This is a genomic window from Alcaligenes sp. AB3 (genome assembly GCF_031844565.1).
GTDB lineage: Bacteria > Pseudomonadota > Gammaproteobacteria > Burkholderiales > Burkholderiaceae_B > Alcaligenes > Alcaligenes faecalis.
The window spans coordinates 461,374-508,391 of the sequence record NZ_JAUZVM010000004.1; the positions used below are offsets into that span (position 1 = coordinate 461,374).

Below are 47,018 nucleotides of genomic sequence, written 5' to 3' on the forward strand. Positions count from 1 at the left end.
TTGGCCAGCAGGGCGATACGGGTGGGCTGTGTACCGATTGGAACCCAGCAACCGCTCTTGTGATGTTCCTGGCCAGCGCCTACCGGGGTGGCACGCATGCGCCATTGGCCAGCGGGAGCCAGGGTCACGCTGATTTTGTAGGGCTCGCAAGCGCCGCTTTGTGGCGGGCAGGACAGGGTACCCAAAAAGGTCTTGGGTTCGGCCAGTTCGGGAACGCTGCGATCGGCCTGGGCGGTGGGCTGTTCGGCGCGGGCCGGCGTAATGGCGTGCAGACCTTCCTGGTTGCCAAAACCCAAATTGATTTGCGAGGGAGCACGCGCGGTGCCGCTGCCTTGCGCCTGGCGCAGGGCGTCTTTCTGGGTAGAGTCACGGCCTTCGTTGGGGGCTGGCTGGACGGGCGCCTGGGCACATGCTGCCAGCAAAACGACCGAAAGCAAGGTAAGGGAACGCAGGGGGGAAATCTTGGTGAAAGACATGGCGGGCTTCCGTGGACTGGTTGATAGCTGAATTCTACGCTAGACCAGGGGCGGCGGGACAGTATCAGGTCTATTCAGGGTAGGAGGATTGGCGTGGGTACGTTACAGTTTTGTTTTTTATCCGTGGATTGCGCATGCTGACGATTGGGCTGACCGGTGGAATTGGATCGGGCAAAAGCCAGGTGGCCAATTTTTTTGCCTCCTGGGGGGCGGCCGTCGTGGATACGGATGTAATCGCGCATGAGTTGACTGCGCCTGGTGGCCTGGCCATTGAACCGATTCGTGCCGCCTTTGGTGCAGATGCTTTGGCAGCAGATGGTTCCATGGACCGGGATTGGATGCGGGCCTGTGTGTTTGCCGATCCCAATGCTCGTCATCGCCTGGAGGCGATCATTCATCCTCTGATTTGGAACGTAACAAAAGCACAGACCTTGAAAGCGCAAGGATGTTATCTTGTTGTGGTTGTACCCTTGCTGGTGGAGTCAGGACGATGGCGCGACCGTGTGGACCGGATTTGCGTTGTGGATTGTGATGAAGCGACCCAGATCGAGCGCGTACAAAAGCGCAACGGGCTGGCAGTGGCCACAATTGAACGTATCATGGCAGCACAGGCGCAACGTCAGCAGCGGCTGGACGTGGCCGATGATGTGGTTCTGAACGATGGACAGACGACGCTGTCCCTGTTGGAAGAGCGGGCACGGGCGGTGCACCAACGATGGTGTGCCTTGACTGCCTGACAACACGACGTGTCTGACTCTCCAGTCGACAAAAAAAGGTTTTTAAACGCGTGACTCTATACGAATACCCCTGCAATGAGCGTGTCCGGGCTTTACTGAGAGTCGAATACTTGTTCGATAGGCTGTTTCATTTTTCGGCCAACCAGGATGCGTACTCGCATCAGATCGCTGTAGCGACTTTGTTTGATTTGCTGGACATCGCGGATCGGACCGATTTGCGTTCTGCCGTTCTTCAAGACCTGGAGCGTCAGCGCGTGGCGCTGGCTGCGCTGCGCGAACACCCCGGTGTTCAGCTGCAGGCGCTGGACAAGATGATTGAACAAATTGTGCGTGCTGCCGCTGATCTGTCGGCCCAGGGTCGGGTGGGGCAGGGCCTGCGCGACAATGAATGGCTGGCCAGCTTGCGGGGCCGGGTGGCCGTGCCCGGCGGTACGTCCCAGGTGGACATGCCTTCTTATTACTCCTGGCAACAGCGTTCCGATACGGATCGCGTTCAGGATTTGCGCCGCTGGTCGGAGTCTTTCCTGCCGCTGTATCAAGGGCTGGCCCTGATTTTGCGCTTGCTGCGCCAGTCGGGCGACTCGGCCGATCAGGTGGCCCGTGACGGTTCCTATCAAGAAATGCTGGCAGGCAAGACCTTCCAACTGCTGCGGGTGTGGGTGGACGCGGGTGCGTGCATCTATCCGGAAATGAGTGCTAACCGCTATGTCATCTGGATACGCTTCGTGCAGCAGGATAATCAATTGAAACCGCAGGCCGTGACTGTAGATATCCCCTTTAGGCTGGCCCGTTGCAACTTCGGCTGAATACGCTGTTCATATAAGGTTCAGACAGCCGCTTTTATACTTGCTGTGCCAGCGTGGTCTAGCAAGGATGCTGTTTTGTCAGCGCTTGTATCTCTTGATCGTTTCAGACTAATTGCTATCGTGTTTTGGCGGCATAATGCGTGTCGCCGTCACGATAGGTAGTGCTTAAACGCTTATTTAGACCGTGCATAGAGACAATCAAGTTTTAGCCGGGGAGTATTCATGTCGGAGTTGAACACAGGCAGAGGACGGCGGTCCCGATCCTTCTATGTCTGGGTGTTGGTAGGACTGCTGGTAACAGCAGGCCTCGTTTATTACGCCCTGTCTTCCCCCTCAAGTACGCTCACTCCCCTGCGCGGGCCTCGCGGCATGATGGGGGCTACCAAAGTCCCGGTTCAGGTTGCCACGGTCAAGCAGGGCTTGATCGACAAAACGGTCAATGCCATTGCCACGGTCAAGCCTTTGCAGACCGTTGCGGTGCGCGGTGAGGTCGATGGCGTGCTGGAGCGCATCCACTTCAAGGATGGCCAGCGTGTGAAGGCGGGGGACTTGCTGGCTGAAATCGACCCCCGTACATATCAGGTGCAGCTGGATCAGGCCCGTGGGCAATTGGCACAGAATCAGGCCCAATTGAAAGGAGCGCAGCAGGAGCTGGCCCGTCACCGCATCCTGTTCCAACAAAATTCGATTGCTCGCCAGGCCTTGGAAACCAAGGAAACGGCGGTTCAGCAGCTGCAGGCACAGATCAAGTCCAATCAGGCAGAAGTCGCTCGTGCTCAGGTCCAGCTGGATCGCACTCGTATCACGGCGCCTTTGGATGGTCGCCTGGGTTTGCGCAAGCTGGACCAGGGCAATCTGGTGTCTGCCGGTAGTACCGATGGGATTGTCGTGATTACCCAGACGGATCCCATCGGCGTGGAGTTCTCCTTGCCGCAGAACCAGTTGAGCAGCCTGCTGGAGGCCATGAAGCAAAGCGAGTCGCCTTTGCGCGTCTCCCTGATCGACAGCAAAGGCCAGCTCTTGTCGGACAAAGGCCGTCTGCAGGCCCTGGATAACCAGATCGACATCAATACCGGCACGCTGAAAGTAAAGGCCGAGTTTGATAATGCCGATGAGACCCTGTTTGCCAATCAGTTCGTGAATTCCCGCGTATTCCTGGGACAGGAACAGGGGCTGCTGATTCCTTCGCATGCCGTACAGCGGGGTTCGGTAGGCACGTATGTCTACACTCTGGATGAGGAGGACAAGGTCCATATTCAAGTGGTGGAACTGGGCACCGCTACCCTGGAGTCGACACTGATCAAAACCGGCCTGAAAGAGGGCGATCGTGTGGTGGTTGAAGGCACTGACCGTTTGCGGGAAGGCTCGGAGGTCGAGGTGATGCAACAAGATGGCCAGGCCAAGGAAAAGCCTGCGCCAGCCGATGCAGCCGCCAAGCCGGAGCAGGGCAAACGTCCGGGTGAGGGTCGCCGTCCACGTCCTGCAAGCGAGTAAGCCGTGAGCATGTCGCGTATCTTTATCCTGCGCCCGGTGGCTACCACCTTGGCGATGGTGGCCTTGCTGGTGTCTGGCTTGCTGGCCTATCGCATGCTGCCCGTGGCTGCTTTGCCGCAGGTGGATTACCCCACGATTCAGGTGGTTACGCTCTATCCGGGTGCCAGCCCGGATGTGGTCGCGGCCTTGATTACTTCACCGCTGGAGCGGCGCTTTGGCAGCATGTCCGGCCTGTCGCAGATGATCTCGTCCAGCTCGGGCGGGGCATCGCGCATTACCTTGCAGTTTGACCTGGGCTTGCCTTTGGATGTGGCCGAGCAAGAGGTGCAGGCGGCGATCAATGCCGCCTCCAATATGCTGCCCAATGATTTGCCCGCTCCACCTATCTACAACAAGGTCAATCCGGCCGATACCCCGGTGATCTCCCTGGCGGTGACCTCCCCCAATATGCCCTTGCACGAGGTACGTGACCTGATTGATGTGCGGGTCGCACAAAAGCTCTCGCAGGTGACGGGTGTGGGTCTGGTCAGCATTGCGGGTGGCCAGGAGCCGGCCATGCGTATTCAGGCCGACCCCAATGCTCTGGCGGTACGCAATCTAACCTTGAGCCATCTGCGCCAGGCCGTGGTCGCGGCGAACGTGAACCAGCCTAAAGGGAATCTGGACGGGCCACAGCGCTCCACCAGCATCAGCGCCAACGAGCAGCTCAAAACAGTACAGGATTACGAAAACCTGATTGTCAGCTATAAGGACGGTGCCGCCGTGCGTCTGGGCGAACTGGCCAAGGTGGTACGGGATGCACAGGATGTGCGTCAGGCCGCCTGGATGGGCACCGTGCCCGCGATCTTGCTGAATATTCAGCGCCAGCCTGGGGCCAACGTCATTGATGTGGTGGACCAGATTCAAAGTTTGCTGCCGGAAATACGCCGTTCCTTGCCGGTAGGCGTGGATGTGGAAGTGGCCACGGACCGTACCCAGACCATTCGGGATTCGGTTGACCATGTGCAAAAGGAAATGATGCTGGCCATTGTGTTGGTGGTGCTGGTGACGTTTGTGTTCCTGCGTACCTGGACAGCTACGCTGATTCCCAGCGTTGTTGTGCCCATTTCCCTGATCGCCACCTTTGCCATCATGCTGATGTGGGGCTTCAGTATCAATAACCTGACCCTGATGGCCCTGACGGTCGCCACCGGCTTTGTGGTTGATGATGCGATCGTGATGATCGAGAACATCGCCCGCTATATCGAAAAGGGCGAAACCGCCTTGCAGGCGGCCTTGAAGGGGGCGGCGCAGATTGGCTTTACGCTGCTGTCCTTGACCATCTCCCTGATCGCAGTGCTGATTCCGCTGCTGTTCATGAGCGATGTCATTGGACGTCTGTTCCGTGAGTTTGCCATTACCCTGGCCGTGGCAATCCTGCTTTCTCTGTTCATTTCGCTGACGCTCACGCCCATGATGTGCGCGCGCATGCTCAAGCCCGAGGACGAGCGCCAGTATGGCCGCTTCACCACTTGGTTGGGCAATCAGATGGATCGCATCATTGCGGCCTACGATCGTGGCCTGATTGTGGTCCTGCGTCATCAGACTTTGACCCTGTGGGTTGCCGTAGGCACCGTGATCCTGACGGGTCTGCTGTACGTGATTGTCCCCAAAGGCTTCTTTCCCCAGCAAGATACCGGCCTGATTCAGGCGATTACCCAAGGGCCACAAACCGCGTCGTTCCGCGCAATGGGTAATTTGCAGCAGCAAGCCGTGGCGATTGTGCTGGAAGACCCGGATGTGGAGGCCGTCACCTCCTTTATCGGGGTAGATGGTACCAATGCCACGCTGAATAATGGCCGCCTGCAAATTGCCTTGAAGCCCATCGGCTCGGGCAGGGCTGGTGCAAATGAAATCATGAGCAGGCTGGATGAACGTCTGAAAGACATCCCCGGCCTGTCGGTGTACCAGCAGTCCATCCAGGAGCTGACGGTCGACGATCAGATTAGCCGCAATGTGTACCAGATGGCCTTGTCGGATCCGGAAACCGAGGTGCTGACCACCTGGATGCCGCGCTGGCTGGATGCCGTCAATGCCTTGCCGCAGATTAAAGATGCGTCCATGAGCCTGCAGAACGATGGCTTGCAAGTGCTGCTGGATATAGACCGGGATGCGGCGGCTCGTGTGGGCGTGACCAAAGCCAATATTGATGATGCACTGTACGACGCCTTCGGACAGCGCTTGATCTCCACAATCTACACGCAGTCTGCCCAATATCGCGTCGTGCTGGAGGTCAAGGATCAATACCGTCAAGGTCCGCAGGATCTGGAAAACATCCATGTGATGACGGCAGCAGGCACACCCGTGCCAATTACGTCCCTGGCGCGTATTCAGCTGGTGCCAACCACGCTATCGGTGGAGCGTTTGGGGCAGTTCCCGTCCGTGAATGTGTCCTTTGACCTGGCTGATGGCTATTCCTTGTCCGACGCGATCGAAGCCATTGAAACGGTGCCTGATCAGATCGGCATGCCGTCCTCGGTCGATACCCGCTATTTGGGCGCGGCCAAGGCCTTCCATGCTTCTTTGTCCAGCACACTGTGGTTGATGTTGGCCGCCGTGCTGACCATGTACATCGTGTTGGGTGTTTTGTACGAGAGCTACATCCACCCTGTGACCATTCTGTCGACCTTGCCCTCTGCCGCCATTGGGGCGCTGCTGGCCCTGCTATTGGCCGGACGGGACCTGGATATGGTGGGGGTAATCGGGATCATCCTGCTGATTGGTATCGTGAAAAAGAACGCCATCATGATGATCGACTTTGCGCTGGAGGCGCAGCGCGAGCAGGGCGTAAGCCCCCAGGAAGCCATTCATCAGGCTGCCTTGCTGCGCTTCCGTCCTATCCTGATGACGACCCTGGCGGCTTTGTTCAGTGCGATTCCACTGATGCTGGCGACGGGTTCGGGAGCAGAGCTGCGTCAACCTTTGGGTCTGGTCATGGTTGGCGGGCTGCTGGCCAGTCAGGTACTGACCTTGTTCACGACTCCCGTGATCTATCTGTTTTTTGACCGCTTTACCCGTCGTGGTGCCAAGTCGGTACGCGAGTCGACATGAAGCGCTTGTTAGGGCTGTTTATCTTCCGGCCAGTGGGCTCCAGCCTGCTGGCACTGGCGATGGTCCTGGTGGGCGCACTGGCCTTGCGGCTCCTGCCTGTGGCGTCTTTGCCGGAAATGGATTTTCCGGTGATTGCGATCTCGGCCAATTTGCCCGGTGCCAGCCCTGAAACCATGGCTTCCAGCGTGGCGACCCCGCTGGAACAGGCTTTAGGTTCCATTGCCGGTGTCTCTGAGATGAGCTCTCGCAGCAGCGAAGGCTCCACCCAGATCATGTTGGTGTTTGAGCTGGATCGGGATATTGAAGGGGCCGCGCGCGATGTGCAGGCCGCTATCAATCAGGCTCGGCCCATGTTGCCTTCGGGCATGTCCAGTGTGCCTACCTACGAGAAGGTCAACCCTTCCTCCATGCCTATCATGGTGCTGGCGTTGACTTCGCAAACCGCGAACAAGGCACAGCTGTTTGATATGGCCAGCGGTATTGTGCAGCAGAAGCTGGCCCAGATTCCGGGTGTGGGCTCGGTTGATGTGGGTGGCGGTTCTTTGCCTGCCGTCCGGGTGGGACTGAACCCCAAGGCTCTGGCCTCGGCCGGTATCGCGCTGGATGATGTGCGTTCAGTGATCAATAACGCCAACAGCTTGCGTCCCAACGGCTATCTGGAAGGCGAGCAGGGTCAATGGCAGATCAATTCGGGCAAGCAATATAACCAGGCACGCTTCTTTGAACCCTTGGTGCTGAAGAATCAGGACGGGCAGGTTATCCGTTTGGGCGATGTGGCCAAGGTCGAGGACTCTGTCGAGAACATTCACAGTCTGGGGTACTGGAATAACCAGGAAGCGGTTCTATTGATTGTGCGCCGTCAGGCGGGTGCCAATATTATCGAGACCGTGAATACCATTCGTGAGCGTTTGCCCGGGATCGAGGAAATGCTGCCCAGCCAGGCGCAATTGACGGTGGCGCAGGATCGCACCCCCAGTATCCGTGCCACGCTGGAAGAGGCACAGCTGACCTTGATCATTGCGGTGGCTCTGGTGGTGCTGGTGGTCTTGCTGTTCCTGCGAAACTGGCGCGCTGCCCTGATTCCGGCCATTGCCGTGCCGGCATCCTTGATCAGCACCTTTGCCTTCATGCATTTGTTCGGCTTCACGTTGAACACCATTTCCTTGATGGCCCTGATTGTGGCCACGGGCTTTGTGGTGGATGACGCGATTGTGGTGCTGGAAAGCATTATGCGTTACCTGGAAAAAGGCTTGTCTCCCATGCGGGCGGCCTTGCGCGGGACGCGTGAGGTGGGCTTTACGGTAACCGCCATGAGCTTGTCGCTGGTAGCCGTGTTCATTCCCTTGTGGCTGATCGGGGGGCTGGCCGGACGCCTGTTCATGGAGTTTGCCGTCACCCTGTGTACCGCTGTGTTGGTGTCCTTGGTCATCTCCTTGATGCTGACCCCCATGATGACTGCCCGTTTGCTGCGCCCCGGGCCGCAAGAGCATGAATCCACTAATCCGGTCAGCCGCTTTCTGGGCTGGATAGGCAGTGTCAGTTGGCATGGTTACCGTCGCTCTCTGGATTGGGCGCTCAAGCATCATCGTTTGATGCTGTTCTCCTTGTTTGCCACTATTGGCCTGAATGTGTATCTCTACACCGTGGTACCCAAGGGCTTGTTTCCGCAGCAGGATACCGGTCAGTTGATGGGTTTCTTCCGGGTCGACAGGGGCACGTCGTTCCAGTCCATGGTGCCCAAGCTGGAGTATTTCCGTTCCATTCTGAATCAGGACCCGGATATCCGTTCGGTGGCTGTATTCGCCGGTGGTCGCAGTGGCAGCACTTCGTCCTTCATTCTGGTTGAGCTCAAGCCCATGGATGAGCGTAAAGCCAGTACGACGGATATTGTGAATCGCTTGCGTGATCCTTTATCCACCACGCCGGGAGCACGCATGTTCATGGTGCCGCAGCAAGATATTCCAGTTGGCAGCGGGGGCGGCGGGCGCAGTGGCTCCTATGACTACTCCTTGCTGGGCAGCGATCTGGAGTTGTTGAAAACCTGGTTGCCCAAGGTCCAGCAGGCCATGTCCGAGCTGCCTGAGCTGGTGGACGTGGATACCGGCACCGACGACAAGGCCGGTCTGGTTCAACTGGAAATTGACCGTGATATGGCAACGCGCCTGGGCATTGATATGTCCATGGTGGCTGGTACCTTGAACAACTCCTTCTCCCAGCGCCAGGTTTCCACTATTTTTGGTCGTTTGAACCAGTATTACGTGGTCATGGAAGTGGAGCCTCGGTTTGCCCAGGATCTGGAGTCCCTGAAGGAAATCGAGGTGGTGGCCAAGGACGGCACCCGCGTCCCCCTGTCAGCCTTTACTCGCTTTAGCACGGGCACCGCGCCGCGCAGCATTAACCATATGGGTCTGCTGGTGGCCGAGTCTGTGTCGTTCGGATTGGCCGAAGGCGTCACCCTCAGTCAGGCAACGGCGGCCATTGAACAGGCCATGGCCCGCATTCAGCTGCCTACACGCGAGATTCAGGCGGGCTTTGAAGGCAATACGGCGCAGATGCTCGATGCCCTGGCCAAGCAGCCCATGATGTTCCTGGCTGCTCTGGTTGCTTTGTACATCGTGCTGGGGATGCTGTACGAGAGCTACATGCACCCGCTTACCATTCTGTCCACCTTGCCTTCTGCCGGGATCGGAGCCTTGCTGGCCCTGATGATGACCAGTGGCGAATTCAACCTGATTGCCATGATCGGGGTGTTCTTGCTGATCGGTATCGTCAAGAAAAACGCCATCATGATGGTGGACTACGCCTTGCAAATGGAGCGTGAGCGCGGCATGGGTTCGCGTGAAGCCATTTATGAAGCCTGCCTGGTGCGTTTTCGTCCCATCATGATGACGACCTTGTCTGCCATCTTTGGTGCTATTCCCTTGATTTTGGCGTCCGGCCCAGGTGTGGAAATGCGCCAGCCTCTGGGCGTCACCATTGTGGGAGGTTTGGTGCTCAGTCAAATCCTGACCTTGTACACCACGCCGGTGGTTTATCTTTATCTGGATCGTTGGCGCCATCGCTTCATGCGCCGCAAGAACCAGACAACTTTGAATATATAAGCTGATATGCCTACTTCTAACGCCATGATTTTTCCGCGCTTCGCACTGGCTGGGATGGTGCTGCTCCTGGCCGCATGTGCTGTTGGCCCCGATTATCAGCGGCCTGAAGCACCAGTGGGCGAGCACTTTCGCGAAGAGGTACGTTCCACAGCCTGGAAGCAGGCTGAACCGGCTGATTTGAAGGATCGCGGCCCTTGGTGGGAAAGCTTTAACGACGGCGTACTCAATGCCTTGATGCAAAGCCTGAACGAGCAGAACTTCACCTTGCAGCAAGCACAGGCGCGCGTCCGTCAGGCGCAAGCCACCTTGTCCAATACGCGCTCGACCCAGTTCCCGCAAGTGGGCAGCTCGGTCGGCACGACGCGACGGGGCAGTGGGTCGGGTGATACTAGCCAAAGCAGCAGTGCTTACGACGCCAGCATCACGGTGAATTGGGAAGTGGACTTGTGGGGGCGGATTCGCCGTCAGGTAGAGGCCGGTGATGCGGGCCTGCAAGCCAGTGCAGCGGACATGGCCGCCACGCGCTTGAGCCTGCAGTCTCAATTGGCGCAGGCCTATTTGCAGTACCGCAGTGTGGAATCCAGCGAACGAGTGCTGGATGAAACGGTGGCCGCGTACGAGCGCTCTTTGCAAATCAATCAGAACCGCCTGGACGCCGGCTTTTCGGCGCCGGGGGATGTGGCGGCAGCCTTGAGCCAGCTTGAAGGTGCACGTACCCAGCGTTTGGCCTTGAACCGCGAGAAAGCGACGTATCAGCATGCCATGGCTGTGCTGGTCGGCCGTGCACCGTCCCAGTTTGAAGTCGTGCCCCATGCTCCGTGGCCTGTTGCTCCGGATATTCCGGTGGGCCTGCCATCCAGCTTGCTGGAGCGGCGCCCCGATGTGGCTCGTGCCGAGCGTCGCATGGCGCAGGCCAATGCCCAGATCGGTGTGGCCAAGGCGGCCTGGTTTCCCAGTTTGAGTTTGAAAGCCAGCGGGGGTTTCAGTAGCAGTGATTTAAGCGAATGGCTGACGGCTCCGGCGCGAGTCTGGTCCTTGGGGCCGGCCTTTGCCCTGACCTTGCTGGATTTTGGAGCGCGTCGCGCGCAAGTCGAGCAGGCCGAAGCCAGCTATGACGAACAATTGGCGGCTTACCGCCAGACGGTTCTGGACGCGCTGAAAGAGGTGGAAGATGCCCTGTCTGAGCGTAATGGCCTGGAGCTGGAGCAAGCCAGCCAGGCACGTTCTCTGGCTGCGGCACGCGAATCCCTGCGGCTGACGCGTAATCAGTTTGATGCCGGCCTGGTGGATTTCCTGAGTCTGGCCCAAACTCAGGCCACGGCTTTGTCAGCCGAGCGGCAGGCTTTGGACCTGGAGTCTCAACGCCTGCGGGCGGCGGTCAAGCTGATGGTGGCCTTGGGCGGTGGCTGGGATGTAGCGACGGGTCTGAATCCCGAAGAGCCGAAAGCGGTGGAAGTTGATCCAGCTGCGAAAGCAGAATAGGTTTGGCCTGACCTACACTAATCTGACCTGACCTGACCTGACCTGACCTGACCTGACCTGACCTGACCTGACCCGATCCAATCTGGTCTTAATCAAGTTTGGTTTAGTTTGGTTTGATGTGGTTCGGCGTTGGCTGAACTTCTTGGCGCTTGGTTTGGTTTGGCCGTTTCACCGTGCTCTCCGGCCTGGCTGGGCCGGAGCTTCAACGCCCGGTTTGCTTCGTATGGACCAAGCAAGGATTGGACTACCGCCCAAGCTTTGGGCTGCAGTTCGCTTGCTTGTAGTTCAACAGCGGCTCATTCATTGCTTGATAGTGCGTGGAAACCGCCTCAGTCCTGATCCATCCAGGCATACAGCCCGTCAACCCATTCCTCGCCGTCGGCCAAGCCCAGGGTGGCGTGGATTTCTTCGGCCCGCTGGTACAAATCATCAAAATCAATTTGCGGCGGGTCAGCAAAGGCCAGGGCAACCAGATTGCCATCATGGGTTTCAGGTAACCAGACCACGGCTGGGAAACTCTCTTGCAGCGCATGCAGATTGCGCGCATGTACCATTTCCGACCCCAGCAGGTTCACCGTCAATAGTCCTTGCGGCCCCAGAGCTTTGCGACAGGCCTGATAAAAGGCTTCGCTTTCCAGGGCAGGGTGCTCAGCCTGGTCTGAATACACATCAATTTGCAGCACATCCAGCTCGCCGTAGACCGCGTCCAGATAATCCAGCGCGTCTACTGTGTGCACGTTCAGGCGCTCATCGTCGGGCGGTAGATTGAATAGCAGGCGACTGGCCTGTACCACTTCGGGGTTGATTTCTACGGCGTCGATGCGCGCCTGGGGGAAATGCTGGTAGCAAAAACGCGTCAGGCTGCCTGCGCCCAGGCCCAGTTGGGCAATACGGCGCGGATCGGTCTGGAACAAGGTCCAGATCATCATCTGACGGATGTAGTGCAGCTCTAGCTGATCGGGCGCATCCAGGCGCATCGCACCCTGCACCCAGGCAGAGCCCAGGTGCAGGTAGCGTACGCCTTCGTGTTCCGAAATCGTGACGTGTGGCGTCATGCCGGGTCGTTGTCCAGCATGTGGCGTATACCGGCAATACCGTGTGCGCCGTGATTGCGGGCGTCAGCCAGGGTCTTGGCCGATTGTCCGCCTATGGCAAACACTGGCAGGCCAGCCTGTTCCGCCAGACTGGCAAAACGGGCCCAGCCCATGCCGGGATCGCCGGGATGGGAGGAGGTTTCCAGGACATGGCCCAGAACCAGAAAGTCCGCCTGGATCTTGCGGGCTATTTCAATATCACTTTCATTGTGCGTGGACATGCCGATCAAGCCTTTGCTGATCGCAGGAAATGTCGTCAGGGTGTCGTGGCATTTCGCGGACAGTGCTTGGGCGTCGCTGGCGCGCAAATGCACACCATCAGCGTGGTCCCACCAGCTCTCGGGGTGCAGGCTATTGACCAGGCATCGCGCTTGGTAGCGCTGGCACAGGTTCACAACTTGCAGGAACGCCTGGTGCAAATGGAATTCGGCATCGGGCCGGGCAGCCCAGGCTGGCTCACGAAACTGGACCAAGGCCGGGCCTTGTTGCAGGGCTTGTTCCAGTTGTTCCAGATAGGCGGGTAAGCGGGCCGGCTCGTCGATGTGGGTAATCAGGTAGCGTTCGGGCAGTTGCAGCCATTTCAGCGGCGGTTCGGTAGCAGGCAGTACAGGGCCGACTTCCAATGGACCTTTAGGGCTGACCCAAGCAAGCTCTTGGCCTTCCAGGCACTGGGGTTCGCCTTCCCATTCCCGCACCAGGCAGAAAGAGAGTTTGACAAAGTTCTTGGGGTATTCGTGTGTATAGGTGACCCAGGGGTGTGCATGGGTGGTTTCAATGCCGAGTTCTTCGCGCAGTTCCCGTACCAGCGCCTGTATGACGCTCTCGCCCGCTTCAATCTTGCCGCCTGGCAGTTCCCACCAGCCTGGCCAGGGTTTATCGGCTGGGCGTTTTCCCAGTAGCACTTGGCCGTGTTGGTTCAGTAAAACGCCAACGGCCACTTCCAACGTGGGTTTAGACATGTCTAGCGGTCCAATCTCTAGCAAATTGACGTGCTACCCGGCCGGAGCGCGAGCCACGTTCCAGAGCCCATTGCAAGGCTTCCGTACGCGAGCTTTCGATGTGTTCTGCAGGGCAACCCAATGCGCCCAGCCAGTAATACACAATGTCCAGATAGTCGTCTTGTTTAAAGGGGTAAAACGACAACCATAGTCCAAAGCGCTCGGACAGGGATACCTTTTCTTCAACAGCCTCACCGGGGTGGATCTCGCCGTCGGCGGACGTGGAGGCACTCAGGTTTTCTTTCATGTACTCGGGCATCAGGTGACGTCGGTTGGACGTGGCGTAGATCAGTACATTGTCGCCAGGGGATGCCAGCGAGCCATCCAGCACGGATTTGAGCGCCTTGTAACCGGCTTCGCCTTCTTCAAAGGACAGGTCGTCGCTGAAGATGATGAAGTGTTCGGGGCGGGTGCTGATCAGGTCGATGATGTAGCCCAGATCGCCCAGGTCGGACTTGTCCACTTCGATCAGGCGCAGGCCCTGGTCGGCAAATTTGGCCAGCATGGCCTTGACCAGCGAGCTTTTGCCGGTACCGCGAGCACCTGTCATCAAGACGTTATTGGCCGGTTTGCCTGCCAGGAAATGGCGGGTGTTGCGCTCAATAATGCCCTTTTGGCGTTCGATATGGTGCAGGTCGTCGGTCTGGATGGTGGCTACGTGCTGGACACCTTCCAGCCAGCCGCGGGAACCATTGGTGCGCCAGCGAAAAGCAATGGAATCCCAGTTGATGGGAGGTGGAGCAGGGGGCAGCCAGGCTTCCAATTGAGCTAGAACCCGCTCGGCCCGGCTGATCAGGGTACTCAGGTCTTGCGAACTCAAGACGGTCTCCGTTTCAGGTTGAAATGCTTATTATCGCTAATTTGGCACCTTTTTCTGCGATCACTGTGGTGCATCACGCGTAACAATAGGCCCAAAGCGATTCAAAATCGTATAATCACCAAGTTACGGTTGGCCGCTATCGGCCCCCTCCCTTACTCGCCCGGAATTCTGTTTTGAACCTGTCCACCCTGATTGAACCTATTGCCGACGACATGAAGGCTCTTGATGTCGTCATTCGTGAGCGCTTGAATTCGGATGTGGTGCTGATACGCACAATCGGCGAATACATCGTTAGTGCAGGTGGCAAGCGCATGCGTCCCGCGCTGCTGTTGCTGGTAGCCCGTGCGCTGGCGTATCAGGGGAACACGCATCATTTGCTGGCTGGCGTGGTGGAGTTCATCCACACGGCTACCTTGCTGCACGACGACGTGGTCGATGAGTCCGATATGCGTCGCGGTCGCCACACGGCCAATGCCGTCTACGGCAATGCGGCCAGCGTCCTGGTTGGCGACTACCTGTATTCGCGCTCCTTCGAGATGATGGTGCAATCGAACTCCATGCCTGCCATGGCCGTGCTGTCGGCCGCCACTACGGTGATCGCCGAAGGCGAAGTTCTGCAACTGCTGAACGTTCACGACCCGGACGTTTCACTGGATCGTTACCTGCAAGTCGTACGCTACAAGACTGCCAAGCTGTTTGAGGCAGCGGCCCAAGTAGGCGCGATTGTGGCCGGTGCTTCGCCCGAGATGGAAGAAGCGATGGCTGCTTACGGTCGCCACTTGGGTACTGCGTTCCAGCTGGTTGACGATGTGCTCGATTACACTGGCGACGCCCAGGCTCTGGGCAAGAACGTGGGCGACGATCTGCGCGAAGGCAAGCCCACCATGCCCCTGATTCGTGTGATGGAAGTGGGTACGCCCGAACAGGTTCAGCTGATCAAATCGGCCATTGAGACTGGTGATGCGGATTTTGCCGCTGTTGCCCAGGCTATCGAACAGACCGATGCATTGGCCTACACTCGCGAAGCGGCCAAGGCAGAGGCACAACTGGCTGTTCAGGCCCTGGCTGATGTTCCTGAGAGCGAATTCAAGCAGGTATTGCTTAGCTTGTGCGCGTTTTCCATCGAACGCGACCGCTAAGCATCACGCTTTCCCCAACCCGCCTATCGGCGGGTTTTTTTGTAATAAAGCGGACCGATTCAAGGAAATTGGCGTCATTAGGCGCCTGTTCGTGTTATTTTTCTCGGTTTTACAACGCTGTTGGTGGTCAAGCCTTTATCCCACAAGGACGAAGTAGCGACGATAAACATGCCTATTTGAACAAATTGGTTTGAAGCCTCTGTCAGACACACAGGTGCAGGCCCCTTATCCCAAAGATGTAAGGAACGGATAGATGAACATTCAGCTCGATATCGCGCAAACGGTAGGTTTGGCGGCTGTCTTTCTCGTGCTGGGAGAATATATAAAGAATCGCGTTGCTGTATTGGCCCGCTATTTCATTCCCAGCCCCATTATTGGCGGTTTGATCTTTGCCTTGATTGCTTTGGTAGGACATCAGACCGGCACGTTCAACTTTTCGTTCAACGACGATATACGCAATTTCTTGCTGATGGCCTTTTTCACAACCATCGGTTTTTCAGCCAGCTTCGAGCTGCTGAAAAAGGGCGGTCTGGCGGTGGCTCTGTTTCTGGGCTGTGCGGTTGTCCTGATTATTTTGCAAAACGTGATGGGCGTGACCTTGGCGACCCTGATGGACGCCAATCCCTTGCTGGGTCTGGCCGCCGGTTCGATCTCCATGACGGGGGGCCACGGTACCTCTGCTGCCTTCGGTCCGATGCTGGAAAATGCCGGTGCTGTGGGAGCTTTGCCTGCTGCCATTGCTGCTTCGACATGGGGACTGGTGATGGGTTGCGTCATCGGCGGGCCCTTGGGCAAGCGCCTGATGAAAAAATACAATATCGACGGCCCTGCTCCACACCGTCGTCATCGTCGTCAGCACGAAGGTGCAGATGAGCCTCATGCGGTGGAAACCACGGTCAAGGAAACCGTTCAGGTTGATGATGGCGGCTTTGAAATGCCGGTATACGCCGTAGTGCTGCTGTCCATCGCGATTGGTGTGGGCAGTGTCATCATTGAATGGCTGGGCGAGCGTGGCATTGTCTTGCCCGCTTACCTGGGCTCCATGCTGGTGGCGGCCGTCATCCGTAACGTGATCGACTGGCGTCGTTACCGTTTGCCGGAAAAAGAGTTTGAAATCATCGGCAATGTGTCTCTGGCTTTCTTCCTGGTCATGGCACTGATGGTAATGAAGTTGTGGGAGCTGGCTCAAGTGGCAGGTCCGCTGTTGGTGATCCTGATTGCCCAGACTGTCATGATGTTCTTCTTTGCCCGCTACGTGACTTTCAAGGTCATGGGCAAGGATTACGATGCCGTGGTGATGTCGGCTGGTCATTGTGGTTTTGGCATGGGCGCAACGCCTAACGCCATGGCCAATATGCAGGCTTTTACAGAGGACAACGGACCTTCGCGCAAAGCCTTCTTTGTGATTCCTCTAGTAGGCTCCTTGTTCATTGACTTCTTCAATGCCGTGATTATTACGGGCTTTGTGAATTTTCTGACCTAAACCTGCGTAGACGGGCGCATCAACCTGTCTTGTTGCGCGTTCCTGAAAGCCCCTTGGGTCGATATTTGGTCCAAGGGGCTTTTGTTTGCCTGGGCGGTTGAACTGTGAATCTTGGACGGCTTCTATTTTTTAGTCCTTAAGGACTCTGTTTGCCTTGGCGCAAGGACGGTTTGCGGCAGCTGGGCTTCAATTGTGTTTGTCTCTAGGGAGTGCACAATGCGAAGCCATGTAGTGGGATCCTTGCTGTTAGTGGCCATATTGGCCGGATGTTCGGCTGGCGAGTCCAGCAATCCGTCCGCTTTGCCCGAGCTGGTGGAAGTGGCCGGCCCGGCGCGTGAGGTCATGCAGGCGGGTGAGTATCTGTTGGATGGCCGTCTGATCGCCTCCGATACCGTGATGTACGCGCCTGTTCCCACCTTGAAAGCCATGAAGTATCAGGTCAGCCAGTTCGAGTACGACCAATGTGTTCGTGCGGAACGCTGCAAGGCCGCTGACGCGGTGGGCCAAGGACAGGCCAAGAATTTGCCGGTGGTGGGTGTCAGCTGGCAGGACGGGCAGGATTATGCAGCTTGGCTAAGCGAGCGCACGGGCAAGAAATTCCGTCTGCCGGATTACCTGGAGTGGAGCTATTTCGCAGACCAGAAAGTGCCTGAGTCGGCGCAAGGCGGGCTGGATGAAAACGAGCAGGCTGCCCTGTGGCTGCAGGAGTATCAGGACAGCTACAAGCGCAAGCAGGAACAGGAGGTTCCTCTGGCACCGTTGGGGCAGGGCGTTGCCAATGCTTATGGGGTGTTTGATGCGGGTGGGCAGGTGGCCGAGTGGACCAATACCTGTCACGTACGGGTACACCGTATCAGCATGCCGCGCGCGGAGTCGCGTCTGGAAAACTGTGGTGTACGCACCTTGGGGGGCGAGCACATTGCAGTGATGCCTGACTTTATCCGCGACCCTAAAACCGGAGCGTGTTCGGTTGGCGTGCCCCCGCGTTACCTGGGGCTGCGCCTGGTCACCGAAGACTAAGCGCTCGCTTCGCCTCGTTCCAGCACGGTTCGTGCAAATTTATCCAGGTCCGCAATCGTGATTTGTTTGCGGCCTGCCAGGATCAAGCCCTGATGATCCCAACTGCTGACTACGCGGCTGGCCGTATACAAAGTGGTTCCGGCCAGATCCGCCAGATCTTGCCGGGTCACCGGAATACTTAAGGACGTCCCTTCCGTGCCGCTTTGGCCCACCTGGCGAATCAAGCGCAGCAGGCTGTGAGCCAGCCGCTGCTCGACTTCCAGACTGTGAATTTCCAGCAAGCGATCATCGGCATCGCTAAGACGTCGGGCGACCGTGTCTTGTGCGGCGCTGAGCAGGCACGGAAAGCGTTGGGTCAGGCTTTCCCAGGACTTTTCTGGCCAGGCCAGTGCAGCGCTGGTAGTGACGCTGATCGCGGTAGCCGGGTAATTGCGACGGCGCAAGGCAGGGGCAATGCCGATCACATCGCCGGGCAAGGCAAAACGTACCAGCAGTTGTGAGCCATTGGGCATGGTGCGCACGACCTTGATCAGACCCTGCAGCAGGACAAAAAAATGGTCGCTGCTCTGTTCCTGACGGAAAACCTGGCTGTCTTTGTCGTAGTGGATCAGGCGTCCCTCTTGCCATAGTTCGTTGATGCTGGCTGAGTCCAGCTGGGAGAAAACGGGCAGGCTGGCTAACAAGGAGGGGTAGGATATGTCAGTCATCACTTAAGCTTTCTGAGCGGGTTTTAAGCCCTAGTTTGCTGGCCAGCTTGTGCAGATTGCTGGGGTCCATGCCTAGCTGTCGGGCAGCCTGGCTCCAGTTACGGTCTGTCTCTTCCAGAGCCTGTCGTATCAGCTGGCTTTGCAACTGTTCAACGGACTGACGCAAGGATTGGCGGGGTGCGCCAATTTCCATACTGGTCGCTGCGACAGGTTGCTGGGTAGAAGGTAACAAATTGAGATTATCGGCGCTAAGCGTAAATATTTGGTTACGGTCTGGCGTATCGACCAGCAGGCGGATGGTCGCCCGGCTGATTAAATGTTCCAATTCGCGAACATTACCTGGCCAATGATAAGCCAGTAAAGCGGCTTCTGCGTCGGGCGACAAGCGAATTCCGCGCAATCCCAAGCGAGAACGGTTGGTTTCCAGAAAGTGGCCTGCCAGCAGCAAGATGTCTTGATGGCGCTCGCGCAGTGCAGGGATGGTGAGTGGAAAAACCGACAGGCGGTGAAACAGGTCAGCGCGGAAACCGCCTTGGGCTATCTGCTGGCTCAGATCACGGTTGGTGGCTGCCACCAACCGTACATTCAGCTTGATGGGATGGTCCGCCCCCAAGCGCTGAATCTCGCCATTTTGCAAGGTACGCAGCAGCTTGGCCTGAATCGTCAAAGACAGCTCACCGATTTCATCCAGAAACAGGGTACCGCCCTGGGCGGCTTCAAAGCGCCCGGCCCGGTTCTCATGCGCGCCGGAAAAAGCCCCCTTTACGTGCCCGAACAATTCGCTTTCTGCCAGAGACTCGGGCAGGGCGGCACAGTTCACGTAGATCAAGGGCCGGCTGTGGCGTGGAGAGCGTTGATGCAGGCGTTGTGCAAACAGTTCCTTACCCACACCTGTTTCGCCCAGCAACAACACGGGCAGCTCGGAGGTCGCTACCGTATCCAGCAACTGAATCACTTCCAGCAAGGGTTTGCTGTTGCCAATAATGGCAGCCGAGTTGCTGCGCGATAAATAGTCGGGTGGCAAGGTGGAGAGCAGGCGCAGGCTGCGGTTTTCTTCCTCCAGTTCGCTGATGCGGATTGCACTTTCCAGCACCAGACACCAGTGCTTCAACTCCACCAGTGTGGAGGCGGAAAAAGTGCCGGGCCGCAAGGCATCCAGCGTCAGGATGCCCCAAGGCGTGCCCTGCACTTGCAAGGTAATTCCCACGCAGTCGTGCACGGGCAAGGGTTGCCCCAGCTTGTCATCAAGCAGGCCATCGTAAGGGTCCGGCAAGCCGCAGTTGGGCTCAAAGCGGGTCAGGTTGGGCGTGCTCAGAATTCGAGCCAGACGGGGATGATCCGCAATCACAAAATGGCGTCCCAGTGTGTCATGGCCCAGGCCGCTGGCCGCCACAATGCGCAGCACCGTGTCGTCCAGCTTCAGCAAACCGGCCGCATCACAGCCAAAGTGCCGCGCCAGCAGATGCACCATGCGCTGCAGGCGTAGTGGCCCCGGAATCTCGGTGGCAAGGTCGGCAATCAAAAGATCTAGCATGGGTGAAAAATACCCTTATGGTGAAAATTACCCAGTTTTGTCGAGGTAGTTTATACCCATGCTGGCGGCAAACCTTTGATCTATATCGTCCAGGACTTGGCACGGTCTTTGCTTTAGATGTCTTGTCATACATTTTTAAGGACTATGACATGACCCCCGACTTAGCAGAACATCGCTACAAGGCGTGTACTTCGGTCCGTCCCCCGTTCCGGGGCCGTACCCAAACAGGTTTTGGCCAGGTAACTGGGTCCTGCCAGGACCTGTTTGGATTGGGTCGTTTGATTCATCAGCGAGACGGAGAAGAAAATGCGTAGCTATAAAAAACTATGGTGGTCCCTGGTGGCAGTCACCATGGTGACCTTTGCCATCCTGGGATGGACAGGCGTGGAGGTGTATCGTCAGGCACCCCCTATGCCCGTCAAGGTAGTCACACCGGATGGCCGTGAATTTACCTCACAGGAACAGATACATCGTGGCCAGTCCGCCTGGCAAAGTACCGGCGGCATGCAGCTGGGTTCGATCTGGGGGCATGGGGCCTACCAGGCTCCGGACTGGAGCGCCGACTGGTTGCACCGCGAGGCTCTGGCCTGGCTGGATCTGGCTGCCCAGCAAACCTACTCGCTGAACTACGATCAGCTGACAACCAGTCAGCAGGCCACTTTGCGGCAGGAACTGCAGGACGAGTACCGTCCCAACCGCATTGATGAAGCGACGGGCGTATTGCAGATCAGCGAGCGCCGCGCCAAGGCCATCGATACCACCGCCCAGTATTACATCGACCTGTTTGGCGACGCGCCCGAGCTGAAGTCCAGCCGCGAAAGCTTCGCCATGAAGGACAACACCTTGCCAGAGCTGCAGCGTCGTCAGGACATGACCCGCTTTTTCTTCTGGCTGTCCTGGGCCACGGTAACCGAGCGTCCCGGCACTACTGTCAGCTATACCAACAACTGGCCACACGAGCCCCTGGTGGATAACCATCCATCCACGGCCAATATCGTCTGGTCCATCGTCAGTATCGTGCTCTTGCTGGCCGGTATTGGCCTGCTGGTCTGGATCTGGGCCTTTACGCACAAAGAAGAGGAAGCGCCTGTTGCCCCGGCTACCGACCCGGTTCTGGCTTTCCGCCTGACACCTTCGCAGCGTGCCCTGAAAAAATATGCCTTCCTGACGGTTGCCCTGTTTGTCATCCAGGTTTTCTTGGGCGGCTTTACCGCGCACTACACGGTTGAAGGCCAGATGTTCTATGGCATAGACGTGTCGCAGTGGTTCCCTTACTCGCTGACCCGTACCTGGCATATTCAGGCGGCTCTCTTGTGGATTGCCAGTGGTTTCCTGACCGCCGGCTTGTTCCTGGTGCCATTGATTAACGGGGGTGAAGATCCCAAGTTCCAGCGTCTGGGTGTGGATGTCCTGTTCGGTGCTCTGGTTGTGCTCTTTATTGGTTCTTTTGCCGGTAACTTCCTGGCCATCAAGAACATCTTGCCACCCGAGCTGAACTTCTGGTTCGGTCACCAGGGCTATGAGTACCTGGATCTGGGCCGTTTCTGGCAGATCATCAAGTTTGTTGGCCTGGCATTCTGGCTGTTGCTGATGCTGCGTGGCATGTGGCCTGCTCTGCGTCGTGACAAGGGCGACAACCACCTGCTGGTTTTGTTGACCATCTCGACCGTGGCCATTGGCCTGTTCTACGGTACCGGCTTGTTCTACGGCGAACACACCAATATCACCATCATGGAGTACTGGCGCTGGTGGGTGGTTCACCTGTGGGTTGAGGGCTTCTTCGAGGTCTTTGCCACGGTCGCCATGGGCTTTATCTTCCTGACCTTGGGTCTGGTTTCCAAGCGTAGTGCCACCATTGCTGGTCTGGCTGCCGCCTCGCTGTTCCTGGTTGGCGGTGTGCCTGGTACCTTGCATCACCTGTACTTCTCGGGCACGACCACACCGATCATGGCCATTGGCGCTTCCTTCAGTGCCTTGGAAGTGGTGCCCTTGATCATGCTGGGTTACGAAGCCTTCCATAACTGGAAGATGCAGAAACAAGCCAGCTGGATGAGCGATCTGCGTTGGCCTGTCATGTTCTTCGTGGCCGTGGCTTTCTGGAACATGCTCGGCGCCGGTGTGTTTGGTTTCCTGATCAATCCACCTATCTCGCTGTACTACATCCAGGGCTTGAACACCACGCCACTGCATGCACACGCAGCCTTGTTCGGTGTATATGGCTTCCTGTCTCTGGGCTTTGTCTTGCTGGTGGTGCGTTATATCTCGCCCGAAGTTCGCTACAACGACCGCTTGATGAGCTGGGGTTTCTGGACGCTGAACCTGGGTCTGGTTCTGATGATGTTCGTCAGCCTGCTGCCAGCCGGGATTATTCAGGCCTGGGCCAGCATCTCGGAAGGCATGTGGTATGCACGCAGCGAAGAGTTCATGCAGCAGCCTATTCTGCAATCCCTGCGCTGGTGGCGTACCTTGGGTGACGTTGTGTTCATTGCCGGTGCCCTGCTCGTATTCCAGCAAGTTCTGGTACGTATCATGGCTGGCCGTCGTGGTGCCGCAGCGCATGCTGCAGGTGCAGTAAAAGCATCCTGATCCCTTGTCAGGACGGTCTCTTTGCTTCTGTGAGATTCCGTCTATGAAAAAAACCGCCTTCGGGCGGTTTTTTTTGTTGCTTCTACGAGATGCTTGCGCTGCAGCAAAGAGTGCGAAGTCTGATTGCGGTCCAATACATTCAGTAACTGTTAGATCTGAAAAACATTTAATCAGCAGGCATCACGCCTGGATCAAACCGGAGGTAGTATGGAACGTCGTCATTTCTTGAAAAGTGCTGGCCTAGGTGTCGCCGCAGGAACGACTTTGCTGGCGGCTCAAGTACAAGCCCGCGAGACGGCTGCACCAAAAAAGAACGCGCCCTGGCTGGCCGCGCGTACAGAAGCCCAGATCGCCAAGCTGGAGCGGGTCAAGGTGGATCTGGTTGCGCCTCCTATGGTCCACAAGCACGAGCAGAAAGTGGGTCCCGAGCCTCGCGTGGTGGAATTCCGCATGAGCATCGTGGAAAAAGAGATCGTGGTCGACCGTGACGGCACAACCATGCACGCCATGATGTTTGACGGCTCCATGCCCGGCCCCACCATGGTTGTGCATGAAGGCGACTATCTGGAGCTGACCCTGGTCAACCCGGCCAGCAACACCATGCCGCACAACGTCGACTTTCACGCCTCGACCGGCGCGCTGGGCGGTGCCAAGCTGACCAACGTCAACCCTGGTGAGCAAGCCACACTGCGCTTCAAGGCCGACCGTACTGGTACCTTCATTTACCACTGCGCACCTGAAGGTTCGGTAGCCTGGCACGTGGTTCAGGGCATGCACGGTACCGTCATGGTGCTGCCACGCGACGGCCTGAAGGATTCGGCTGGCAACTCGTTGCATTACGACCGTGTCTACACCATTGGTGAATTTGACCTCTACATTCCTCGTGATGAAAAGGGCAATTTCAAGAAGTATGGCTCGTCGGCTGAAAGCTACGGCGACACCCTGGAAGCCATGCGTGGTCTGATCCCCAGCCACGTGGTGTTCAACGGCAAGGTCGGTGCCTTGATGGGCGATGGTGCCATGAAGGCCAATGTGGGTGAAACCGTGCTGTTCATTCACTCGCAGGCCAACCGCGACACCCGTCCTCACCTGATTGGTGGCCACGGTGACTGGGTTTGGGAACTGGGCAAGTTTGATGACCCACCTGCCAAGAACCTGGAGACCTGGTTCATTCGCGGTGGTTCGGCCGGTGTGGCGCTCTACACCTTCAAGCAGCCTGGTGTGTATGCCTATGTGAACCACAACCTGATCGAAGCCATGGAACTGGGCGCTGCAGGTCACGTCCTGGTCGAAGGCGAATGGAACGATGACTTGATGAAACAAGTCAGCCCTCCCGGCCCGATCAAGGCTTAAGGCAGGAGCTAGCCCCGGTAGGCGGAATTGAGGAACAGGTGTACGAATCAATTCCGCCCGGGCTTTCAGGCAGTACTCGGATAGTAATTAGTCAGTGAACAAGCAGGGGGCGCGGATTCTGAAAACCAGGCCTCTTGTTCAGAAAACGAAGTATCAGCCGGGCATGCGTACATGCCGACTGTTTAAAGGGTAAAACCATGAGAACCTATCGCCCCGCCACCATGATGTCATCCGCAATGGCCGCTTTGCTCTTGTTGGCTGCTGTGCCTGCAGCACATGCCGATTCCGAAGAAGCTCTGAAGCTGTACAAATCTTCGTGTATGGTCTGTCACGCATCCGGTATGGCAAATGCTCCCCGTCTGGGCGACAAGGCTCGTTGGGCACCCTTGATTGCTCAAGGCGAGGATGCCTTGATGGAAGTAGTCATCAATGGCAAGGGCGCCATGCCACCGCGTGGCGCTGCGCCCAAAGCCACTGATGAACAATTGCGCAGCGTGGTGCGCTACATGGTTGAGAAGGGCAGCTAAGGCGCTGACCCGCTCGGGCTGGACTTACAAGTTCCAGTCGTAATCAACCGTCAAAGGCGCGTGGTCGCTGAAACGCTCTTCTTTATAGACCGTGGCACTACGCGCTTTGGCAGCAATACCTGGGGTGGCAATTTGATAATCAATGCGCCACCCCACATTTTTGGCCCACGCCTGGCCGCGGTTGCTCCACCAGGTGTAGCACTCTTCGGTGGTATCGGGATGCAGGCTGCGATACACATCTACCCAGGACAGCTCGCCCAGCACTTTAGTCATCCAGGCGCGTTCTTCTGGCAGAAAACCGCTGTTTTTCAGATTGCCTTTCCAGTTTTTCAAATCGGCTTCGTGGTGCGCAATATTCCAGTCACCACAAATAATGAACTCGCGGCCCGTATCACGGTGCTCTTGCATCAAGCCATTAATCCACTGCTCAAAATGATCCAGAAAACGGTACTTGGCCGTTTGGCGCTCGTCGCCTGACGAGCCCGAGGGCAGGTAGGCGCTGATAACGCTAAGGTCGTTCCAGTCGGCGCGGATAATGCGGCCTTCGGCATCGAATTCTTCACAGGCCATGCCTTTGGCCACACTTTCTGCCTTGTGGTTCAAGTACAGGCCGACGCCGCTATAGCCTTTTTTCTGAGCATGGTGAAAATGCCCGTGATACTGACCGGGATTGGTCAGGTCAGGGGTCAGATCAGGCTCGCTGATCTTGATTTCCTGCATGCAGACAATATGAGGTTTCTGGGCTTCCAGCCAGGCGGGCAGGCCTTTACGAAAAGCAGCCCGAATACCGTTGACGTTTAACGAGGTGACGCGTAACACGTGGCAATTCTCCTTATAGCGTCAGCACTGTAACCCGTAATCTGCTTCGATGTCAGTGGCCGTCAGAGCTTGTTACGTGGCAGGGCCAAAACGGTAGCTGGACACGGTCAAGCCACCAAAGGCCTGGGTTTCATGGTGAAAGCGATGCGCCGCATCTCCACGCGCAGCACCAGCGGCAACCATGGCAGGGACCAGGTGATCCTCGCGGGGATGGGCAATACGTGCTGCCGGTGCCTGTTCCCAATTCATCAGGGCCTGACGACGTGCGGCAGGATCCTCCAGGCTCAGGCTTTGATGCAGCCAGGCATCAAACTGGGCAGAGGGCTCCACACCGCCGGGGCCCATATTGCGCAGGTTGTGATAGCTCAGGCCGCTGCCAATAATCAGTACGTCCTCATCCCGCAACGGTGCCAGCGCTTCACCCATGGCGTAGTGCAGGGCCGGGTCGTAATTGGCGTGTATGGACAACTGCACCATAGGGACTTTGGCTTGCGGGTAAATCACATAAGCCGGGACGAAGGCACCGTGGTCAAAGCCCCGCTGCGAATCCAGATGGGTGGGCAGGCCAGCGGCTTCCAGCAAATTACAGACCTGTTGAGCCAGGGCAGGATCGCCGGGTGCGGGGTAATGAATCTCGTAGGTATGGGACGGAAAACCGTAGTAGTCGTACACCATACTGGGTTGCGCAGCGGCTGCGACCAGCAAATTGGCCTGTTGAGCTTCCCAGTGAGCGGAGACCATCAAGATCGCTTTGGGCGTGCGGCCCAATTGGCGTGGAATATCCTGCAAGGCAGCACGCAGCGGGGCGTACATGGTTTGCGCTTCAGGCATCCAGGGCCAGGGTCCGCCACCATGCGAGATGAAGTAGGTGGGCATTGTCATGATGATCTCCTGCCCCTGCCCTGATAGGGGCAGGGGATAAGGGGTTGGTTAAGGCGTCAGGCTTTGCCGCGGCCTGCGTCAATACTCCATGGGCCTGGGCCGGCAAAGGCCAGGTACAGGAAGGCAAAGCAGAACAGAACTGCCGCTTCACCACCATTGAGGATAGGGGTTGCGAAGGTGCTGCCGCTGGCGTGGCCAATAAAGTAGGCGAAAGCGCACAGGCCTGAAGCAATAAAGGCTGCAAAACGAGAGAACAAGCCAATTACCAGCAGGACACCCAGAATCAGTTCCAGAATGCCCGCAATACCGTAAATGGAGCCGATTTGCAGGTTGGCAAACATGTCTACTTTGGGGAAACCCAGGATCTTGGCAGTACCGTGTGTCAGCAGGAGATAGCCAGTAACGATGCGTAGCAGGCTAAGGATGCGAGGAGTCCAGCTAGAGGTAAGGGCGCTCATGTATTTTCCTTTGGAAAGTTGACAGTATCGGTAAAAGAAGCGGTTGGCCCGGTGTGGTGAAAGAAGCTCTGTGTCAGGCACGACGTGATATCGGCCTGGTGCTGGTCCCGCCCATTCAAGGTCCAGACGAGCACCGGGTTAGCGCTCTTTCAAGATTAATCAATTACTATCAGGAAATAAACAGGCCTATTTTCATTAGTTACTTTCTTATTAGGAAAGCATGGATACGATTCAGAGTTTGCGGGTGTTCCGGGAGATTGTGGCGGCAGGTAGTTTTGCAGCTGCTGCGCAACGTCTGGATATGTCAGCGCCTATGGTCAGCAAGCATCTGGCCAACCTGGAAAAACAGCTGGGCGCCCGCTTGCTCCATCGCAGCAGTCGTCGTTTGAGCCTGACGGAGTTGGGGCAAACCTACTTTGATTATTGCTTGCAGGCACTTGATACCCTGGAGCGCGGGCAGCAGGCTTTGTCGGGTTCTGAGCATCAGCCCCAAGGAGTATTGCGGGTGACAGCACCTGTATGGTTTGCAAACCGTAAAGTGGCGCAATTGTTGCAGGATTACCAAACGCGCTTCCCGGAAGTGACCCTGGACATGAGTCTGAGCAATCACAAAGTGGATTTGGTGGCGGAAGGTTTTGACTTGGCCTTGCGGGTGATGCGTGAGCCTGCGCCGCATCAGATTGCGCGTCTTATTTGCCCCATGCCGTTTCATCTGGTGGCTAGCCCGGAGTTTGTGGCCCGGCACGGCATGCCACGTAACTGCGCGGAGGTGATGCGCCTGCCCGCTATCAGCCCCAGCTATTTGCAGCAGCCCAGTTTCGAGTTTATAGGGCCGGATGGGCCGGAGTCCTTGCGTCTGAATCCATTCATGCGCTCGGACAATACAAATCTGACCTACTACAGCGCCCTGGGCGGAGCAGGGCTGGCCTATTTGCCCGAATGGCTGGTGATGGATGATCTGGACAGTGGACGACTGGTTCGCCTCTTGCCCGATTACACCGAAGAGCTGCAACAACTGCATGCCGTCTATGCCAGCCGTCGTTATTTGACACCTAAAGTGCGCAGTTTTATCGACTTCTTGCTAGAAGAACTGGCTGAACCTGCCAAGTGATGGCTCACAACACGCTAAAATGCCTTTCGTCTCTATCTTTTTCATACTCTGTCATGTCGGCTAATAACGATAATCGTCGCAATTTTGTGCGCTTTTCCCTGGAACAGGGAGTGCTGCGCTTTGGGGAATTCAAGGTCAAGTCCGGCCGTTTGAGCCCTTACTTCTTCAATGCCGGCCTGTTCAATACGGGACGTAGCGTGGGTCAACTGGCCCGTTTCTATGCCCAGGCTTTGCTGGATTCGGGCGTGTCTTTTGACATGCTGTTCGGCCCCGCCTACAAAGGCATTCCTCTGGCCGCCGCAACGTCGATTGCTCTGGCTGAACACCCGCAAATCGGTGATCGTGATGTGCCCTTTGCCTTCAACCGCAAAGAAGCCAAAGACCACGGCGAAGGCGGCACCCTGGTGGGTGCTCCCTTGCAAGGCAAGGTCGTGATTATTGATGACGTGATCACCGCGGGTACGTCCGTGCGTGAATCCATGCAGATCATCAAGGCCGCAGGTGCAGAACCTGCGGCGGTGTTGATTGCTCTGGATCGCATGGAGCGCGCCGGTAATGATCAGGAACTGTCTGCGCATTCTGCTGTGCAGGAAGTGGAACAGACTTACGGTATTCCTGTGATCAGCATTGCCTCGCTGGCGGACATCATGGCGGTGCTGGCGGACGATACGACCCTGGCGGCTCACGCTCCCCAGGTGAAAGCCTACCGCGATCGCTACGGCGTCTGATCTCCCGCGTTTGTTAAGCAGGATTCAGTAGTAAAAAAAACACCAGGTCTTGGCCTGGTGTTTTTGTATCCGCGGAGCGCAGCGTCCGGACTTAGGCGTCCAGCTTTTGCTTGAGCATTTCGTTGATCTGCTGCGGATTGGCCTTGCCCTTGGCAACCTTCATCACCTGGCCGACCAGAGCGTTGAAGGCTTTTGGCTTGCCGGCACGGTGCTGCTCAACGATGTTGGGGTTGGCGGCCAGCACTTCGTCCACCATGGCCTCAATGGCACCCACGTCGTTGATCTGCTTCAAGCCACGGGCGTCGATGATGGCATCCACATCGCCATTGAGCTCGCCGTCCCACTGCGCCGCGAACACGTCACGGGCAATCTTGTTGGAGATGGTACCGTCAGCAATACGGGCAATCAGCTGAGCCAATTGCGCGGGGCTGACTTTGGACTGCTCAATGCTCAGCTCTTCACGGTTCAAGGCAGCCGACAGTTCGCCCAGAATCCAGTTGGCGGCCAGTTTCGCGTTCGCCTTGGAGCCCGCTTGCAAGATGGCTTCGAAGAAGTCGGCCGTTGCACGGTCTACCGTCAGTTGCGAGGCGTCGTAACGGCTCAGTTCAAACTCTTGCTCGAAGCGAGCCAGTTTCTGGGCGGGCAGTTCAGGCATGTCCTGACGAACCTGCTCGATCCACTCTTCGCTGATAAACAGAGGTGGCAGATCAGGATCGGGGAAGTAGCGGTAATCGTGTGCATCTTCCTTGCTGCGCATGCTGCGGGTTTCGTCGCGGTCCGAGTCGTACAGGCGCGTTTCCTGAATGACTTTGCCACCGTCCTCGATCAGCTCGATCTGGCGGCGTGCTTCGTATTGAATGGCACGTTCCAGGAAGCGGAAGGAGTTGATGTTCTTCAGTTCGCAGCGAGTGCCAAATTCTTTCTGGCCTTTAGGGCGTACCGATACGTTGGCATCCACGCGGAAAGAGCCTTCCTGCATATTGCCGTCGCAAATGCCCAGCCAGACTACCAGGCTATGCAGGGCGCGTGCATAGCCCACGGCTTCAGCAGCCGAACGCATTTCAGGTTCGGATACGATTTCCAGCAGCGGAGTGCCCGCGCGGTTCAAGTCGATCCCGGTGCTGGACTCGCCGTAAGGACCACGGAAGTTTTCGTGCAGGGATTTACCGGCATCTTCTTCCAGGTGGGCGCGTGTCAGATTGATGGTTTTTTCTTCACCGTCCAGCATGAAGCTGACTGTGCCGCCGCTGACAACGGGAATTTCCATCTGGCTGATCTGGTAGTTCTTGGGCAGATCCGGGTAGAAGTAGTTTTTGCGCTCGAACACGGAGCGCGGCGCAATGTGGCCACCGACGGCCAGACCCAGGCGAATTGCCCGTTCGGCAGCGCCACGGTTAAAGACGGGCAGCGCGCCGGGCAAGGCCATATCGACTTCGTTGGCTTGCGTGTTGGGCAAGGCGCCAAAGCGGGTGCTGCTGCTGGAGAAGATTTTGGATTCGGTCGAGAGCTGGGTATGGGTTTCCAGCCCGATCACAATTTCCCATTCCATTATTGTTGTCCTGGTTGACGTTGATGCCAGTCGGTGACTTGCTGGAAGCGGTCGGCAAAGGCCAGCAATTGGCCTTCACGGAAGTAGTTGCCAATGATTTGCAGGCCAATGGGCAAGGGGCGCTCATCCTTGCTGAAGCCGCAAGGAATGGACATCGCGGGCAGGCCGGCCAGGCTCACGCCCAGGGTGTAGACATCACCCAGCCAGTCTGTGGTGGGATCCTCGATGTTGGCCCCCAGCTTGCGGCCCAGGGCCGGTGTGACGGGGCCCAGGATCAGGTCGCACTGTTCAAAGACTTTCTGGAAGTCGTCCACAATCATGCGGCGCACGCGTTGGGCTTGCAGGTAGTAGGCGTCGTAGTAGCCGTGCGAGAGCACGTAGGTGCCGACCAGGATGCGGCGCACCACTTCAGGGCCGAAGCCTTCCGAGCGCGAGCGCGAGATCATGCTGTTCAGGTCGGTGTACTGGCTGGCGCGGTGGCCAAAGCGTACGCCGTCAAAACGCGACAGGTTGGTCGAGGCCTCGGCAGGGCTGATGACGTAATAAGTAGGGACAGACAATTCCGTCAGGGGCAGTTGCACGGTGACGCGTTCTGCACCCAGGCTTTCGTAGGTTTTCAGTGCAGCTTCGATGGCGTCGGCAACGACCGGGTCCAGGCCGGGGCCAAAGAACTGGGCGGGTACACCAATACGCAAGCCTTTCAGGGGCTGGCTGCCTTGGGCTTCTTGCTGCGCCTGTTGCTGTTCAAATTGCTGGCGAATGCGTGCGCCGTTATTGGGCTGGTCGTCGCAGAATTCCAGGCTGGTGGCATCTTGCGGGTCGAAACCACACATGGCTTCCAGCAGATCGAGCAAATCGCGGGCATTGCGGGCGATAGGACCGGCCTGATCCAGGCTGGAGCCGTAGGCAATGATCCCGAAGCGGGAAATTGTGCCGTAGGTGGGCTTGATGCCGCTGACGCCACACAGGGCGGCAGGCTGGCGAATCGAACCGCCGGTATCGGTTGCGGTTGCACCGGCGACCAGGCCAGCGGCCACAACAGCGGCGGAACCACCCGAGGAGCCACCGGGCACCATGGAGTGATCCCAGGGGTTGCGTACGGGGCCAAACACGGAGCTCTCGTTGCGCGAGCCCATGGCGAACTCGTCACAGTTCAGTTTGCCCAGCGAGACAGCACCGGCTGCCTGCAGCTTGGTCACAACCGTGGCGTCAAAGGGGCTGACGTAGCCTTCCAGCATTTTGCTGCAGGCGGTGGTCTGCCAATCCTTGGTGACAAACAAATCTTTGTGGGCGATGGGGATGCCGGTCAGTGGGCCGGCCTTGCCTTGAGCAATCAGGGCATCGGCGGCATCGGCCTGGGCCAGGGTCAGGGCAGCGTCCTGCTGCACAAAGGCATTGAGCTCTTTTTGGCGGGCGCTGCTGTCCAGAGCTTGCTGGGCCAGCTCGCGGGCACTGACGGTTTTGTTTTGCAGGGCTAGTCGCAGCGCTGCAATAGTCGCGAATTCAGGGGTAAAAGACATGGTTTTGCTTTATTCGATGACCGTGGGCACCAGAAACAGGCCATCCTGCTCGGCGGGGGCGTTGCGCATCATGGCCTGACGGCTTTCTACCGTTCCGGAAGGCAGGGCCTTGTCCTCGCGCAGACGCAGACTGATCTGCTGGCGGGCGGACAAAGGATGGGCCATGGGTTCAACGCCTTGAGTATCAACGGTTTGCAAGGTCTGGATCAGGCCCAGGATGCGCGTCAAATCGTGCTCGACCTGGGAGGCTTGTTCAGCAGAAAGATCAAGGCGCGCCAGTTGCGCTATACGGGCAACATCCTGTTCAGTGATAGACATGTGGGTGGGTACTGGAAAATGAGTAATAAAAAAAAGCGGAAATCCGTCAGTTAGGGACAGTTTGGCACTTTTACAGCAAATGCGGGGGTTACAGAACTTAACTGACCATTAAAACAGTCCTAATGTAGAGCAATTATAAGTTATCATTGACCGTTTCCTTCCCAGGTATTTTTGAATTCGTTGCCTGGTTCTTGTGCCTGTCGTTTTACGCTTGAGTTCCGCGCCGAATTTACCTGCCTTTTCCCCCAAACACTTTACACTTTGCGCGCCCATGTTCGGATTCCTACGCAGTTACTTTTCCAGCGATATGGCAATCGACCTCGGTACGGCCAATACCCTTATCTATGTACGCGGCAAGGGTATCGTACTGGATGAACCGTCCGTTGTAGCCATCCGCCATGAAGGCGGACCTAATGGTAAAAAAATCATTCAGGCCGTTGGGCAGGAGGCCAAGCAAATGCTGGGTCGGGTGCCTGGCAATATTGAAGCCATCCGGCCCATGAAGGATGGTGTGATCGCGGACTTTACTGTTACCGAGCAAATGCTCAAGCAGTTCATTCGCATGGTTCACCCCCGCAGCATGTTTGCCCCCAGCCCCCGTATTATCGTGTGTGTGCCTTGTGGCTCCACTCAGGTAGAACGTCGCGCCATCAAAGAATCCGCATTGGGCGCTGGTGCCAGCAAGGTCTACCTGATTGAAGAGCCCATGGCAGCAGCAATCGGCGCCGGCCTGGCCGTGTCCGATGCCAGTGGTTCCATGGTGGTGGATATTGGCGGCGGCACTACTGAAGTGGCCGTGATTTCCCTGGGCGGTATGGTCTATAAAGGTTCGGTTCGCGTCGGTGGCGACAAGTTTGACGAAGCCATTATTAATTACATCCGCCGCAATTACGGAATGCTCATTGGGGAACCGACGGCTGAATTGATCAAAAAAGAGATCGGTTCTGCATTCCCCGGTACTGAAATTCGTGAAATTGAAGTCAAGGGTCGCAATTTGTCCGAAGGGGTGCCCCGCAGTTTCACCGTGTCGTCCAACGAGATTCTGGAATCGCTTACCGATCCCTTGAATCAAATCGTCTCTGCGGTTAAAACCGCTCTGGAACAAACTCCTCCTGAACTGGGTGCGGACATCACTGACAAGGGCATCGTCCTGACCGGTGGTGGTGCTCTGGTTCATGACCTGGACCGTCTGCTGCAAGAAGAGACCGGCTTGCCCGTTGTGGTGGCCGAAGATCCTCTGACCTGCGTGGTACGGGGATGCGGCGAGGCTCTGGAACACCTGGAGCGTCTGGAGTCCGTATTCATTTACGATTGATCTTTGCTTGGCTTTCACGGCAATGTCTGCCTGTGGGGGCAAGCGATCGAGTGCTTGATTAATGCGAGAACAAGGCTCCATCCGGCTATTTAGGCGCGGCTCATCAGCTGAGCTGCGTTTGGCCGCTCTTTTGGTGCTGGCAGTGGGCTTGTTGATCACTGATGCTCGTTATGCGGTGCTCGAACCGGTGCGCCAGGCTGTTGCCACCGTCCTGTATCCCTTTCAGCGTGTCATGCTGGCCCCTCGCGATCTGGTCACCTACTTCAGCAGCTGGACCGACGCGGCCTCCACCGCCCGCTCCGAAAAAGAAGCCTTGCAACGCCAGCGTATCGAGCTGGCTCAGCTCTCTACCCATGCAGCCCAGCTTTCTGCTGAAAACGAACAGTTGCGTCGCTTGCTGCAAGTGGCTGATACCGTCACCCAACCCTCTGTGGCCGTGGAGGTTCTGTACGAACCGCCCAATGGCTATGCCCGTCACCTGATCTTCAATAAAGGCTCGGCCAGTGGCATTCGCCCCGGCATGCCTGTCATTGACGAGGGCGGGGTGGTGGGACAGGTGGTGCGTGTCACGCGCTTTACCTCGGAAGCCGCGCTGATTACTGACGACAAGGTCTCGGTACCGGTGCAGGTGCTGCGCAATGGCCTGCGTCTGATTGCCTTTGGTGGCAACCCCGGTGGCAAGGTGGAAGTACGTTTTCTGACGGCTGACGTTGATCTGGAGCCGAACGATACCTTGATTACCAGCGGTATCGGTGGCCTGTTTCCTGCCGGCCTGCCAGTGGGTATGGTCAGCAGTATCGAGCGTGATGACGCTTCCGGTTTCGCCCTGGCCTTGGTGACGCCCCTGTCACACCCGGAGCGTTACCGCCATTTTCTGATTTTGCTGGTGCCCGAGAGCGAGCGCCCTCTTGAACAGGACGATGCCAATGATGCGACGCGCTGAGTCCTCGGACACCTCTGGCCGTAAAACCCGGTCCTCATCCTTGAGTAGCTTGCAGCCTATTGATAGCAGCCCGTTTTCGCGCGCCTCCAGTCCCTGGCTGATATGGGGCTCGATTCTGCTGATGTGGCTGGGGTCCATGCTGCCCTGGCGCCTGCTGCCTTTCGCGCCGGACCTGTTGATGCTGGTGCTGGGTTTTTGGGCCGTTCATGAACCGCGTCGTGTGCCCATGTCCCTGGCCTTTGTGCTGGGCATTCTGGTGGATGTGCATGACGGTAGCCTCCTGGGCGAGCACGCCCTGGCGTATGTGCTGGTCGTGTATGGCGCCTTGCTCTTGCGCAAGCGCATCTTGAACTTTGGCATGTGGACCCACTTGCTGCATATGGCTGTCGTCATGCTGCTGGCCCAGTTGATCGTGCAGGTCTTGCACGCCTGGCTGGTGGGCGAGTGGTCTGGCTGGGAGTGGGCGGGTGGCACCTTGCTGACCGCCGCCTTGTGGCCGCTGGCCGATAGCGTGCTGTTCTTGCCGCAGCGACGTCTGGACGAGTCCGACTCCGGTTCGTCCTGATTGGTAGGGCGGCCATGTTTGAATTCAAAAAAACCTCGCATCAGCTGCGCCAGCGCATTCTGTTTCGCGCCTTGGTAGCGGCCGTTCTGGCCTGCGTTCTGTTAGGGGTGCTGGGCGTGCGCTTGTGGTATTTGCAAGTGGTGCGCTACGAAGGCTTTGCCGCCCGAGCCGATCAGAACCGTATTGCCGTCATCCCGATTACCCCTCGTCGAGGCGAGATTCTGGATCGCAATGGCGAGGTACTGGCCCGTAATTACCGGGACTACACCTTGTCGGCCGTACCCGCCAGTTTGGGCGAGCCAGTAGACGATATGCTGGATCGAGTGGGTGAGCTGGTGGAGCTAAGTCCACGTGATCGTCGTCGATTCAAGCAGAACGTCGCGCAAAATAGCCGATATTCCGAAATACTGCTGCGTAATAATCTGAGCGATGATGAGGCAGCCTGGTTCTCCGCTCATGCTTTCAAGTTTCCTGGTGTGACCCTGCAAGCCCGTTGGGTACGCGAGTATCCGCAAGGTGAAGCGGCGGCGCACGTACTGGGTTATGTGGGGCGTATTTCCGAGGGCGATCAGCAGCGTCTGGAAGAAACCGGGCAAACCGGCAATTACCGGGGCACGCAGGTCATCGGCAAGAAAGGGATCGAGAAAACCTGGGAAAAAACCTTGCACGGACGCACCGGCATTGAGGAAGTGGAAGTAGCCGCTTCGGGCCGGCCGGTACGGACCTTGAGCCGTGTTGATCCTGTACCTGGTGCCAGCCTGCGCTTGTCGCTGGATATTGGCCTGCAGAAAATGGCGGAGGCCCTGTTCACCGGGCGACGTGGTGCGCTGGTGGCCATTGAGCCCAGCACCGGCGAAGTTCTGGCATTTGTATCAGCCCCATCTTTTGACCCGAACCTGTTTATCGATGGTATTGACGTAGAAAACTGGCGCAAGCTGAACGACTCACCGGATCATCCACTGATTAACCGTCCGCTGTACGGCACCTATCCCATCGGTTCGACCTATAAGCCTTTTGTGGCTTTGGCCGCTCTGGAAACCGGCAAGCGCAAGGCAACGGATCGTATTTCCGACCCCGGTTATTTTGAGTTTGGTGGCCAGCGTTTCCGTAACGCGGGTGGCGCGGTCTACGGCTCTACCGACATGCATCGTGCCTTGGTGGTTTCTTCGGATACCTATTTCTATTCCTTGGGCCCGGAAATCGGCGTTGATAATCTGCACGACTTCATGAAGCAGTTTGGCTTTGGCCAGCGGACGGGTATTGACCTGGATGGCGAGCGCCAAGGCATTTTGCCTTCTACTGAGTGGAAACGACAGGCCTACCGAAAACCGGCCCAACAGCGCTGGTATGCCGGGGAAAGTATCTCGGTAGCGGTGGGGCAGGGCTATAACTCCTTTACCGTGCTGCAACTGGCGCATGCCACTGCCGTGCTGGCCAGCAATGGCATTGTGCGGCCTCCCCACCTGGTCACCCAGACGTTGAGCCCACATGACCCAGAGATTGAACAGCCTGTGCGTATTGATGCCAAGCTGATTCCTTTGAAGCAGGCTAATGTGGATGTGGTCAAACGCGCTCTGGTGGATGTGGTGCGTCTGGGTACGGCCCGCCGCGCCTTTGCGGGTGCGGCGTATCAGGCTGCGGGCAAGACAGGGACGGCACAGGTCTTTAGCTTGCGTGGCGCCAAGTACAACGCCAATGCTATTGACGAGCGTTTGCGCGACCACGCTTTGTTCATGTCCTATGCTCCGGCAGAGAATCCCAAAATCGCAGTGGCCTTGATTGTAGAAAATGCGGGTTGGGGTGGTTCGGTTGCGGCACCGATTGTGCGCAAGGTCTTTGATTATTGGCTGGTAGAACGAGGGCAGATGCAATGAAGCGACTTTTGCAACTGGGCCTGAGAGCCGTCACCGCCTTTGATTGGCCCTTGCTATTGTTGCTGGTCTTGATGGCCGCACTGGGTATGACCGTCATGCATTCGGCCGTGGGCGGTACGGACTGGCGTTTTGCAGACCAGGTTCGTAATTTCCTGCTGGCCTTTGGCGTGATGTGGGTGGCTGCCCTGATTCCTCCCACCATGTGGATGAAGCTGGCCCCAGTCGTTTATTCGGTTGGGGTGGTACTGCTTTTGGGGGTGGAGTTCTTTGGCGAGACCAGCAAGGGCGCAACGCGCTGGCTGGACCTGGGGGTGGCGCGTATTCAGCCTTCGGAAATGCTCAAGATTTCTGTGCCCTTGATGCTGGCCTGGTATTTCCACCGCTATCAGCGGCCCAAGATGAGCCTGCTGGACTTCATGGTGGCGGGTATCTTGCTGATGATTCCGTTCTTGCTGATCGTGCGTCAGCCGGACTTGGGTACGGCCTTGCTGGTGTTTGCGGCCGGTTTCTGCGTGATTTACTTTGCCGGTCTGTCCTTCAAGCTGATTGTGCCGATTGTGGTGGTGCTGGTGCTGGGTATCAGTGCCTTGCTCTACTACGAAGACTATATTTGCGTGCCTGACCTGGACTGGGTGGTGCTGCACGACTATCAGAAACATCGTGTCTGCACGCTGCTGAATCCGGGTAGTGATCGCCTGGGTAGAGGGTTCCATACCATCCAGTCCATGATTGCGATTGGCTCGGGTGGTGTTTACGGCAAGGGCTATATGATGGGCACCCAGTCCCATCTGGACTTTGTGCCCGAGCGTACAACCGACTTCATTTTTGCAGTGTTTGCCGAAGAGTTCGGCTTGTATGGCGGCATCATGCTGCTGGTGCTGTATGCCTTGCTGATTCTGCGCGGCTTGTCGATTGCCGCTGTGGCCCATACCCAGTTCAGCCGTCTGCTGGCCGGTTCCATGTCCATGATGCTGTTTGTCTACGTGTTCGTGAACATAGGCATGGTGACGGGGATTCTGCCCGTGGTGGGCGTGCCTTTGCCATTCCTGAGCTATGGCGGTACAGCCTTGATGACCTTGGGCGTGGCCTGCGGGATGCTGATGAGCATCAGCAACGACAAGCCAGCGCGGCCTGCATAGTGCCGCTCACCCCGGATATGCCGGGGTTCCTGGTGTCAACTCAGAAGTAATTGTTCACTCTCTTTGCTCTGGTACAAGCCCAGCAGCAGCTTGCGTATGGGCGCTGGCAAAGCGGTCTGTTCCAATGCGTCATGATCCTGCCATTGCTGGCCAGCCACCGGCTCGGCCAGCAAGGATTCGTCCACTTGCAGCAGCCAAGGTGTGATGTGCAGCTTGAAGTGCGAGAACACATGCTGGAAAGAGGCCAGCGCAATGGCCTCCTCGTCAGACCAATGCAGTGCCGCCGTTTGCAGGCTGATGGCATCGTCAAACTGGGGCAGAGTGAGCAGGCCACCCCAAATACCCTTGTCGGGCCGTTGCTCCAGCAGGACCTGACCATTCAGCTCCAGAATCAGCACATGCGCATAGCGTTCATCCTGGCGGATGCGCTCTTTGGGGCTGGGCAGTTCGGACTGGGCCTGGTGGGTGTGAGCATAGCAGTCGCTTTGCAGTGGACAGAGACTACAGGTGGGCTTGCTGCGCGTACAGCATTGCGAGCCCAAATCCATCAGCCCTTGGGTGTAGGCCGCCATATCCAGGCTGGCGGGAGCAAGCTCGACGACTTCATCGGCCTTGGCCCACAAGGTGTTTTCCACAGCCTTTTTTTGCGTGGGGCCATAAATTCCGAAATAGCGCGTGAACACACGTTTCACGTTGCCGTCCATGATGGGGCTGCGTTCGCCAAAACAGAAGGCGGCGATGGCACAGGCGGTAGAGCGGCCAATACCGGGTAAGGTCGCCAGGTCCGTGGCATTGTCTGGAAAACGGCCGTCCCATTTCTCCATGACCTCACGAGCACAGCGGTGCAGGTTACGGGCACGGGCGTAGTAGCCCAAACCGGCCCAATAGGGCATGACTTCATCTTGCTCGGCAGTGGCCAGAGCCTTGACGGTGGGGAAGCGTTCCAGAAAGCGCTCGTAATAACCCAGGACGGTGGCGACCTGGGTTTGCTGCAGCATGATTTCGGAGAGCCAGACGCGGTACGGGTCTTGCGTGTTCTGCCAGGGGAGGTGGTGGCGGCCGGAGGTTTTTTGCCAAGCCACCACTTTTTCGGCCAGATCTTGGGGACGGGGTTCAGGAAGTGACATCAATATTGGGTACTACGGGTAACAGACCAGCGAGCCGCCAGTGCGCCCAAAATGGCGACCAAAATAGCAGCTGTCAGCAAAAGAGAAAATTCCGGCAGCTGGAGCGTCAGCTGGACGCCATAGCTTTGGGCCAGACTGGATAAGGCCTTGTTCAGCGGGGTCAGTGCCAGCAAGGCCAGACCGCATGCCAGGACGCTGGCCGTCAGACCGGTGAGCGCACCCATATACAGGAAGGGGCGCCGTACAAAGGCCTCGGTTGCACCGACCAGACGAGCCACGGCAATTTCTTCGCGCTGGTTCAGGGCTTGCAGACGGACGGTATTGAACACGGTGGCAATCACCACTACGCCCACGCCCGCCATCAAAATCCATAGGCCAATGCGAATGAAGCTTAGAATTGCGGCCAGACGCTGCACCCATTCGCTATCCAGCAGCACGCTATCCACGCCTTCGCGGCCTTGCAGGGTCTCGGCCAGGGTGTCGGCACGCGTTACCAGATCCGGGGTTTCATGCAGGGTCAGCACAATGGCGTGTGGCAAGGGGTTGCTGGGCAACGCGCCCAAGGCATCTGTCCAGCTGGGGTTGCTCTGTAATTGCTTGAGCGCCTGTTCCTTGCTGACCAGCCTGATCTGGGCCAGTTCAGCTTGAAACTCTTTACCCACGGCCTGGCTGAAAGCCTGGGCCTGCTCCAAGGTGCTGTTTTGCTTCATGAATACTGTCATTTCGGGCGAGGTAGGGATCTCGCGCACGACAGGCTGAGCGGCCAGCAGGATACTGGCTCCCAGCACAGGCACGGCCAGGGTCAGGGCAATGACCAGCAGGTTGGACAGGGAGGAGAAAGGTTGCACTTTCAGGCGGCGCAAGGCCACCAGGAAAGCGTATTGATGATGACGCAGCCAGGTTCTCATGCCAGCACTCCGGGGTGATCGGAAAAACGGCCGTCCTGAATGAGCAGGGTGCGGCGCGCATAGCGTGCCATCAAATTCAGATCATGCGAAGCAATCAAGGTGGTGACACCCACCCGGTTAAAGTCCATCAATACATCCATGATGCGTTTGGCGTTATCGGCGTCCAAATTGGCTGTTGGTTCGTCGGCAATCAAAATAGCCGGGCGATTCACAATAGCGCGGGCAATCGCCAGCCGTTGCTGTTCACCGCCAGACATTTCCACGGGCTTTAAATCCTCTTTGCCGCGCAAGCCTACTTTTTCCATGGCGGCGCGAGCACGTGCCTGGGCGGTGCTGGGCTCCAGGCCCATGACTGCCAGGGGCAGGAGCACATTGGCCAGGGCGCTGCGGTCTTGCAGCAAGTGCGTATCTTGTAAAACCACGCCCACCGCGCGTCGCAGATAGGGGCGGGCGCGGGCCGGCAGCTTGTCCAGCCTGTGCCCATTGACCTGAACCGAGCCACGGCTAGGTAGCTCCAGGCCGCCGATCAGACGCAATAAAGTGGATTTACCTGCTCCAGAGGGGCCGGAAACAAAAATAAATTCGCCGTCATCAATGCGAAAATTAATGTCGGCTAGAATATTTTTACTGCGGCCATACGATTTAAAAACGTGTTGGAACTCGATCATCGCGACGCACAATTAAAGAGGAATCTGCTTGAAAAGCCCCTATGGAATGACCGACGGGGCTCGCATGAAAATGTCGGCGTAGGTAAAAGTATTAGTCAGATTGTTAGAGGGAAACCCCCGATTTGTGTTTGCACAGTCTGGCTCTACGATTGGACACCACAGCTTAGCTGCAATTGTAATCTGCATCCATTTACCAAAAGTAAACAGGAGGTGATATTCCATGACCTTAGTGAAAACCATTGCATGTAGTGTTGCGTTGATGGCCCTGGCCGCTAATGCACAAGCAGGTGAAACCCTGGACTCGGTGAAGAAGAAAGGTTTTGTTCAGTGTGGTGTCTCAACAGGTATTGCAGGATTCTCGCTGGCCGACAGCAAGGGTGTCTGGTCCGGCATTGACGTGGACATGTGCAGTGCGATCGCCGCTGCTGTTTTTGGGGATGCCAAAAAATACAAGGTTACGCCTTTGACCACTCAGCAGCGCTTTACTGCCCTGCAATCGGGTGAGGTCGATGTGCTGACCCGTAATACCACCGCGACGATCTCTCGCGACACAACTCTAGGTTTGGTCAGCACTGGCATTAACTACTATGACAGCCAGGGCGTGATGGTGAAAAAATCCCTGGGCGTGAAAAGCGCCAAGGAGCTGGATGGAGCCGCTGTGTGCGTACAGCCCGGCACCACGACTGAGCTGAACCTGGCTGACTGGTTCCGTGGTCAGGGTATCAAGTTCAACCCTGTGGTGATCAACAACCCTGAAGAAGCCATGCGCTCCTTTACCTCCGGTCGTTGCGACGGCTTTACCAGTGATAAGTCCCAGCTGGCAGCCATGCGTGCTGCTCAGGCCACGCCGGACGAGTTCGATATCCTGCCCGAGGACTTCTCCAAAGAGCCGCTGGGCCCCTTCGTGCGTCAGGGCGACGAGGACTGGTTCACTCTGGTGCGCTGGACGCTGAACGCCATGCTGGAAGCTGAGGAATATGGCATTACCAGCGCGAACGTTGATGAAATGACCAAGAGCGATAACCCCAACGTCCAGCGTATTCTGGGCGTATCCGGTGAGCTGGGCAAAGGTCTGAAGCTGGATAACAAGTGGGCCTACAACATAATTAAACAGGTCGGCAACTACGGCGAAAGCTTCGAGCGCAATCTGGGTAAATCGACCGCCTTGAAGCTGGAGCGCGGTTTGAATGCGCAATGGCGTGACGGTGGCGTGATGTACGGCTGGCCAGTGCGTTAAGATTTCGGTCTTCGCTGTTTGTTCTTGCGTCTGGCTTCGGCCAGACGCGCGCCACCTCGCAGGGCTACGCGTAGTGCTGCATCCACGGGTTTTACGCTATGGCACAAAATACACCTGCCGCGCCAGCCCCCCCTAAACGGCGCCTGTCCTGGAATGATCCGTTCACTCGCGGCATTATTTACCAGGTGCTGATTTTGGGTGTGCTTGGCTTTTGTGTGTGGTATCTGGTCTCCAATACCTTGCACAACCTGGCTGTTCGCAATATTTCTACAGGCTTTGATTTCCTGAATCGAGAGGCTGGCTTTGCCATTGGCGAGTCGGCGCTGGCTTATAAGCCCTCGGATACTTATGGGCGGGCCATTCTGGTCGGCCTGGTCAATACGTTGAAAGTAGCGGTGATCGGCATTATTGCCGCCACCGTATTTGGCACCTTGCTGGGCATTGCACGTTTGTCCAAGAACTGGCTGGTTTCCCGGCTGGCGGGCTTGTACGTGGAAGTGATGCGTAACGTGCCATTGCTGCTGCAACTGTTTTTCTGGTACGCCCTGATTACCGAAACCTTGCCCGGCCCCAGGCAGGCTTTGAACCCCTTGGGCGGCGTATTTTTATCGAATCGAGGTTTGAAGCTACCCACCTTGCAGGGCGATGGCATGGACTGGATCTTCATGGGTCTGGGGCTTGCTGTGGTGCTGTGGGTCTTGATGGCGCACTGGGCGCGTCGTCGTCTGGAAAAAACCGGCCGACCTTTCCCCACCATTCGTTTTGGCATTTTGTTGCTTGTTCTGATGCCGGCTCTGGCCTTGCTGATCAGCCCCCAACCCTTGGCGCTGGATATACCACGCCTGCACGGTTTCAACTTTGTCGGGGGCGTGACCTTATCGCCTGAATTTGCCGCTTTGCTGGCCGGCCTGATTACCTATACCTCGGCTTTCGTGGCGGAAGTGGTGCGCTCCGGCATTCAGGCTGTGGGCAAAGGGCAATGGGAAGCGGCGCAGGCACTGGGTCTGTCCCGTGGTCGCATGATGCGTCTGGTGGTTCTGCCTCAGGCACTGCGCGTGATTGTGCCCCCCATGACCAGCCAGTATTTGAACCTGACTAAAAACAGTTCCCTGGCGGTGGCTATTGGTTATCCCGATATTGTGTCTGTGGTGAACACCACCTTGAACCAGACTGGGCAGGCGATTGAAGGCATCTTGATCATCATGGCGGCTTATTTGACGGTCAGTCTGTCGATTTCGGTCTTCATGAACTGGTACAACAATCGCATTGCTTTGGTGGAGCGCTAAATGAGTCATACGCCTACATCCACCGTAAGCGGGCCACCGCCATTGCAGCGGGGCCCCCTGGGCTGGCTGCGCCAGAACCTGTTTTCTTCTCCCTTGAATGCCATTCTGACAGCCTTGTCGGCCTGGCTGCTCTTGATGACCGTACCGGCCATGATCGACTGGTTGTTCATCAAGGCCAATTTCGATGCGCAAACCGCGCAGGATTGTCGGGCCAGTGCGGGTGCGTGCTGGGCTTTCATTCGTGAAAAGCACCGTCTGATCCTGTTTGGCATCTATCCCTATGACGAGCAGTGGCGGCCCTTGCTGGCCTCCATCCTGCTGACTTTGCTGATCGTGTGCAGTTGCGTGCGCTGGTTCTGGAAGCCGTGGCTGCCTTTGCTCTGGCTGGTTGGATTGAGCGTCGTGGGTATTTTGATGTGGGGCGGTGTGCTGGGTCTGAGCTATGTGGAAAACAGCCTGTGGGGCGGCTTGCCGTTGACCTTGATTCTGGCTACCTTCGGCATCGCTTTTGCCTTTCCTTTGGGCCTGTTGCTGGCCTTGGGACGTACCTCGCGCTTGCCGGCCGTCAAGGCGGTCTGCGTGGTCTATATCGAGCTGATTCGTGGCGTGCCGCTGATCAGCTTGCTGTTCATGTCCTCGGTGATGCTGCCTTTGTTCATGCCCGAGGGCTTTAACATCGACAAGCTGTTGCGCGCTCAGATCGCCATCATTCTGTTTGCGGCGGCGTACATCGCGGAAACCGTGCGGGGCGGCTTGCAGGCCATTCCCAAAGGACAGTACGAAGGGGCGGCTTCGCTGGGCTTGAGCTACTGGCGCACCATGCGGCAGATTATTTTGCCGCAGGCTCTCAAGATCGTGATCCCACCACTGGTAGGCATTTTCATTTCCCTGTTCAAGGACACCTCCCTGGTCGTGATTATCGGTATTTTCGATCTGACTCAGGCGGCCAAAGTGGCCTTGGCCGATGCAGCCTGGCGCGGCTTCAGCCGGGAAGCCTATCTGTTCATCGCACTGATTTATTTTGTGTTCTGCTACTCCATCTCTCGCTACAGTCGTTCGCTGGAGCGACGTTTGCAAACGGGTTATGAACGCTGACACAGGTAGCAAGGCTTTGGGTGTCACCTCGAGCCTTGCTGGCCAGACAAGGAGTTTTGCATGGCAGACGCCATTATTCAGCTAAAGAACGTCAATAAATGGTACGGGCAGTTTCATGTGCTGCGCGACATCAATCTGGACGTGGCCTCGGGCGAGCGCATCGTTATTTGCGGCCCATCGGGTTCGGGCAAGTCCACGTTGATCCGGTGCATCAATCGCCTGGAAGAGCATCAGAAAGGGCAGATTATTGTGGCCGGTGAGGAGCTTACCAACGATGTGCGCCAGGTCGAGGCCATTCGGCGTGATGTGGGCATGGTATTTCAGCACTTCAACCTGTTTCCCCACCTGACCGTAATGGAGAACCTGACTTTGGGACCGATGTGGGTACGTCGCAAGACCAAGGCGCAGGCGCAGGAGCTGGCCATGAAGTATCTGGAGCGTGTGCGCATCCCGGAGCAGGCCAACAAGTATCCCGGACAGCTTTCCGGTGGACAGCAGCAGCGCGTGGCTATTGCACGTTCCTTGTGCATGGAGCCTAAAATCATGCTGTTCGACGAGCCCACCTCGGCCTTGGACCCGGAAATGGTCAAGGAAGTGCTGGAAGTGATGGTGGAACTGGCCCATACCGGCATGACCATGCTGTGCGTGACCCACGAGATGGGTTTTGCGCGTAAAGTGGCAGATCGGGTCATTTTTATGGATCAGGGCGAAATCATCGAGCAAAATACCCCTGATGAGTTCTTTGACTCGCCACGCAGTGAAAGAACACGCGAGTTCTTAAGCCAGATCATTCATTAAGATCGGTGGCTGCTCTGAATGGGCTGCCTTGCGCAGCCCATATGCATTTTTATTTCAAGGAAAAAAGTGATGTTTCGTGTCTGTAAGTGGCTGCTGGCTGTCTCTGGTGTTGCGGCTGTCATGGCTGCCCCGGCTGTAATGGCAGAGGATTCCTATCCTTCCAAACCTATCCAGTTCGTGGTGCCTTACCCGCCGGGTGGCCCCTTGGATAGCATGGCACGCTTGCTGGCTGAACGTGTCAAAGGCGATCTGGGCACGGTTGTGGTGGAGAACAAGTCGGGCGCGGGTGGCAACATTGGTGCCAGCATCGTGGCCAAGGCCGCTCCGGACGGCTACACCCTGATGATGGGCGCCGTGGCTATCAACTCCATCAATCCCTGGTTGTACAAGACGGTTCCTTTTGATCCGGTCGAGAGCTTTGCGCCTATCGCTCTGGTTGCCTCGGTACCTAACATCCTGATCGTGAACAAGGAATTTGCTGCGGAAAACAAGATTGCGTCCGTGCAGGATCTGATCAGCTATGCCAAAGAACACCCCGGTCAGATGAACTTTGCTTCGGGCGGTAATGGCAGTGCAGGCCATCTGGCCGGTGAAGTGCTGAATACCCGTGCTCAGATCAATTCCGTGCACGTTCCTTACGCCGGTGCCAACCCCGCCAAGACAGCCTTGCTGGCTGGCCAAGTGCATTTCATGTTTGACAACCTGGCTTCAGCGGCGCCGTTGATCAAGGCAGATACCGTCAAGGCCCTGGCTGTGACGACTTTGGAGCGCTCCAGTTTCCTGCCCGACGTTCCCACGATGGAGCAGGCTGGTGTGAAACCGTTTGATTTGGGCACCTGGTTTGGTGTGTTTGCTACTGGCGGTACGCCACAACCTGTTCTGGACAAGCTGCATGCCGCTTATGCCAAGGCCCTGATGGACCCCGCCGTGCGTGAAGCATTGGCCACCATGGGCTCTGATGTGCAGCCTGGCACCATGGCTGAATTCAGCGAGCTTGTCAGCAGTGATCTGAAGAAGTACAAAGAAGTCGTTGCTGACTCGGGTGCCGAGTTGTTCTAAGGATTCAAGGGCTTAGTACCGGTAGCAACGATTGACCACGGTCTTGCCCAGCAGTGGGCAAGATCAAGAATTGTTAATGAAGGCAGTGAAGTCTGTTTTGAAGTGCCTGCTTGGGATGCCACTTGTTAGTATGTAAGGCGTTCAATCGGTCGTGGTACTTAACTTGAGATTACGGAGCCAATAATGACAATTTCCATTCGTTCTGCAAAATTAGCAGCATGTGCCGGTGCTATTTCCCTGTTGGCCGCTTGCGGCACTATGGACAATATGAGCACGGGCGGCCGCACGGCTGTTGGGGCTGGTGGCGGTGCCGCGGTCGGCGCGGGTATTGGTGCTCTGATCGGTGATAGCAGCAAGGCGGCCATGATCGGTGCCGGTATCGGTGCACTGGCTGGCGGTATTGCTGCGTATAACTGGTCGGGCATTAAAAAGGATGTTCAGCAGTCTGGCGCAACGGGCCTGGGTGTGGATGTGACCGAAATGCCCGACGGCAGCTTGCGGGTCAATATCCCAAGCAGCGTGTCTTTCGATACTGGCCATTATCAGTTGAAGCCTGCTTTGCTGCCGGTTCTGGATAGTGTTGCGCGTGCCATGAATCAGCATCCTGAGTTGCGTGCCAAGGCTGTGGGCCATACCGATAGCACAGGGTCTGCACAGACTAATCAGACTTTGTCGGTTAACCGTGCCAGTGCGGTGACCAATTACCTGACGCAGCAAGGTGTGGGACAAGGTCGTTTGATGGTTGAGGGCCGTGGCCCGAACGCTCCTATTGGTGATAATGCGACGGCTGAAGGCCGCGCCATGAACCGCCGCGTGGAGTTGTATTTGTACGCTCCGCAGAAGTAAGTCTCTGCTTGTACGCCTTCGGGCGTGTTGATAAAAGGCCCGGTTTTTTTAGCCGGGCTTTTTTTGTGCTCGATCGGGGAGTAATGGGGTTTTAGGGCAGGATCCTCTGCTTGTTGCTTGTTGCTTGTTGCTTGTTGCTTGTTGCTTGTTGTTAGCTGTGAGCTGCCAATTGGTGCTTATCTGTTGTCGCTGATGACGTCACCGTTGCTTTGGGGTAAGACTGATTATTGAGTAGAACCCAGTAATGAGCACGCCCTTGGGGGCGGTGGGGACCCGGAGGGGCTTGAGCACTTGCCGGTGCTGCGCACCGGTACCCTTGTCGAGGG

General features: G+C 57.1%; 40 protein-coding genes (1 of these 40 running past the window's edge). 25 read left to right on the forward strand and 15 right to left on the reverse strand.

The annotated features are described in order from the left end of the window. A protein-coding gene (locus Q9R35_RS11955) for a hypothetical protein (protein WP_042486579.1) crosses the window boundary here: on the reverse strand, positions 1–476 show its 5' portion. Its footprint begins 163 nt before the window's first position; only the first 476 of its 639 coding nucleotides appear in the window; its start codon is at positions 474–476; its stop codon lies beyond the left edge, outside the window. 134 nt (positions 477–610) lie between these two features. On the opposite strand from Q9R35_RS11955, the gene coaE reads away from it, so the two are divergent. The 6 genes from coaE to Q9R35_RS11985 all read left to right on the forward strand — a co-directional run bounded on the left by coaE (position 611) and on the right by Q9R35_RS11985 (position 11,186). After that, positions 611–1,213, forward strand: a complete 603-nt coding sequence (coaE, locus tag Q9R35_RS11960) for a dephospho-CoA kinase (protein ID WP_042486884.1) — start codon at positions 611–613, stop codon at positions 1,211–1,213. A gap of 50 nt (positions 1,214–1,263) precedes the next feature. Continuing rightward, on the forward strand, positions 1,264–2,019 hold the full coding sequence (zapD, locus tag Q9R35_RS11965) for a cell division protein ZapD (RefSeq protein WP_042486576.1): 756 nt from the start codon (positions 1,264–1,266) through the stop codon (positions 2,017–2,019). A 222-nt stretch (positions 2,020–2,241) separates the two neighbouring features. Next, a complete protein-coding gene (locus Q9R35_RS11970; protein WP_311219910.1) occupies positions 2,242–3,513 on the forward strand; it encodes an efflux RND transporter periplasmic adaptor subunit in 1,272 nt (423 codons plus the stop codon). A 3-nt stretch (positions 3,514–3,516) separates the two neighbouring features. Then, positions 3,517–6,603 carry a multidrug efflux RND transporter permease subunit gene (locus tag Q9R35_RS11975; protein ID WP_045929614.1) on the forward strand — a complete coding sequence of 1,029 codons (3,087 nt, stop codon included), beginning with the start codon at positions 3,517–3,519 and terminating at the stop codon, positions 6,601–6,603. Then, positions 6,600–9,704, forward strand: coding sequence for an efflux RND transporter permease subunit (locus tag Q9R35_RS11980; protein WP_042486567.1), 3,105 nt, complete (start codon positions 6,600–6,602; stop codon positions 9,702–9,704). The genes Q9R35_RS11975 and Q9R35_RS11980 overlap by 4 nt, the downstream gene beginning before the upstream one ends. A gap of 6 nt (positions 9,705–9,710) precedes the next feature. Then, the gene (locus Q9R35_RS11985) at positions 9,711–11,186 is read left to right on the forward strand and encodes an efflux transporter outer membrane subunit (protein WP_311219911.1); all 1,476 of its coding nucleotides are present in this window, start codon (positions 9,711–9,713) and stop codon (positions 11,184–11,186) included. Positions 11,187–11,515: 329 nt separating this feature from the next. On the opposite strand, the gene Q9R35_RS11990 is transcribed toward Q9R35_RS11985, so the two are convergent. The 3 genes from Q9R35_RS11990 to Q9R35_RS12000 are packed head-to-tail and all read right to left on the reverse strand — an operon-like array spanning position 11,516 to position 14,098. After that, entirely contained in the window at positions 11,516–12,241 is a 726-nt protein-coding gene (locus tag Q9R35_RS11990; RefSeq protein WP_063691521.1) for a spermidine synthase, read from the reverse strand. Beyond that, positions 12,238–13,239 (reverse strand): Nudix family hydrolase, encoded by a 1,002-nt coding sequence (locus Q9R35_RS11995; protein WP_042486557.1) that lies wholly within the window; start codon positions 13,237–13,239, stop codon positions 12,238–12,240. The genes Q9R35_RS11990 and Q9R35_RS11995 overlap by 4 nt, the downstream gene beginning before the upstream one ends. Beyond that, entirely contained in the window at positions 13,232–14,098 is an 867-nt protein-coding gene (locus Q9R35_RS12000; protein ID WP_045929618.1) for an ATP-binding protein, read from the reverse strand. The genes Q9R35_RS11995 and Q9R35_RS12000 overlap by 8 nt, the downstream gene beginning before the upstream one ends. 173 nt (positions 14,099–14,271) lie before the next feature. Here Q9R35_RS12000 and ispB point away from each other — a divergent pair, with 173 nt between their 5' ends. The 3 genes from ispB to Q9R35_RS12015 all read left to right on the forward strand — a co-directional run bounded on the left by ispB (position 14,272) and on the right by Q9R35_RS12015 (position 17,740). Further along, the gene (gene ispB, locus Q9R35_RS12005; protein WP_042486551.1) at positions 14,272–15,237 is read left to right on the forward strand and encodes an octaprenyl diphosphate synthase; all 966 of its coding nucleotides are present in this window, start codon (positions 14,272–14,274) and stop codon (positions 15,235–15,237) included. Between the two features lie 253 nt (positions 15,238–15,490). Next, the gene (gene gltS / locus Q9R35_RS12010) at positions 15,491–16,720 is read left to right on the forward strand and encodes a sodium/glutamate symporter (RefSeq protein ID WP_063691517.1); all 1,230 of its coding nucleotides are present in this window, start codon (positions 15,491–15,493) and stop codon (positions 16,718–16,720) included. A gap of 216 nt (positions 16,721–16,936) precedes the next feature. Continuing rightward, on the forward strand, positions 16,937–17,740 hold the full coding sequence (locus Q9R35_RS12015; RefSeq protein ID WP_063691514.1) for an SUMF1/EgtB/PvdO family nonheme iron enzyme: 804 nt from the start codon (positions 16,937–16,939) through the stop codon (positions 17,738–17,740). On the opposite strand, the gene Q9R35_RS12020 is transcribed toward Q9R35_RS12015, so the two are convergent. Both Q9R35_RS12020 and norR read right to left on the reverse strand, forming a co-directional pair. Next, a complete protein-coding gene (locus Q9R35_RS12020; RefSeq protein WP_311219912.1) occupies positions 17,737–18,447 on the reverse strand; it encodes a Crp/Fnr family transcriptional regulator in 711 nt (236 codons plus the stop codon). The genes Q9R35_RS12015 and Q9R35_RS12020 overlap by 4 nt on opposite strands. Next, entirely contained in the window at positions 18,440–19,981 is a 1,542-nt protein-coding gene (norR, locus tag Q9R35_RS12025; protein WP_042486538.1) for a nitric oxide reductase transcriptional regulator NorR, read from the reverse strand. Before norR ends, Q9R35_RS12020 begins: the two co-directional genes overlap by 8 nt. A 306-nt stretch (positions 19,982–20,287) precedes the next feature. Here norR and Q9R35_RS12030 point away from each other — a divergent pair, with 306 nt between their 5' ends. From Q9R35_RS12030 to Q9R35_RS12040, 3 genes are all read left to right on the forward strand, one after another. After that, positions 20,288–22,567: a nitric-oxide reductase large subunit gene (locus Q9R35_RS12030; RefSeq protein WP_042486535.1), complete on the forward strand. Its 2,280-nt coding sequence runs from the start codon at positions 20,288–20,290 to the stop codon at positions 22,565–22,567. 207 nt (positions 22,568–22,774) lie between these two features. Then, positions 22,775–23,920, forward strand: a complete 1,146-nt coding sequence (nirK, locus tag Q9R35_RS12035; protein ID WP_143243661.1) for a copper-containing nitrite reductase — start codon at positions 22,775–22,777, stop codon at positions 23,918–23,920. Between the two features lie 197 nt (positions 23,921–24,117). After that, a complete protein-coding gene (locus Q9R35_RS12040) occupies positions 24,118–24,447 on the forward strand; it encodes a cytochrome c5 family protein (protein ID WP_045929624.1) in 330 nt (109 codons plus the stop codon). 24 nt (positions 24,448–24,471) lie between these two features. Here Q9R35_RS12040 and Q9R35_RS12045 read toward each other — a convergent pair whose 3' ends face one another. From Q9R35_RS12045 to Q9R35_RS12055, 3 genes are all read right to left on the reverse strand, one after another. Then, positions 24,472–25,266, reverse strand: a complete 795-nt coding sequence (locus tag Q9R35_RS12045) for an exodeoxyribonuclease III (protein ID WP_311219913.1) — start codon at positions 25,264–25,266, stop codon at positions 24,472–24,474. Positions 25,267–25,338: 72 nt separating this feature from the next. Beyond that, positions 25,339–26,148: a class III extradiol ring-cleavage dioxygenase gene (locus Q9R35_RS12050; RefSeq protein ID WP_063691507.1), complete on the reverse strand. Its 810-nt coding sequence runs from the start codon at positions 26,146–26,148 to the stop codon at positions 25,339–25,341. A 56-nt stretch (positions 26,149–26,204) separates the two neighbouring features. Further along, the gene (locus tag Q9R35_RS12055) at positions 26,205–26,606 is read right to left on the reverse strand and encodes a DoxX family protein (RefSeq protein WP_042486521.1); all 402 of its coding nucleotides are present in this window, start codon (positions 26,604–26,606) and stop codon (positions 26,205–26,207) included. A gap of 220 nt (positions 26,607–26,826) precedes the next feature. Between Q9R35_RS12055 and Q9R35_RS12060 the strand changes: the two genes are divergently transcribed. Together Q9R35_RS12060 and pyrE are read left to right on the forward strand one after the other, a co-directional pair. Next, complete coding sequence (locus tag Q9R35_RS12060; protein WP_311219914.1) at positions 26,827–27,717, forward strand: LysR family transcriptional regulator; 891 nt, start codon at positions 26,827–26,829, stop codon at positions 27,715–27,717. A 53-nt stretch (positions 27,718–27,770) separates the two neighbouring features. Beyond that, on the forward strand, positions 27,771–28,445 hold the full coding sequence (gene pyrE, locus Q9R35_RS12065; RefSeq protein WP_026484434.1) for an orotate phosphoribosyltransferase: 675 nt from the start codon (positions 27,771–27,773) through the stop codon (positions 28,443–28,445). A 91-nt stretch (positions 28,446–28,536) separates the two neighbouring features. Here the strand turns inward: pyrE and gatB are convergent, their stop codons facing one another. Genes gatB through gatC form a run of 3 tightly spaced genes read right to left on the reverse strand, consistent with a single transcriptional unit; the run spans position 28,537 to position 31,832 of the window. Next, a complete protein-coding gene (gene gatB / locus Q9R35_RS12070; protein ID WP_063691504.1) occupies positions 28,537–29,994 on the reverse strand; it encodes an Asp-tRNA(Asn)/Glu-tRNA(Gln) amidotransferase subunit GatB in 1,458 nt (485 codons plus the stop codon). Further along, complete coding sequence (gene gatA / locus Q9R35_RS12075; protein ID WP_063691502.1) at positions 29,994–31,514, reverse strand: Asp-tRNA(Asn)/Glu-tRNA(Gln) amidotransferase subunit GatA; 1,521 nt, start codon at positions 31,512–31,514, stop codon at positions 29,994–29,996. The genes gatB and gatA overlap by 1 nt, the downstream gene beginning before the upstream one ends. A 9-nt stretch (positions 31,515–31,523) precedes the next feature. Next, positions 31,524–31,832, reverse strand: a complete 309-nt coding sequence (gatC, locus tag Q9R35_RS12080; protein WP_003801948.1) for an Asp-tRNA(Asn)/Glu-tRNA(Gln) amidotransferase subunit GatC — start codon at positions 31,830–31,832, stop codon at positions 31,524–31,526. Positions 31,833–32,103: 271 nt separating this feature from the next. Here gatC and Q9R35_RS12085 point away from each other — a divergent pair, with 271 nt between their 5' ends. From Q9R35_RS12085 to rodA, 5 genes are all read left to right on the forward strand, one after another. Beyond that, complete coding sequence (locus Q9R35_RS12085; protein ID WP_003801946.1) at positions 32,104–33,147, forward strand: rod shape-determining protein; 1,044 nt, start codon at positions 32,104–32,106, stop codon at positions 33,145–33,147. 61 nt (positions 33,148–33,208) lie between these two features. Beyond that, positions 33,209–34,090 (forward strand): rod shape-determining protein MreC, encoded by an 882-nt coding sequence (mreC, locus tag Q9R35_RS12090; protein ID WP_009460381.1) that lies wholly within the window; start codon positions 33,209–33,211, stop codon positions 34,088–34,090. Further along, the gene (mreD, locus tag Q9R35_RS12095; protein ID WP_081045474.1) at positions 34,074–34,655 is read left to right on the forward strand and encodes a rod shape-determining protein MreD; all 582 of its coding nucleotides are present in this window, start codon (positions 34,074–34,076) and stop codon (positions 34,653–34,655) included. The genes mreC and mreD overlap by 17 nt, the downstream gene beginning before the upstream one ends. A gap of 14 nt (positions 34,656–34,669) precedes the next feature. Beyond that, a complete protein-coding gene (gene mrdA, locus Q9R35_RS12100; protein ID WP_042486512.1) occupies positions 34,670–36,529 on the forward strand; it encodes a penicillin-binding protein 2 in 1,860 nt (619 codons plus the stop codon). After that, complete coding sequence (rodA, locus tag Q9R35_RS12105) at positions 36,526–37,668, forward strand: rod shape-determining protein RodA (RefSeq protein WP_042486509.1); 1,143 nt, start codon at positions 36,526–36,528, stop codon at positions 37,666–37,668. Before mrdA ends, rodA begins: the two co-directional genes overlap by 4 nt. A gap of 35 nt (positions 37,669–37,703) precedes the next feature. On the opposite strand, the gene mutY is transcribed toward rodA, so the two are convergent. Genes mutY through Q9R35_RS12120 form a run of 3 tightly spaced genes read right to left on the reverse strand, consistent with a single transcriptional unit; the run spans position 37,704 to position 40,371 of the window. After that, positions 37,704–38,795: an A/G-specific adenine glycosylase gene (gene mutY / locus Q9R35_RS12110; RefSeq protein ID WP_311219915.1), complete on the reverse strand. Its 1,092-nt coding sequence runs from the start codon at positions 38,793–38,795 to the stop codon at positions 37,704–37,706. After that, a complete protein-coding gene (locus Q9R35_RS12115) occupies positions 38,795–39,703 on the reverse strand; it encodes an ABC transporter permease (RefSeq protein ID WP_042486508.1) in 909 nt (302 codons plus the stop codon). The genes mutY and Q9R35_RS12115 overlap by 1 nt, the downstream gene beginning before the upstream one ends. Further along, positions 39,700–40,371 (reverse strand): cell division ATP-binding protein FtsE, encoded by a 672-nt coding sequence (locus Q9R35_RS12120; RefSeq protein ID WP_009460544.1) that lies wholly within the window; start codon positions 40,369–40,371, stop codon positions 39,700–39,702. Before Q9R35_RS12120 ends, Q9R35_RS12115 begins: the two co-directional genes overlap by 4 nt. 220 nt (positions 40,372–40,591) lie before the next feature. On the opposite strand from Q9R35_RS12120, the gene Q9R35_RS12125 reads away from it, so the two are divergent. The 6 genes from Q9R35_RS12125 (at position 40,592) to Q9R35_RS12150 (ending at position 46,692) form a co-directional block, all read left to right on the forward strand. Next, positions 40,592–41,608 carry an amino acid ABC transporter substrate-binding protein gene (locus Q9R35_RS12125; protein WP_042486504.1) on the forward strand — a complete coding sequence of 339 codons (1,017 nt, stop codon included), beginning with the start codon at positions 40,592–40,594 and terminating at the stop codon, positions 41,606–41,608. A 98-nt stretch (positions 41,609–41,706) separates the two neighbouring features. Continuing rightward, the gene (locus tag Q9R35_RS12130) at positions 41,707–42,894 is read left to right on the forward strand and encodes an amino acid ABC transporter permease (RefSeq protein WP_311219916.1); all 1,188 of its coding nucleotides are present in this window, start codon (positions 41,707–41,709) and stop codon (positions 42,892–42,894) included. After that, positions 42,895–43,989, forward strand: coding sequence for an amino acid ABC transporter permease (locus Q9R35_RS12135; protein WP_042486498.1), 1,095 nt, complete (start codon positions 42,895–42,897; stop codon positions 43,987–43,989). 60 nt (positions 43,990–44,049) lie between these two features. Continuing rightward, positions 44,050–44,787, forward strand: coding sequence for an amino acid ABC transporter ATP-binding protein (locus tag Q9R35_RS12140; RefSeq protein WP_042486495.1), 738 nt, complete (start codon positions 44,050–44,052; stop codon positions 44,785–44,787). Positions 44,788–44,856: 69 nt separating this feature from the next. Then, entirely contained in the window at positions 44,857–45,846 is a 990-nt protein-coding gene (locus tag Q9R35_RS12145) for a tripartite tricarboxylate transporter substrate binding protein (RefSeq protein ID WP_252605520.1), read from the forward strand. 267 nt (positions 45,847–46,113) lie between these two features. Continuing rightward, complete coding sequence (locus tag Q9R35_RS12150) at positions 46,114–46,692, forward strand: OmpA family protein (RefSeq protein ID WP_109089344.1); 579 nt, start codon at positions 46,114–46,116, stop codon at positions 46,690–46,692. The last annotated feature ends 326 nt before the right edge of the window (positions 46,693–47,018 follow it).

Excerpts from the sequence above, each read along its gene's own strand:
- mrdA (WP_042486512.1), top strand. The coding sequence starts at position 34,670 with ATGTTTGAATTCAAAAAAACCTCGCATCAGCTGCGCCAGCGCATTCTG.
- Q9R35_RS12115 (WP_042486508.1), bottom strand. The coding sequence starts at position 39,703 with ATGAGAACCTGGCTGCGTCATCATCAATACGCTTTCCTGGTGGCCTTG.
- Q9R35_RS12020 (WP_311219912.1), bottom strand. The coding sequence starts at position 18,447 with ATGACTGACATATCCTACCCCTCCTTGTTAGCCAGCCTGCCCGTTTTC.
- Q9R35_RS12040 (WP_045929624.1), top strand. The coding sequence starts at position 24,118 with ATGAGAACCTATCGCCCCGCCACCATGATGTCATCCGCAATGGCCGCT.
- Q9R35_RS12135 (WP_042486498.1), top strand. The coding sequence starts at position 42,895 with ATGAGTCATACGCCTACATCCACCGTAAGCGGGCCACCGCCATTGCAG.
- mreD (WP_081045474.1), top strand. The coding sequence starts at position 34,074 with ATGATGCGACGCGCTGAGTCCTCGGACACCTCTGGCCGTAAAACCCGG.
- pyrE (WP_026484434.1), top strand. The coding sequence starts at position 27,771 with ATGTCGGCTAATAACGATAATCGTCGCAATTTTGTGCGCTTTTCCCTG.
- Q9R35_RS12055 (WP_042486521.1), bottom strand. The coding sequence starts at position 26,606 with ATGAGCGCCCTTACCTCTAGCTGGACTCCTCGCATCCTTAGCCTGCTA.
- Q9R35_RS11970 (WP_311219910.1), top strand. The coding sequence starts at position 2,242 with ATGTCGGAGTTGAACACAGGCAGAGGACGGCGGTCCCGATCCTTCTAT.
- gatC (WP_003801948.1), bottom strand. The coding sequence starts at position 31,832 with ATGTCTATCACTGAACAGGATGTTGCCCGTATAGCGCAACTGGCGCGC.
- coaE (WP_042486884.1), top strand. The coding sequence starts at position 611 with ATGCTGACGATTGGGCTGACCGGTGGAATTGGATCGGGCAAAAGCCAG.
- Q9R35_RS12030 (WP_042486535.1), top strand. The coding sequence starts at position 20,288 with ATGCGTAGCTATAAAAAACTATGGTGGTCCCTGGTGGCAGTCACCATG.
- mreC (WP_009460381.1), top strand. The coding sequence starts at position 33,209 with ATGCGAGAACAAGGCTCCATCCGGCTATTTAGGCGCGGCTCATCAGCT.
- Q9R35_RS12015 (WP_063691514.1), top strand. The coding sequence starts at position 16,937 with ATGCGAAGCCATGTAGTGGGATCCTTGCTGTTAGTGGCCATATTGGCC.
- Q9R35_RS12120 (WP_009460544.1), bottom strand. The coding sequence starts at position 40,371 with ATGATCGAGTTCCAACACGTTTTTAAATCGTATGGCCGCAGTAAAAAT.
- Q9R35_RS12130 (WP_311219916.1), top strand. The coding sequence starts at position 41,707 with ATGGCACAAAATACACCTGCCGCGCCAGCCCCCCCTAAACGGCGCCTG.
- Q9R35_RS12140 (WP_042486495.1), top strand. The coding sequence starts at position 44,050 with ATGGCAGACGCCATTATTCAGCTAAAGAACGTCAATAAATGGTACGGG.
- gltS (WP_063691517.1), top strand. The coding sequence starts at position 15,491 with ATGAACATTCAGCTCGATATCGCGCAAACGGTAGGTTTGGCGGCTGTC.
- rodA (WP_042486509.1), top strand. The coding sequence starts at position 36,526 with ATGAAGCGACTTTTGCAACTGGGCCTGAGAGCCGTCACCGCCTTTGAT.
- norR (WP_042486538.1), bottom strand. The coding sequence starts at position 19,981 with ATGCTAGATCTTTTGATTGCCGACCTTGCCACCGAGATTCCGGGGCCA.
- Q9R35_RS11985 (WP_311219911.1), top strand. The coding sequence starts at position 9,711 with ATGCCTACTTCTAACGCCATGATTTTTCCGCGCTTCGCACTGGCTGGG.
- Q9R35_RS12150 (WP_109089344.1), top strand. The coding sequence starts at position 46,114 with ATGAGCACGGGCGGCCGCACGGCTGTTGGGGCTGGTGGCGGTGCCGCG.
- mutY (WP_311219915.1), bottom strand. The coding sequence starts at position 38,795 with ATGTCACTTCCTGAACCCCGTCCCCAAGATCTGGCCGAAAAAGTGGTG.
- Q9R35_RS12085 (WP_003801946.1), top strand. The coding sequence starts at position 32,104 with ATGTTCGGATTCCTACGCAGTTACTTTTCCAGCGATATGGCAATCGAC.
- gatB (WP_063691504.1), bottom strand. The coding sequence starts at position 29,994 with ATGGAATGGGAAATTGTGATCGGGCTGGAAACCCATACCCAGCTCTCG.
- Q9R35_RS12145 (WP_252605520.1), top strand. The coding sequence starts at position 44,857 with ATGTTTCGTGTCTGTAAGTGGCTGCTGGCTGTCTCTGGTGTTGCGGCT.
- gatA (WP_063691502.1), bottom strand. The coding sequence starts at position 31,514 with ATGTCTTTTACCCCTGAATTCGCGACTATTGCAGCGCTGCGACTAGCC.
- Q9R35_RS11990 (WP_063691521.1), bottom strand. The coding sequence starts at position 12,241 with ATGACGCCACACGTCACGATTTCGGAACACGAAGGCGTACGCTACCTG.
- Q9R35_RS12125 (WP_042486504.1), top strand. The coding sequence starts at position 40,592 with ATGACCTTAGTGAAAACCATTGCATGTAGTGTTGCGTTGATGGCCCTG.
- Q9R35_RS11995 (WP_042486557.1), bottom strand. The coding sequence starts at position 13,239 with ATGTCTAAACCCACGTTGGAAGTGGCCGTTGGCGTTTTACTGAACCAA.
- Q9R35_RS12050 (WP_063691507.1), bottom strand. The coding sequence starts at position 26,148 with ATGACAATGCCCACCTACTTCATCTCGCATGGTGGCGGACCCTGGCCC.
- Q9R35_RS12060 (WP_311219914.1), top strand. The coding sequence starts at position 26,827 with ATGGATACGATTCAGAGTTTGCGGGTGTTCCGGGAGATTGTGGCGGCA.
- Q9R35_RS11980 (WP_042486567.1), top strand. The coding sequence starts at position 6,600 with ATGAAGCGCTTGTTAGGGCTGTTTATCTTCCGGCCAGTGGGCTCCAGC.
- nirK (WP_143243661.1), top strand. The coding sequence starts at position 22,775 with ATGGAACGTCGTCATTTCTTGAAAAGTGCTGGCCTAGGTGTCGCCGCA.